The 57,671-nt window shown below is 50.6% G+C and carries 51 protein-coding genes and 1 pseudogene (2 of these 52 only partly in view); 22 read left to right on the top strand and 30 right to left on the bottom strand.

Features of this window, described 5'->3' with window-relative positions:
* The 3 genes in view from J2Y43_RS29490 to J2Y43_RS29480 are tightly spaced (at most 22 nt apart) and all read left to right on the top strand, a layout consistent with a single transcriptional unit that may run on beyond the window.
* Positions 1-1,551 carry the 3' portion of a 1-acyl-sn-glycerol-3-phosphate acyltransferase gene (locus J2Y43_RS29490; RefSeq protein WP_309991130.1) on the top strand. The gene continues 2,319 nt to the left of window position 1, outside the view, so only the last 1,551 of its 3,870 coding nucleotides appear in the window; the start codon falls outside the window, past its left edge; it ends in the stop codon at positions 1,549-1,551.
* A 22-nt stretch (positions 1,552-1,573) separates the two neighbouring features.
* Positions 1,574-3,106, top strand: coding sequence for an NAD(P)/FAD-dependent oxidoreductase (locus tag J2Y43_RS29485; RefSeq protein WP_309991127.1), 1,533 nt, complete (start codon positions 1,574-1,576; stop codon positions 3,104-3,106).
* A gap of 2 nt (positions 3,107-3,108) precedes the next feature.
* The gene (locus J2Y43_RS29480) at positions 3,109-4,356 is read left to right on the top strand and encodes an NAD(P)/FAD-dependent oxidoreductase (protein ID WP_309991124.1); all 1,248 of its coding nucleotides are present in this window, start codon (positions 3,109-3,111) and stop codon (positions 4,354-4,356) included.
* A gap of 1 nt (position 4,357) precedes the next feature.
* On the opposite strand, the gene J2Y43_RS29475 is transcribed toward J2Y43_RS29480, so the two are convergent.
* Entirely contained in the window at positions 4,358-5,401 is a 1,044-nt protein-coding gene (locus J2Y43_RS29475) for a beta-ketoacyl synthase chain length factor (protein ID WP_309991122.1), read from the bottom strand.
* Between the two features lie 69 nt (positions 5,402-5,470).
* Positions 5,471-7,102 carry an FAD-dependent oxidoreductase gene (locus J2Y43_RS29470; RefSeq protein ID WP_309991119.1) on the bottom strand — a complete coding sequence of 544 codons (1,632 nt, stop codon included), beginning with the start codon at positions 7,100-7,102 and terminating at the stop codon, positions 5,471-5,473.
* A 198-nt stretch (positions 7,103-7,300) separates the two neighbouring features.
* On the opposite strand from J2Y43_RS29470, the gene lysM reads away from it, so the two are divergent.
* The gene (lysM, locus tag J2Y43_RS29465) at positions 7,301-7,765 is read left to right on the top strand and encodes a peptidoglycan-binding protein LysM (RefSeq protein ID WP_106596308.1); all 465 of its coding nucleotides are present in this window, start codon (positions 7,301-7,303) and stop codon (positions 7,763-7,765) included.
* A gap of 157 nt (positions 7,766-7,922) precedes the next feature.
* Here lysM and rplI read toward each other — a convergent pair whose 3' ends face one another.
* The 4 genes from rplI to J2Y43_RS29445 all read right to left on the bottom strand — a co-directional run bounded on the left by rplI (position 7,923) and on the right by J2Y43_RS29445 (position 10,097).
* Positions 7,923-8,369 carry a 50S ribosomal protein L9 gene (rplI, locus tag J2Y43_RS29460; protein ID WP_106596309.1) on the bottom strand — a complete coding sequence of 149 codons (447 nt, stop codon included), beginning with the start codon at positions 8,367-8,369 and terminating at the stop codon, positions 7,923-7,925.
* Between the two features lie 20 nt (positions 8,370-8,389).
* Entirely contained in the window at positions 8,390-8,641 is a 252-nt protein-coding gene (rpsR, locus tag J2Y43_RS29455) for a 30S ribosomal protein S18 (RefSeq protein ID WP_015811483.1), read from the bottom strand.
* A gap of 3 nt (positions 8,642-8,644) precedes the next feature.
* Positions 8,645-9,025, bottom strand: a complete 381-nt coding sequence (gene rpsF / locus J2Y43_RS29450; RefSeq protein WP_090156305.1) for a 30S ribosomal protein S6 — start codon at positions 9,023-9,025, stop codon at positions 8,645-8,647.
* 130 nt (positions 9,026-9,155) lie between these two features.
* Positions 9,156-10,097, bottom strand: a complete 942-nt coding sequence (locus tag J2Y43_RS29445) for a hypothetical protein (RefSeq protein ID WP_309991102.1) — start codon at positions 10,095-10,097, stop codon at positions 9,156-9,158.
* 140 nt (positions 10,098-10,237) lie between these two features.
* On the opposite strand from J2Y43_RS29445, the gene J2Y43_RS29440 reads away from it, so the two are divergent.
* Positions 10,238-10,900 carry a YggS family pyridoxal phosphate-dependent enzyme gene (locus J2Y43_RS29440; RefSeq protein WP_309991100.1) on the top strand — a complete coding sequence of 221 codons (663 nt, stop codon included), beginning with the start codon at positions 10,238-10,240 and terminating at the stop codon, positions 10,898-10,900.
* Here J2Y43_RS29440 and J2Y43_RS29435 read toward each other — a convergent pair.
* Positions 10,892-11,965 (bottom strand): glycosyltransferase family 9 protein, encoded by a 1,074-nt coding sequence (locus J2Y43_RS29435; protein ID WP_309991099.1) that lies wholly within the window; start codon positions 11,963-11,965, stop codon positions 10,892-10,894. The genes J2Y43_RS29440 and J2Y43_RS29435 overlap by 9 nt on opposite strands.
* 192 nt (positions 11,966-12,157) lie before the next feature.
* Between J2Y43_RS29435 and J2Y43_RS29430 the strand changes: the two genes are divergently transcribed.
* Positions 12,158-12,535, top strand: coding sequence for a DUF423 domain-containing protein (locus tag J2Y43_RS29430; RefSeq protein WP_309991097.1), 378 nt, complete (start codon positions 12,158-12,160; stop codon positions 12,533-12,535).
* A gap of 349 nt (positions 12,536-12,884) precedes the next feature.
* Here the strand turns inward: J2Y43_RS29430 and rodA are convergent, their stop codons facing one another.
* From rodA to J2Y43_RS29415, 3 genes are all read right to left on the bottom strand, one after another.
* Positions 12,885-14,168 carry a rod shape-determining protein RodA gene (rodA, locus tag J2Y43_RS29425; RefSeq protein ID WP_309991093.1) on the bottom strand — a complete coding sequence of 428 codons (1,284 nt, stop codon included), beginning with the start codon at positions 14,166-14,168 and terminating at the stop codon, positions 12,885-12,887.
* A 22-nt stretch (positions 14,169-14,190) separates the two neighbouring features.
* Positions 14,191-16,182 (bottom strand): penicillin-binding transpeptidase domain-containing protein, encoded by a 1,992-nt coding sequence (locus J2Y43_RS29420; RefSeq protein WP_309991090.1) that lies wholly within the window; start codon positions 16,180-16,182, stop codon positions 14,191-14,193.
* A gap of 120 nt (positions 16,183-16,302) precedes the next feature.
* Positions 16,303-17,871 carry an NFACT RNA binding domain-containing protein gene (locus J2Y43_RS29415; RefSeq protein ID WP_309991087.1) on the bottom strand — a complete coding sequence of 523 codons (1,569 nt, stop codon included), beginning with the start codon at positions 17,869-17,871 and terminating at the stop codon, positions 16,303-16,305.
* Positions 17,872-18,029: 158 nt separating this feature from the next.
* Between J2Y43_RS29415 and J2Y43_RS29410 the strand changes: the two genes are divergently transcribed.
* Together J2Y43_RS29410 and J2Y43_RS29405 are read left to right on the top strand one after the other, a co-directional pair.
* Positions 18,030-18,338, top strand: coding sequence for a hypothetical protein (locus J2Y43_RS29410; protein ID WP_309991084.1), 309 nt, complete (start codon positions 18,030-18,032; stop codon positions 18,336-18,338).
* A gap of 87 nt (positions 18,339-18,425) precedes the next feature.
* Positions 18,426-18,749, top strand: coding sequence for a putative toxin-antitoxin system toxin component, PIN family (locus J2Y43_RS29405; protein WP_309991082.1), 324 nt, complete (start codon positions 18,426-18,428; stop codon positions 18,747-18,749).
* A 131-nt stretch (positions 18,750-18,880) separates the two neighbouring features.
* Here the strand turns inward: J2Y43_RS29405 and J2Y43_RS29400 are convergent, their stop codons facing one another.
* The 4 genes from J2Y43_RS29400 to J2Y43_RS29385 all read right to left on the bottom strand — a co-directional run bounded on the left by J2Y43_RS29400 (position 18,881) and on the right by J2Y43_RS29385 (position 23,701).
* Positions 18,881-20,455: a DHA2 family efflux MFS transporter permease subunit gene (locus J2Y43_RS29400; RefSeq protein WP_309991078.1), complete on the bottom strand. Its 1,575-nt coding sequence runs from the start codon at positions 20,453-20,455 to the stop codon at positions 18,881-18,883.
* A 41-nt stretch (positions 20,456-20,496) separates the two neighbouring features.
* Entirely contained in the window at positions 20,497-21,597 is a 1,101-nt protein-coding gene (locus J2Y43_RS29395; RefSeq protein WP_223405168.1) for an HlyD family secretion protein, read from the bottom strand.
* A 141-nt stretch (positions 21,598-21,738) separates the two neighbouring features.
* A complete protein-coding gene (locus tag J2Y43_RS29390; protein WP_309991074.1) occupies positions 21,739-23,079 on the bottom strand; it encodes a TolC family protein in 1,341 nt (446 codons plus the stop codon).
* The gene (locus J2Y43_RS29385) at positions 23,057-23,701 is read right to left on the bottom strand and encodes a TetR/AcrR family transcriptional regulator (RefSeq protein WP_223405163.1); all 645 of its coding nucleotides are present in this window, start codon (positions 23,699-23,701) and stop codon (positions 23,057-23,059) included. Before J2Y43_RS29385 ends, J2Y43_RS29390 begins: the two co-directional genes overlap by 23 nt.
* A 271-nt stretch (positions 23,702-23,972) precedes the next feature.
* Between J2Y43_RS29385 and J2Y43_RS29380 the strand changes: the two genes are divergently transcribed.
* The gene (locus tag J2Y43_RS29380) at positions 23,973-27,155 is read left to right on the top strand and encodes a zinc-dependent metalloprotease (protein ID WP_309991070.1); all 3,183 of its coding nucleotides are present in this window, start codon (positions 23,973-23,975) and stop codon (positions 27,153-27,155) included.
* Between the two features lie 2 nt (positions 27,156-27,157).
* Here J2Y43_RS29380 and ruvC read toward each other — a convergent pair whose 3' ends face one another.
* Complete coding sequence (gene ruvC / locus J2Y43_RS29375) at positions 27,158-27,742, bottom strand: crossover junction endodeoxyribonuclease RuvC (protein WP_309991069.1); 585 nt, start codon at positions 27,740-27,742, stop codon at positions 27,158-27,160.
* Between ruvC and J2Y43_RS29370 the strand changes: the two genes are divergently transcribed.
* Together J2Y43_RS29370 and J2Y43_RS29365 are read left to right on the top strand one after the other, a co-directional pair.
* The gene (locus J2Y43_RS29370; protein ID WP_309991067.1) at positions 27,741-28,742 is read left to right on the top strand and encodes a lysylphosphatidylglycerol synthase transmembrane domain-containing protein; all 1,002 of its coding nucleotides are present in this window, start codon (positions 27,741-27,743) and stop codon (positions 28,740-28,742) included. The genes ruvC and J2Y43_RS29370 overlap by 2 nt on opposite strands.
* Entirely contained in the window at positions 28,724-29,893 is a 1,170-nt protein-coding gene (locus J2Y43_RS29365) for a glycosyltransferase (protein ID WP_309991065.1), read from the top strand. The genes J2Y43_RS29370 and J2Y43_RS29365 overlap by 19 nt, the downstream gene beginning before the upstream one ends.
* Positions 29,894-30,003: 110 nt before the next feature.
* Here J2Y43_RS29365 and J2Y43_RS29360 read toward each other — a convergent pair whose 3' ends face one another.
* Positions 30,004-32,085: a choice-of-anchor A family protein gene (locus J2Y43_RS29360; RefSeq protein ID WP_309991063.1), complete on the bottom strand. Its 2,082-nt coding sequence runs from the start codon at positions 32,083-32,085 to the stop codon at positions 30,004-30,006.
* A 410-nt stretch (positions 32,086-32,495) separates the two neighbouring features.
* Positions 32,496-33,317 (bottom strand): helix-turn-helix domain-containing protein, encoded by an 822-nt coding sequence (locus tag J2Y43_RS29355; protein ID WP_223405151.1) that lies wholly within the window; start codon positions 33,315-33,317, stop codon positions 32,496-32,498.
* A gap of 131 nt (positions 33,318-33,448) precedes the next feature.
* Here J2Y43_RS29355 and J2Y43_RS29350 point away from each other — a divergent pair, with 131 nt between their 5' ends.
* Genes J2Y43_RS29350 through J2Y43_RS29325 form a run of 6 tightly spaced genes read left to right on the top strand, consistent with a single transcriptional unit; the run spans position 33,449 to position 38,475 of the window.
* On the top strand, positions 33,449-34,348 hold the full coding sequence (locus J2Y43_RS29350; protein WP_309991059.1) for a MerR family transcriptional regulator: 900 nt from the start codon (positions 33,449-33,451) through the stop codon (positions 34,346-34,348).
* Positions 34,326-35,828 (top strand): phytoene desaturase family protein, encoded by a 1,503-nt coding sequence (locus tag J2Y43_RS29345; RefSeq protein ID WP_309991056.1) that lies wholly within the window; start codon positions 34,326-34,328, stop codon positions 35,826-35,828. Before J2Y43_RS29350 ends, J2Y43_RS29345 begins: the two co-directional genes overlap by 23 nt.
* A gap of 3 nt (positions 35,829-35,831) precedes the next feature.
* A complete protein-coding gene (locus J2Y43_RS29340) occupies positions 35,832-36,668 on the top strand; it encodes a squalene/phytoene synthase family protein (RefSeq protein ID WP_309991053.1) in 837 nt (278 codons plus the stop codon).
* A 60-nt stretch (positions 36,669-36,728) separates the two neighbouring features.
* A complete protein-coding gene (idi, locus tag J2Y43_RS29335) occupies positions 36,729-37,244 on the top strand; it encodes an isopentenyl-diphosphate Delta-isomerase (RefSeq protein ID WP_309991051.1) in 516 nt (171 codons plus the stop codon).
* Positions 37,245-37,273: 29 nt separating this feature from the next.
* On the top strand, positions 37,274-37,747 hold the full coding sequence (locus J2Y43_RS29330; RefSeq protein WP_309991048.1) for a sterol desaturase family protein: 474 nt from the start codon (positions 37,274-37,276) through the stop codon (positions 37,745-37,747).
* On the top strand, positions 37,744-38,475 hold the full coding sequence (locus tag J2Y43_RS29325) for a lycopene cyclase domain-containing protein (RefSeq protein WP_309991045.1): 732 nt from the start codon (positions 37,744-37,746) through the stop codon (positions 38,473-38,475). The genes J2Y43_RS29330 and J2Y43_RS29325 overlap by 4 nt, the downstream gene beginning before the upstream one ends.
* On the opposite strand, the gene J2Y43_RS29320 is transcribed toward J2Y43_RS29325, so the two are convergent.
* The 6 genes from J2Y43_RS29320 to J2Y43_RS29295 form a co-directional block, all read right to left on the bottom strand.
* Complete coding sequence (locus tag J2Y43_RS29320; RefSeq protein WP_309991042.1) at positions 38,437-39,576, bottom strand: NAD(P)/FAD-dependent oxidoreductase; 1,140 nt, start codon at positions 39,574-39,576, stop codon at positions 38,437-38,439. The genes J2Y43_RS29325 and J2Y43_RS29320 overlap by 39 nt on opposite strands.
* Positions 39,560-40,255 (bottom strand): methyltransferase domain-containing protein, encoded by a 696-nt coding sequence (locus J2Y43_RS29315; protein WP_309991039.1) that lies wholly within the window; start codon positions 40,253-40,255, stop codon positions 39,560-39,562. The genes J2Y43_RS29320 and J2Y43_RS29315 overlap by 17 nt, the downstream gene beginning before the upstream one ends.
* Positions 40,242-42,206, bottom strand: coding sequence for a UbiA family prenyltransferase (locus J2Y43_RS29310; protein WP_309991034.1), 1,965 nt, complete (start codon positions 42,204-42,206; stop codon positions 40,242-40,244). The genes J2Y43_RS29315 and J2Y43_RS29310 overlap by 14 nt, the downstream gene beginning before the upstream one ends.
* 110 nt (positions 42,207-42,316) lie before the next feature.
* Positions 42,317-43,120: a serine O-acetyltransferase gene (locus J2Y43_RS29305; protein WP_309991032.1), complete on the bottom strand. Its 804-nt coding sequence runs from the start codon at positions 43,118-43,120 to the stop codon at positions 42,317-42,319.
* A 165-nt stretch (positions 43,121-43,285) separates the two neighbouring features.
* Positions 43,286-45,202, bottom strand: a complete 1,917-nt coding sequence (locus tag J2Y43_RS29300) for a family 2A encapsulin nanocompartment cargo protein cysteine desulfurase (RefSeq protein ID WP_309991029.1) — start codon at positions 45,200-45,202, stop codon at positions 43,286-43,288.
* Positions 45,186-46,106, bottom strand: a complete 921-nt coding sequence (locus J2Y43_RS29295; protein WP_223405127.1) for a family 2A encapsulin nanocompartment shell protein — start codon at positions 46,104-46,106, stop codon at positions 45,186-45,188. Before J2Y43_RS29295 ends, J2Y43_RS29300 begins: the two co-directional genes overlap by 17 nt.
* Positions 46,107-46,506: 400 nt before the next feature.
* Between J2Y43_RS29295 and J2Y43_RS33670 the strand changes: the two are divergent.
* A pseudogene (locus tag J2Y43_RS33670) lies at positions 46,507-46,720 on the top strand (transposase); the annotation flags it as partial.
* Positions 46,721-46,961: 241 nt separating this feature from the next.
* Here the strand turns inward: J2Y43_RS33670 and J2Y43_RS29285 are convergent.
* The 4 genes from J2Y43_RS29285 to J2Y43_RS29270 form a co-directional block, all read right to left on the bottom strand.
* Positions 46,962-47,375, bottom strand: coding sequence for a hypothetical protein (locus J2Y43_RS29285; RefSeq protein WP_309991023.1), 414 nt, complete (start codon positions 47,373-47,375; stop codon positions 46,962-46,964).
* A gap of 101 nt (positions 47,376-47,476) precedes the next feature.
* Entirely contained in the window at positions 47,477-47,944 is a 468-nt protein-coding gene (locus tag J2Y43_RS29280; RefSeq protein ID WP_309991021.1) for a hypothetical protein, read from the bottom strand.
* A gap of 176 nt (positions 47,945-48,120) precedes the next feature.
* Complete coding sequence (locus tag J2Y43_RS29275; protein WP_309991017.1) at positions 48,121-48,579, bottom strand: hypothetical protein; 459 nt, start codon at positions 48,577-48,579, stop codon at positions 48,121-48,123.
* A 46-nt stretch (positions 48,580-48,625) separates the two neighbouring features.
* On the bottom strand, positions 48,626-49,735 hold the full coding sequence (locus J2Y43_RS29270) for a glycoside hydrolase family 26 protein (protein WP_409014512.1): 1,110 nt from the start codon (positions 49,733-49,735) through the stop codon (positions 48,626-48,628).
* 214 nt (positions 49,736-49,949) lie between these two features.
* Between J2Y43_RS29270 and J2Y43_RS29265 the strand changes: the two genes are divergently transcribed.
* From J2Y43_RS29265 to J2Y43_RS29250, 4 genes are all read left to right on the top strand, one after another.
* Entirely contained in the window at positions 49,950-50,426 is a 477-nt protein-coding gene (locus J2Y43_RS29265; RefSeq protein ID WP_309991014.1) for an Lrp/AsnC family transcriptional regulator, read from the top strand.
* A gap of 7 nt (positions 50,427-50,433) precedes the next feature.
* Positions 50,434-51,381: an EamA family transporter gene (locus J2Y43_RS29260; RefSeq protein ID WP_309991011.1), complete on the top strand. Its 948-nt coding sequence runs from the start codon at positions 50,434-50,436 to the stop codon at positions 51,379-51,381.
* Positions 51,382-51,564: 183 nt separating this feature from the next.
* Complete coding sequence (locus J2Y43_RS29255) at positions 51,565-52,428, top strand: chromate resistance protein ChrB domain-containing protein (protein WP_309991008.1); 864 nt, start codon at positions 51,565-51,567, stop codon at positions 52,426-52,428.
* Positions 52,429-52,506: 78 nt separating this feature from the next.
* Entirely contained in the window at positions 52,507-53,076 is a 570-nt protein-coding gene (locus J2Y43_RS29250; protein ID WP_309991005.1) for a hypothetical protein, read from the top strand.
* Positions 53,077-53,082: 6 nt separating this feature from the next.
* Here the strand turns inward: J2Y43_RS29250 and J2Y43_RS29245 are convergent, their stop codons facing one another.
* The 3 genes from J2Y43_RS29245 to J2Y43_RS29235 form a co-directional block, all read right to left on the bottom strand.
* Positions 53,083-53,337: a hypothetical protein gene (locus J2Y43_RS29245; protein ID WP_223405107.1), complete on the bottom strand. Its 255-nt coding sequence runs from the start codon at positions 53,335-53,337 to the stop codon at positions 53,083-53,085.
* Positions 53,338-53,567: 230 nt separating this feature from the next.
* Entirely contained in the window at positions 53,568-55,010 is a 1,443-nt protein-coding gene (locus J2Y43_RS29240; protein ID WP_309990997.1) for a SusD/RagB family nutrient-binding outer membrane lipoprotein, read from the bottom strand.
* A 14-nt stretch (positions 55,011-55,024) separates the two neighbouring features.
* Positions 55,025-57,671, bottom strand: the 3' portion of a protein-coding gene (locus tag J2Y43_RS29235) for a SusC/RagA family TonB-linked outer membrane protein (protein WP_309990993.1). Its footprint extends 548 nt past the window's final position; 2,647 of the gene's 3,195 nt are visible here — the last part of the coding sequence; the start codon falls outside the window, past its right edge — the gene reads right to left on this strand; the stop codon is at positions 55,025-55,027.

Genomic DNA, 57,671 nt, shown 5'->3' with positions numbered 1-57,671 from the left:
GCCATTCACTCGATTTCGCTGATCAGCGTGCTGGGGATTGTCTGCATTCTGTTCATATCCTTTGTGTTCCAGCCGGTTTTCTTCGATCTTTTTGTACAAAAACGCATTGCCAAAAAGAAGGCGCCTGTCACGATGCTGCCCTTCCTGATCAGCATTTCAAGCTTCACCTATTTCCTTTCGGGCTGCCTGTTTTTGCATTCCAAACTGGTAACCATTCTATTGCTGCCGATGTCGAAGAAGAAAAAGAAGGCGGCGATCAACAATTCGCTTTCTTTTTACGCCAAAACGGTGATTTACTCGGGCCCGCATGTGCGGAAGAATATCTCCGGCCGCGAAAACCTCGATATGAACAAGCCGGTGATCTTCATCGCCAACCATACCTCGTTCCTCGACATTCTGCTGGCCATTATGCTGCACCCGAAAATCGTGCTGATGGTGAAAGGCTGGGTGTACAAATCGCCGTTTTTTGGGCCTATTATCCGTTATGCGGGTTATGTGTACAGCGAGGACGGCCCGGAAGAAAATATTGAAAAAGTGCGTGCATTGGTAGCCGACGGCTATTCCATCCTCATTTTCCCGGAAGGCACGCGCTCCGAAGACGGTAACATTGCCCGCTTCCACAAAGGCGCGTTCTACCTGGCCGAGCAACTGAACCTCGACATTCAACCCCTGTTACTTCATGGTGCACACGATGTGCTGCCGAAAAACGATTTCCTCATCCGCCCGGGTGCACTCAACGTGCGCGTGCTCCCCCGCATTACGTATGCAGACGCCCGCTGGGGCGCGACGCTGCGCGACAAAACGAAGGCTATCGCCGCCTTCTACAAGCAGGAATTCGCCGCATTCAAGTATGAAATGGAGGATACCGGCTATTTGAAACACAAAATCTTCACCAACTATGTTTTTAAAGGGCCGGTGCTCGAATGGTATTTCAAAGTAAAATGGCGACTGGAAAGTGCGAATTTCACCTACTATAATGAGCTGATCGGTGATCGGAAGCGCATTCTGGATGTGGGTTGCGGGTATGGTTACCTATCGTTTTTCCTGCATTACAAAAATGAAGAGCGGCTGATCACGGGCATTGATTACGACGAGGATAAAATCGAAATCGCGGAAAACAGCTACAACAAAACCGGCAACCTGCGGTTTGTGTACCAGGACATTATGACCGCCGACCTCGGCTCGCAGGATGTCATATTCCTCAATGACGTACTGCATTACTTATCGGAAGAAAAACAGCGTATTTTACTCGACCGGTGCGCCACCGCCCTCGCGCCGGATGGATTGCTTTTTATCCGCGACGGCATTACCGACCTGACCGCGAAACACGAGAATACGCAAAAAACAGAAGCGTTGTCGACAGGCTTGTTTGCCTTCAACCGGAAAACCGATGATTTCCATTTCTTTTCGTCCCGGGACATCCGTGACTTCGCGGCGCGGTATGGTTTTGGATATGAAATGCAGGAGCATTCATCGAACACCTCCAATGTGCTTTTCGTGTTGCGTAAACTTACAGCCCAGCAGCCTGTAACCGGGCCGATTACTAACTAGCATTTCCCGAATAGATATTTAAATGCAAACTTCCGCCGTGCAAAAGGAATACGATTTTGTGATTGTTGGAAGCGGACTGGGCGGTCTGGCTTGCGCTACCATACTGGCCATGGAAGGTTACAGTGTGGTTGTACTGGAAAAAAACCACCAGATCGGCGGGCATTTGCAGGTTTACAGCCGCGATAAGAGCATTTTCGATACCGGCGTACATTATGTAGGCGGGCTCGACGAAGGCGAAAACCTCTACCAGTTCTTCAAATACTTCGGTATTCTTGACAAGCTGAAACTAAAACGGCTGAACGACGACCAGTTCGACCTCATTCGTTTCGATGACGGCTGCGAGTACGCCTATGCCCAGGGAATGGAGCATTTCGAGCAGCAGCTCATCGCCTACTTCCCCGAAGAAGCAGAGGCGATTCACACCTATTGCAACAAACTCAACGAAATTTGTGAGAAATTCCCGCTCTACAACCTGGAAACAGCCGGCGACAGCTACCTCACGGAGGAAGGCGTGCTCTCCCTCAACGCCTACGACTTCATTGCCTCCCTCACCGACAACGTGAGGCTGCGGAATGTACTGGCGGGCAGCAACCTTTTGTATGCCGGTGTGAAACACAAAACGCCGTTTTACGTGCATGCGCTCATCATGAAAAGTTACCTTACGGGTGCTTACAAATTCGTGGATGGCGGTTCACAGATCGCCATTCAACTCAGCCGGGCGGTGCGCCAGCATGGCGGGGAGATTTACAAGCATAAGAAAGTAGTGTCGGCCCATTACAACGAAAAAGGCCACATTACCGAGGTGGTTTGTGAAAACGGGGAGACTTTCCGGGGAAAAGAATTTATTTCCAACGTGCACCCGGCTGTCACCATCGATATTTTCGGCCAGGAGCGGTTTCTGAGTGTTTATAAAAATCGGGTCCAGACACTCGAAAACAGCATTTCTACGTTCCTGGTGCACATTTCGTTTCAGGAAAACAGCTTCAAATACCTCAATTACAATATTTACCAGCACCATATCGACGACGTATGGAACGGGGTTGAATACGACCAGGCTACCTGGCCGCAGACCTATTTCATTTGCACGCCCTATATTTCCAAAAAGGGGGAGTATGCTGATTCTATGTCCGTTATGTGCTACATGGACGCTTCCGAAACCGCGCAGTGGGCCGGAACTTTCAGTACAGTGGCCGAGCCTGGCAAGCGGCATGCGGAATATGCGCAATTCAAAAAGGAGAAAGAAGCACAGGTAATCGCGCGGCTGGAAACCGTTTTTCCGGGTATTTCGGGCGATATCAAAGCCATACATAGCGCGTCACCGCTTACGTTCCGGGATTATATCGGCAATGGCAACGGCACGATGTACGGCATTCTCAAAGATTCGACTTCGCCGATGAAGACGCGGATTAATACCCGCACCAAAATTCCGAACTTGCACCTGACGGGGCAGAACGTTTCCTTGCATGGGATTTTAGGGGTGACCGTCAGCGCATTTGTAACATGCTTCTCATTTGTAGATAAAGAAAAACTCATTCAAAAAGTAAAAAACGCCTGAATATGCAAACTGTCGATGTGCTGGTTATTGGGGCCGGCCCTGCCGGAACTGTCGCGGCTTCTTACCTGAAAAAGCAAGGCTACGACGTCACGATCCTGGAAAAAGAGAAATTTCCCCGTTTCCAGATCGGGGAAAGCCTGCTCCCATGCTGCATGGAGCACTTAACGGAAGCCGGGTTGCGGGAGGCGATAGAGCCATTGAACTTTCAGAAAAAAACGGGCGCAGCGTTCATGCGCGGTGAAAAGCGGTGTGAGTTCCTCTTCGAAGACCAGTTTACCAAAGGCTGGACGTGGACCTGGCAGGTAAAACGGGCCGATTTCGATAGCAAGCTGGCAGAAGCTACCCGCGAAAAAGGGGTGGATGTCAACTTCGAATGCGAGGTTACTGCCGTACAATGCGGCCCCGAAAAGCAGATCGTCGATTATAAGGACGCCGAAGGCAATGCGCACCGTATTGAAGCTAAATTCATCATCGATTCGAGCGGTTATGGTCGTGTTTTGCCAAGACTATTCGATTTGAGCAAGCCGTCGGCATTCACGCCCCGGGGCGCGGTTTTCTCGCATTTAGAAGACAAAAACCGCACTGAAACCGCCAGCAACAACATTTTTGTGCATTCGTTCGACAACAATAAGTCGTGGATCTGGGCGATCCCGTTCTCCGACGGATCGACATCCGTGGGTATTGTCGGCGACCGTGAAAGGATCGAAGCACTGGCCGAAAACAATGGCGAAGGGTACAAAGCATTTATCCGGAACTTCGAAGACCTGCATGGCCGCTTTGCTGACTCGCAGCTCAAATTCGAGCCGCGGGCGATCCTGGGTTACTCGATCGGTGTTACGAAAATGTCGGGCGAAGGTTTTGTTCTTTCCGGCAACAGTACCGAGTTCCTCGACCCTATTTTCTCCTCAGGGGTAACATTTGCGACCGCCTCGGGCCTTCTTTCAGCCAAAATGACGCACAAGCATTTGCAGGGCGAGGCTGTCGATTGGAAAAAGGAATATGAGGAAGTGATCCAGAAAGGCATCGACGTGTTCCGTAGCTACGTGAGCGGCTGGTACACCGGTGATTTCCAAACCATTGTATTTGCGAAACATATCGACGAGGACATCAAGCGCCAAATCTGCTCGGTACTCGCCGGCTACGTTTGGGACCAGAGCAACCCGTTCGTAAAAAAGCACGATACCATCCTGCCGACGCTCGCGAAGGTGATTAGAATGAAGGAAAAAGCAGAAGAAGCGGGCCAGATCTGATCTAGGCCCCTAGCAATATAAACCCGTGCTGCGAAGCTTTATAATGATTGTAAATCAGGATATGCTTCGGAGTGCGGGGATTTTTTTGTGCCCACACGCACGCCTCAGGCACGCGCTTACCCGCGAGCACCTGCGCACCCATCCACGTCGCGAAAGCGGAACCCGTGGGATAATCGCCCACCATATTTTTGTAGGTATAGATGTTGGCTCCTTCAAACAATGCTTTTTGGAGATTGAAATACCAGTGATCGGTCCGGTTATCGCCACTGATACCCATGATTACCGCATCGATGTCGGCGGGTTGCAGGCCATTTCTCTGCAGAAAGGCATTCACCACCGGCGCCAGCTCCTTTTCAGCCAGGTTATTGCTTTGAAATACATCCCGGATCTGCGCGATGGTATTGTCTGCACGTTCCGCATCCACAATGAACATCGCTGCCCCCTCCCCGTTTGCGGAGCCTGGGGAATCAAGTGTAAACAGGTTTTCCGACGTAAAATGGCCGGTTTTGAAAGAGCCTGCGAGCAGGTCGATGTTATGGTTGTAATCTGAGATTTCCTCAATGCTTCCGACCAGGAACGTTTTGCCGCGCTTTTCTTCCAGCAGCAGCATGGTGTCCAGCAATGCCGCTTCGAATGCCAGGCCCTTATGCACGTGGGTGGTATTATAGCCGGTCGTTTTGCTCATCAATGCAAGGTTGCCCGCTACCGCGTTGGGCGTGCTTTGCACGAAATTGGTTGGCGTAAGCGTGCCTTCGTTATAGTCGACAATCTGGTTCAGGAATTTTAAACAATCTTCGAGGCCGCCATTGGCGGTACCCAGTACAATTCCTTCGATCTGCGCATGCTGAATGAGCGGAAGGCCCGCTCCTACTCCCATCCGTACCGCTTTACCCATTCTCCGGAGTAGTCCGGCGGGGATAAGCTGACCATAGGCAGGTTCAATCGCAATGTACCTGTCACCTTCATGCACTTTGATATCGCCTTCAAAAAAAGCATTGTCAAAAGTGCGCTGGGGCGATATACAGGCTGAATCGGTAATATACATTCTTGAAAATTAACTCTGGTGGTTGCGGCTAACGAGTGCGGCAAACGATTTGCAGCAAACGATTTGAGGCTAACGTGCGTCGGCGATAAACTTCGCGATTTCGCTGGCGTATGCATCGGCGTAACTTGTCTTTTCCGCTTCGGTCCAGCCCAGTTCGCGCGCCATCAGATCACCAACAACCGGCAGGGAGTTTAAGGTTTCATCCCAATCGGTAATTTCGAGGCGGATGCGGCGCGCCAGGAAGTCGCGGGGTGTTACCACCATCTCATTCCGAACGGCGTGTACCACTTCGGCGCGGATATACGGATAGGATTGACTAAGCCTTTCTCTCAACTGCGTATCCTCGCGTGCGAGCGACGCTACCGTATGTGCGCGGGAGCCGTATTTACGTACCAAATGTCGCGCAATGTCCTCCGGCAAGGCATATTGCGCCTGGATGTCCTGCCAGCTTTTGGCCTGGTAGTTTTCACCTCCGGCCAATATGTAGTCTGCTGTTTTACAAGCACCGCCGTGGCCGAGGATTTTGGCGGCCTCGTCGATAGTATCCTTTGCCATGAGGCGATAGGTGGTCCATTTACCTCCGAGCAGGCTCACCAGTCCGGAAGTCTCGTCAAGTTCCACTTCGTGATCCCGCACGAGGCTTTTCGTCGATTTCGACGGATCGGCTGCCAGCAAGGGCCGCAGCCCGCCAAAACCTGCCCGAAGCTCGCTGGGATCGATCGGTTTGGCCAGGTAAGGATTCAATGTTGCTGCCAGGTATTCCCTTTCCGCGCGATTGAGCGTAGGTTCCGCATCAATCTCGTCGCATTCGGTATCGGTGGTGCCTATCATCGTCGAGCCTTCAAACGGAATGGCGAATACCACGCGGCCGTCGGAAGTTTTCGGGATCAGCATGGCATACTCGCTGTTCAGCGTGTTGTGGGGCAATGCCAGGTGCACGCCTTTGCTCGGGCGGATGCGTTCGCTCAGCGCCGCATTCGCCATGAGCCTGATATGATCTGAAAACGGGCCGGTACAGTTGATGACCAGCTTCGCACGGATCGTCAACGCATTACCGGTTAATGTATCAGTGGCCTGCACGGCGTTCAGTTTACCGTTCGTATCTTTTTCAAAACCATTCACCTCTACATAATTGGCTACCGCCGCACCATTCTCCGAGGCCGATTGCGCCAATGCGAGGCAGTACCGCGCGTCGTCGAGCTGGCCGTCGTAGTAAAGCACGCCGCTATGCAGTTTCTTCCGGTCGAGCGTCGGGATCTTGTCGAGCACCTCCTGCTTGTTGAGCCATTTGCTTTTCGGCAACGTATCATTGGTAGCGAACGTGTCGTAAAGCGACAAGCCTATCTTGAAATACAAGCCTTCAAACCACGAGTTGACCGGCGTCATCAATGCTAACGGACGCGCGAGATGCGGCGCATTTTTCAACACAATGTGTCGTTCTTCCAATCCGTGCCTTACCTGTTTAAGCTGCGCGAAATCGAGCTTTTTGAAAGCCTGTTCCAAATAGCGGACACCGCCGTGGATCAGCTTGGTGGAGCGTGAGGATGTTTCGGAAGCGAAGTCCTTTTTATCGATCAGGGCGACCTTATATCCCCTTAAAACCGCATCCAGGGCACATCCCGCCCCGCTGGCACCTGCGCCGATGATACAGATATCGAACAATTCATTTTGTAACCTGGCAAGCGATGTGGTGCGGTTCATTGAGACTTAATGCAGATTCAGCGTAGTTGAGACCAGCTGCAAAAGTACAAAGTTGCGCCGGGAAAAACCCATATTATCAAATCAATATGCGTTGGCAATTTTGGTATAATAATTGCATCTTACCAGCAAGAAAGTTAACATTACCGCTACCTTTCATTCACAAACTCAAATCTATTATCTAACCAAAACCAACAAAACATGGGCTTAATCTCTTTTATTAAAGGCGTTGGAGAAAAAGTATTCGGTGGTAAAGATGCTCCCGCGGCAGCTCCCACCCCGGAAGCAGAGCCGCTGCGTGCCAGCGCATTACTCGCGCACGTGAAGTCGCTCGGACTTGCCTATAACAGTCTGACCGTAAAAACGTCGGGTGATACCGTTACCCTCGAAGGCGAAGTTGCCAAACAGCAGGATGCCGAAAAAATTGCGCTGGCGGTAGGAAATGTGGAAGGTGTAGGCGTGGTCGACAACCGTCTACAGGTAGCCACTCCTGAGCCGGAAGCGACTTATCACACCGTGGTAAAAGGAGATACCCTCTCCAAAATCGCCCAGACTGTATACGGCGACATGATGAAATACCCGATCATCTTCGAAGCCAACAAGCCTATGTTGAAGGACCCGGATCTGATTTATCCAGGACAGGTATTGCGAATTCCGGCGTTGTAGTGACTTCGGCTGTCGGCTGTCAGCCGTCGGCAGCCGGCGACCGGCTATCGACCTTTTTTTTAAGTTTGACAGCCGATGGCCGACAGCCGAAGTCTTCGAAACTTCATAAAAAAAGGCAACCCGAAAGGTTGCCTTTTTTTATGAAGTTTCGAAACAACTAGTCTTCCGCTGCAACAACGTTCAGGGTAACTTTGTGTTTCACTTCTTTGTGAAGGTCGATCAATGCGGAGTAAGAACCGATTGATTTCACGTCATCAACAGTGATTTTCTTACGGTCGATATCGAAGCCTTTTGCTTTCAGGCTGTCGGCAACTTGTGTGTTGGTAACACGTCCGAAGATACGGCCGCTTTCACCTACCACAGTTTTGATATCGATTACCAGGTCGCCGATCGCCGTTGCGATATCTTCTGCGTCCTTTTTCAGCTTCTCAGCTTTGTGCGCAGCCTGACGCACGTTTTCAGCAACGATTTTGCGGTTCGACTCGTTAGCGAGCAACGCAAAACCCTGCGGGATGAGGTAGTTACGACCGTAACCTGCTTTCACAGTTACGATATCGTTCTTGTAACCTACCCCAGCAATATCCGTTAAAAGTATGATTTCCATTATGATAGCTCTTTACTGTATTATTTCAATTGGTCAGCAACAAACGGCAACAGCGCCAGGTGACGTGCTCTTTTGATTGCCTGTGATACTTTGCGCTGATATTTCAGGCTGGTACCGGTAAGGCGGCGCGGAAGGATTTTACCTTGCTCGTTTACAAGTTTCAGAAGGAAATCCGGGTTCTTGTAATCGATGTATTTGATGCCTGCTTTTTTGAAACGGCAGTATTTTTTGCGGTTAATGTTTTTTTCAACCGGCTCGTTTACGAGTGACATAGCTTATGCGTTTTCGGTTTTTGACTCAGTTGCTTCTTCTTTCTTCTTGCCTACCAGACCCTTACGTTTCTTCTCATTGTAAGCAATGGAATGCTTATCCAGGGCGATAGTCATAAAACGCAAAACGCGCTCGTCACGACGGAACTCGGTTTCCAAAACATCCACCACGTTTCCTTCGTTCGCAGTATATTCTACTACGTGATAGAAACCTGAGTTTTTCTTTTGGATGGGGTAGGCCAGCTTACGCAATCCCCAGTTTTCTTCATGTACAATCTTAGCACCGTTTGAAGTGATGATTGTCGTGAATTTTTCAACGGCGTCCTTTGCCTGGGCCTCAGACAAAATGGGAGTTAGAATGAACACCGTTTCATATTGCTTAGACATACGGTAATTGGTTATTGTATGATAAATTAAAAACCTCATCCTGACACAATGATCAAAATGAGGGTGCAAAAATAGGGCTTGAAATTTAAAATTCCAAGCCCTGCAATGACTTAACCAAAACTACGGGCTATTATCTGACCGTAAAGTCGCCCTGGCCTATCTTGAAACCTTCGCTATACAGCTCGATCACATATTTTCCGTCCTTCATCGGAATGCCGCCGCGGCCATAGAAAATATCCACCGACTGGCCTGTATTGGTAAAGCTCACAGTCTGTTTAGAGCTATAAATCAACTCCTTACCATTAAACATGAACGAACCAGAACCGGTAGCCATGTCTGAAAGCACTGCTCCGTCCGGATCGAGTACGCGCAGGTAAATGTCTTTCTCGTTTTGCTTCGCAACCGCATTTTCGGCCAGTTTGAAGTTTACTCTCAGCTTATCGATGCGTTTTGCCTTGTATTTTCCTCCTTCGCGCTCTTTTCCTTTGGAAGAAACCGCATTCACGCTCACGTTTTCGGCATGTAGTGCCGAAGCCAGCGTTACTTTTTCAGCAAGCTCTTTGTTTTGAGCCGAATACGTCGACACCGAATCCGCAAGCAGCTGTTTCTCCGATTCCAGACCGGTCACCTTCTGATTCAGCTCCTCGTTTTTCGTGGTGGCAATACCCAGTTCCTGTTTCAAACGGGCAATCTCGCCGTCCTTCTCCGACAATACCGATTCGTAGTTCTTGATCTTCTGGTTGTAGCTGGCTGCCGAATACGTACTGGCATTTTTAAGCTCTTTCTTATCTTTTTCAAGCTGGGCTTTCAATGCGACCAGTGAATCTACACTTCCACCCAGTTTCTGGATTTCGGCAATTTTAAGGTCAAGCTCCGTGGAAATGGAATCCAGTTTGGTTTTAATGGAAAGTACCTCTTCGGTTTTGGCGGTAATGATCTCGTCCTTCGCGAGGTTTTCCTGTTTCTCGTGGTATATAAAGTACACAAGCACCAAATTAAGCAACAGCAAAACGGCCAATGCGGCCCATAGGAGAGTTTTTCTGTCTTGCTTTTGTTCCTGGTTGTAGTCCATACAGAAGGTTAAATTTTGAATTTAGTTGGTAAAAGAAGTATGTTTTTTTCAATTTTGAAACACGCAAACCCCGATTTATAGCGTCCGGTCAATAAATTCCTGATTTAACCGGTTAATTATCAATTTTTTAGTATCTCCACATGCCTTCCATAGCCGACAATCTGGCCCAGATACAACAAGGATTACGCCCCGAGACACGCCTGGTAGCGGTTACAAAAACCAAACCAACCAGCCTGCTGACCGAGGCTTACGAAGCCGGAGCGAGGCTTTTTGGCGAAAATAAGGTGCAGGAAATGGTGGCCAAATACGAGGAGCTCCCCAAGGACATCGAATGGCACATGATCGGGCATTTACAAACCAACAAGGTGAAATACATAGCACCTTTTGTAAGCCTGGTGCATTCGGTCGATAGTTTCAAGCTGCTGAAAGAAATCAATAAGGAAGCTAAAAAAAACGACCGGGTAATCGACTGCCTTTTGCAAATCTACATTGCAAAGGAAGAAACCAAATTCGGCCTTTCGGAAGAAGAAGCATTGGAGCTCATCACCTCCGCTGAGCTCGCTGCATTAACTAACGTGAGAATTGCCGGTCTAATGGGCATGGCTTCCAATACCGACGATCTTGACGTGGTCAGAACCGAATTTCGCGGGCTGAAAAACACCTTCGAATCTTTCAAAACCCACGAAAATGGCCAGGTTACGATGCGCGAACTCTCCATGGGCATGAGCGGCGACTACCTCATCGCCCAGGAAGAAGGCAGCACGCTCGTACGCGTAGGAAGCGCAATTTTTGGCTCACGATAGGACGCGGGGCGCATTGTCCGCGCTCTTTTCAAGCACCGATCGCACCTGCTCCTGCACAAATTCGAACGGAAGCTGTGCACAGGGCAAGCCCGCCTGCCTCACCAGCAACGCATTCTCCTCCCGGCCGTACCGACCCGAATACGGGTTGTAATTCAGGAAGTTATTAAGCGCCCCCATCAGGATAATGCCGAAGGCCCCCGTGGCATTGCCCAAATGCGAAGGCCCGCTGTCGAGTCCGATGAAGAACGATGCGCGACGGATCACTTCCGCGGTTTCCAGAATGCTCAGCTGGCCGCAGAGGTTCCGGTATGCAGGTGTTTTTACATTTAAATTACTCTCCAAACCGATTTCAACCAACTGGTAGTCATACCGTTCCGCCAGCCAATGCACCAACTGATTCCAGCGTTCGGCCGGCCAGTCTTTGGGTTCATAGTTGGAGCGGCAATGCATGACGATGTATTTTTCGCGTAACCCGAGGCTGTCCACTTTCGCTTTGTGGGACGGTTGCAGGTACAAACGCGGCTGGTCGTCGGCCGGGAACGCCGCTTTGGGAGGAATGAGGTCGCCCGTCTGCGCGAAAACTTCCAGCAGGTTGCCGTAATCGAAGTAATTAAGCACATTAATGTCCCGCTGTAATGCCACAGGGTTTTCAGTAAACACCTGGCATTTAGGACAATGATTGTTATTTCTGAATTGTAGTTCAAAAACTTTGTCAAACACATTCCCTTCCAGCAATACCCGTCGCTCGGTGACGCAAAACTCTTTGAAAACCTCGTCGACGTTCGGGTTATGGCTCACCAACTCTGCAAAGCCAGGCTTTACAAACCATACAATGTGCGCGTCCGGATATTGCTCGCGCACGTAACGAGAGATCGGCTCAGCCGCTACAATGTCCCCGAAATGCTCCGTACGAATGATCCCGATCAGTTCCTGGCCTTTTTTCAGCCTCCGTTTTACGCCCCGGAAATGGGCGCGGGCGTTCCGGCCTTTTAAATGCGCCTTGGCAATGTGTGTATATTTATGATAGCGGTGTGTCCACAGCTGTATGAAGCGTTCTATGGTCATTGGTCAAATCGTTTCCCCTGTGATCGGCATCCGGCAATGCCTTTCCGAAGCGCGCAAGTTAATAAAATTGGCATAAAGAGTTGGTCGCGCTTCCGCCCGGGCCTAACTTTACCGGACCGATTTGCCTGCATTCTACTAAACGGCAAATGGCTTTTTTTACAATTTAACCAATACCTAATACCGGTTTACGATATGAAATTCATGATACAGGCGGGCGGCATCCTTGGCGCGCTGGCCGTTTCCCTCGGCGCGTTCGGCGCGCATGCATTAAAAGGAATGCTGGAAGCTTCGGGACGCACCGAAACGTTTGAAACAGCGGTAAAATACCAATTTTACCACGCGCTCGCGATGGTGCTCGTGGGCATACTCATGCAACGTGCAGGCGAAGATGCGGTGAAGTTGCTGGGGTGGTCGGGTAATGCATTCGCGGTGGGCGTGATCATCTTCTCCGGCTCACTATATGCGATTTGCTTTACAGGCATTACCAAATTCGGGGCAACCGCACCGATCGGCGGACTCGCCCTGATCGCAGGCTGGGTGCTGCTGATTATGGCGGCGGGGAAAATTTGAATGAGTGAATTTTCAATTTTGAATGATTGAATGAATAGCCGGGGATCGAGGGTCGAGCTGAGCTTCTGCGTGAATAGGTAGTTGGGCCGTAGATGGATTTTTGATCCTTAGAAAATCGCGTAGCGATGTAATATTGGTAGAAACTAGGAAGGTAAGACGTTTTCAAAATCCCGTCAGGGATGCAACAGCAAAGCATCAGCGCGGTTGTTACATGCCCAAGGGCATTTTAACGCTTTTTGGCAGATATTTTCCTACCAATATTACATGCCTAACGGCATTCGAGTTCGCGCGACTCTTTTTAAACTTCACTCACTTTCCGCTCCGCGGCGGCTCATTCACTTATTCAAAACTACCCCCTCGACAGCGTAAACGGCCGTTGCGCGTCGATTTTCAGGAATATGAAAAGAAGTACGGAAAACGACCAAAGCGACGAGCCTCCATAACTGAAAAACGGCAACGGGATACCGATAACGGGCATCAGCCCGATGGTCATGCCGACGTTGACCAGGAAGTGGAAGAAGATAATCCCGGCCACACAATAGCCGTATACCCTGGCGAAACGGCTCCGCTGTCGCTCGGCGAGTACTACCAGCCTGGAAATCAATGCAACAAAAAGAAACACCACGATTGTGGTTCCCACGAAGCCGTGCTCCTCTCCCACCGTGCAGAAAATGAAGTCGGTACTCTGCTCAGGTACAAAGTCGAATTTGGTTTGAGTGCCTTGTAAAAAGCCTTTACCCCAAAGCCCGCCGGAACCGATCGCGATTTTGGACTGGATCACGTTCCAGCCGATACCGCGCGGATCGGAATCAGGGTCGAGCAGTACCATAATGCGGCCTCTCTGGTGCTTTTGAAGCACATTATTCATAAAAAAATCCACTCCGAACACAATCCCGATCATCACCAAAGCCACAATGATCGTAGCCCAGAGCCCGCCTCGGCGACGCGTCATGACCGGCATCAGCCAGATCACCAGCCCGGCGATCACGATAATGGCCCCGGCGATATACCATTTCACAAAAAGCAATGTAATGATCAGCAAAGCCGCACCGATCATCCCGATCGCCGGAATAAAACCGGGCATCCCTTCGCGGTACAGCACGATCGCAAAAGAGGCGAAAACGAGCATGGAACCCGTTTCATTCGATAAAAGGATCAGAAATGCGGGTAATGCAATAATCCCCATGATCGGGTAATAGTCCTTCAACTTCCGGTTGAGGCTAATCGCCGGATCGCTCAGGTATTTGGAGATAGCCAGGCTTACCGCCAACTTCGAAAACTCGGCCGGTTGCAAGGAAAATCCCCCCAGTTTGATCCAGGAGCGCGATCCGTTGATGTTAGACCCCGCAAACAATACCACTACGAGCAGGAATATTACCACCGCATAAATTACGAAAGAGAATGTCTCGTAAAACTTGTAATCGATCACAAGAATACAAATGATCAGCAACGCCGCCGTTCCGATCCACATCAGCTGTTTACCGGCATTGTTCGACAAATCGAACATATTCGTGTGCGCTTCGGGATTGTAAACTGCGGCATAGATATTCAACCAGCCAATCATCAGGCAAGCGATGTAAATCAGCACCACCATCCAGTCCACGTTCTTGGTAATCGGCTTGCTTTCAGCCATTTCAGTATCGGTTTGTAAGTTCTTAAAGTGCTTTTTGATGGCTTTGCTTCGGCAAGGTTATCGGTCCCCTCATCGCAGCCGGGTTAGCCGGATGTGGTGCGCCCGGCAGGCGGTTAGCCGGATCGTTCGGGTCGCCGGTCGGCTTTTTCACCTCCTCGGTTTTCTTCTTCGTTTCCGTTTCGCCCGGCTTTTTCGTCGTAGGCAGCACAACCTTGCTCATCAGGTCGAGCTTCATCATGCGTTCTTCCAGCGCCTTGTTGGTCACTTTGCGTGACAGGTATTTTTCGATGATCAAGTTGGCGATAGGTGCCGCTGCCGAGCCACCCGCACCCGCATTCTCCACAAACACCGCAATTGCAATCTTGGGATCATCCACCGGTGCAAACGCGATAAAGATCGAGTGGTCGTCCCCCCGCTTGTTCTGCGAAGTACCCGTCTTACCTGCGATCGTAATGCCTTCCACCCGCGAACGGCGTGCGGTACCGGCTTCCACTGCCCCGATCATCCCCTCGATCACCGGCTCGAAATTGTGCGCATCTACCCCGGTTTCGTGCCTTTCCAGGAACTCGGGTTTCACCGTTTTCTTGTCGCCAACGCCGTGGATGACGTGCGGCGTGTAGAAATAGCCGCGGTTGGCGATAATGGCTGCCACATTCGCCATTTTCAAAGGCGTGATCAGCAACTCTCCCTCGCCGATACTCAGCGAGTAGATATTCGAGAACTTCCAACGGTACTCGCCGTAGAAGCGATCATAGTATTTCTTATCAGGCAAATTCCCCTTGTACTCACTCGGCAAATCGATCCCGAGCCGCTGCCCGATCCCGAACTTGGCGATGTCGTCGTGCCACGCATCGAGTCCCACAGCCGACGCCTTGAAGGTGTTTTTGATATTGTTTTTATAAATCAGCCTTCTGAAAACATTGTAGAAATAAGGGTTGCAGGAATGCGTCACCCCGAGCGCCACTGTGCTCGTCGCGGGGTGATTGTGGCACCCTACCGGGCAATTCGCGTGCGTGAAACCGCTGCCAGGAGTAATCACACCTTCCTGTAAACCAATCAATGCCTGGATCAGCTTGAACGTGGACCCCGGCCGGTAGCTGGCCATGACCGGCCTGTTGAACAACGGCTTGTAAGGGTTACGCACCAAAGCGGCAAAGTTTTTGGAAAAATATCGGCTTGCAAGAATGTTCGGATCGTAAGTCGGGGCCGAAACCATGGAAATGATCTGCCCGGTTTTCGGCTCTATCGCCACCACACTTCCCACCTTGTTCAGCATCAGGCTGTCGGCGTACTGCTGCACTTCGAGGTCCAGCCCGGTATAAAGGTTCTCTCCCGCCACAGCCATCGTATCGAGTTCCCCGTTTTTCCAGGACCCCTTATATACCCCTGCTACGTTTTGCATTACAAACTTTGTGCCCCTCTTTCCCCTCAACTCGTTTTCATAAATACGCTCGACGCCGCTCTGGCCGATGTAATCTCCCTGGCGGTAATAAGGCTCTTCCTGTTTTTCAAGCTGACCTTTGGTGATCTCGCTCACATACCCGAGGGTGTTCGCGAGCGTAGGCGCGGTGTAGGTACGCAGGGAGCTTTTGGCAAACTCAAAACCCGAGTAATCGACCATAATGTCCTGGATCGACGCAAAATCCTCTTTCGAAAGCTGCCGTAAGAACAGCGACGGCTTCACGCGGCTGTAAGCGCTCGCGGCGGCCATCAGGCTATCGAAATCGTGCCTTTCTATCCCTAAAACCTGGCAAAAACGCAACGTATCGTCCATTTTCACCTTGTAGGGCGTCACGAGGAGGTCATAAACGGGGGTATTATATACGATCAGCTTCCCGTAACGGTCATAGATCTGACCACGGAAGGGGATTTCGGTAACACGTTTGATGGAGTTGCTGGATGATTCGATGGAATAGCTCTCATCCAACACCTGGAGGTAGAAAAGTCGTAATAAGTATATAACACCTACTAAAGCAAAAAATCCAATGATAACAAATCGACGACTTTCGAGCATTCTGCACTAAAAATTCCGGTTCTCAATTTTCACACGAAGTTCGCAATAGCAAAAGATTATTCAAAGTAGGATTTCGGTTAATAAATAATAAAAACTTCATTTTTAGGACATTTGCCCCTTCTATTCCCCCTTGGCGACTACCATCACGATATCTTCCTTGTCTATCAGCACGAGACCGTCAGGAAGGCCTTTGGGTTTGCGGACAAATTTCTTCGGCGTGACGATCACCGGGCACAATGAATCGTTCTTACGTTTCGAATAAAATGCCGCCAGTTCCGCCGCCCGCTCGATCACCAGCGCGGGAAATTTGCGCCCGGGCTGGTTCTTCACCACCACGTGCGAGCCCGTAACATCCTTTGCGTGGAACCAGAGGTCTTCCTTATGCGCCTGCTTCGTCAGCAAATCGCTGTTCTTCGCATTGCGGCCGATCAGAATGGTGTACCCCATAAAATCCAGCCGTTTGAAAAGATCGTCGATCGCAGGGGCTGCGCTTCCCTGTTCCAGCTTGTTGGCCTTGATGTATGCCCGCAAATCACGCAGCATTTCTATGGCTTCAATATGCGCTAAATGCTCCTGCAACCGCTTCCTGTCTGCCTCACGCGCGGCGAGGCTGTCGTTCAGCCGGTCTATTTCGATCTTTTCATTCTTCGCCTTCCGGTAATAGCCCTCCGCATTCTTCTGCGCGGAAAGGTCCTTCTTCAATTTAATTGTAATGGGTTGATCCCGGTAAAAGTCGTAGAGTTCCACTTTCTCGGCCCGCTCGGGAATCACGTGCAAATTAGCCATGATGATGTTGGCCAACTCGTCGTTTTTTGTCGCATTTTCCAGATCGACGAGTTTTTGGAAGGTATTTTCAAGATAATTATCCGTCTGCTGGATGCGCTTTTTCAGCAACCTGACAATGTCGGCCTTTTCCTTATCCAGCCCGCTTAGGCGGATGTAAGCCAGATAGAACGCATTCAGCGCCTCGATCGGATCGTGCAGCACCTGCACTATCTCGCCCGTTTCGAACAACGTGAGTGCGGGAATATTTTCAATTTTAGTAATATAAAAGACCGATGATTCGAGCTCCTTCAAAACCTCCTGCACGATCGTCCAGCGCTCTGCAAGATCCTCCTTTCCTGCCAACTTACCGGACAGGTATTTGTTAGCGACCTTCCCAAACGTCGGAAAAAGCGGCTCGAAACGGCCGTCATTCGCCACAAATGCCTCCCACGACTGATCGATCTCCCGATTCAGCGACGCCACCGTCAGCCCGCGGTCCGTTGAAAGTTTGTTGTTAAAAAGCTGTGTAACCTCGCCTTCCACATTCACCGCGATGAAATTAGAACGATTCCCGAAGAGTTTGAATATCAAATCCCTACCGCTTTCAAAATGCACCTGAATGGCCCGCTCGTTTTTGCAGACTTTTACAAAATCCACCTTATCTCCCTCGAAATCATTGAAGAGATTAACACTATTCCGCCGCGCCCGGTCGAAGCGTTCGGGGAAACTGAGGCAGGAAAAGCTGTTTGTTAAAGTGGCTTTGATGAAGAATGGGTTTACAAGCTCCTCCACATTCTCCTGATCTGCGAAGACGATAATGAGTTCATCCTTCTGCTGACTGAATGCCTCCACAAATTGCTTTCCGGCCAATTCGGAATGCAGTCGCGGCGCGAGTTGTTTGATGAAATGGTAATTCTGGTGCACTTTTTATTTGGGATTGTATTTCAGCAAAAGTAGGGAGGAATGGAGGAAGGAGAAAGGGAAGGAGGAATATTCGGGGAGATTGGCCGAACATCCAACAAACAAGAATCGCGTAGCGATGTAGTATTTCGAACCAGCGCTGTGATGCTATTCGTTCGATAATGACCGCCATTGGAGAGTTTTCGGGGGATTGTGAACAAAGTATTGCAAAAACGTTGTTAAGTTGTACCAATATTACTGAGCTTAGAATGGAACACGCGACCAAACTCAATTCCATGCAGTTGTTTATGATCAAACTATTTGAAAAACAACTAAATGCCAGACAGGAAGCAGAAATTAAGACCCTGCTTACGGACTATTTTGCTAAGCAAATAGACGATGAAGTTGGCCAGATTTGGAAGGAAAAAGGACTTTCTCAGGAAGATTTAGACAAAGTCCTTGAAGAACATCATAAACGTACACCCTATTAACAGTATGAATGATATTAGTCATCGACACCAACTGCCTTTTAGTCAGTATCCCAAATACTCCGAGACGCGATGGCTGTTTGATGCATTGTGTACGGGAAATATCAATTTGCCGTCACTACTGAAATTCTTGAAGAATATGAAGAGGTGATTGGCGAGTTTTACTCTCCCACAGTTGCTGCCAATGTCGTCGAATTACTAACCACAGCCAGCAATTGCATTTGGGTCACCCCACATTATCGCTGGAATCTCATTCCCGATCAAGACGACAACAAGTTCGTCGATTGCGCGATCGCTTGTCAGGCCGACTATATCATTACACACGACAAGCATTTCAACGTGCTTTCGGAAATCCCTTTTCCCAAAGTTAATCTCCTGAAGATACCCGAATTGAAATCTATTCTTGAAAGCTGACCGTTTCTTCACACCCGACCGGCCGGAGGCCTGCGAATAGGCGTTCGAAGCCCGAGCTTCGAACCATCAAAACAAGAGAAGCCTCCCGGTGTCGGTAGGCTTCTTCTGCAATACTACTACACTTAAAAACACTAGTGCACGGACGAAGCGTCGACTTTTGTTTTGCCGCTCCGCGTCCATAACACAAAGGGAACACAAATCAAAAACATCACGCCCAGGTACAGGAACACATCCATGTACGACATTACCTGCGCTTGCTTGGATACGGTGTAGTCCAGCATTTTGTAACCGCTGTTCAATGCCACGTCGGGCGCCATGCCCTTGGCCATAAAGCTGTGCTGCAAGCCTTCGACACGTTGCTGCACAATGGGATTGTTCACATCCAGCTTACTCACCAGATCATTGCGGTGCGCCATGTTCTGACGTGCAATGAACGTCGTGATCACCGCCACACCAAACGAGCCCCCAAGTTGCCGCATCATACCGGTGAATGCAGCTCCCTCCCCGATTTCACGACCTTTCAGCGTCGATAATGCCAGGGTGGTAATAGGAACAAACAGGAGTCCTAACCCAATACCGCGAACGATGAGCATACTAAAAAATGCGTCTTTACCGGTATCGGGCGTCAGTATGAGGTAGCCCCAGTAGCTATACACAAAGAAGAATATCATCCCGATGGCCACGAGGTACTGTTGTTTCACACCACGTTGCAGCAACTGGCCCACAACAGGCATCATCATCGCCGTTACAATGGCCGCGGGTACCATGAGCATACCCGATTGCGTGGCCGTCCAACCCAGCGTCGCCTGGGTGTAGAGCGGGATAATGAATGTCGACCCGTACAAGCCGAAACCGAGGATGAAAGATAGTACCGTTCCGACCCTCAGGTTACCGTTGGCAAGTACGCGGAGGTTCACGATCGGGTTTTTATAAGTCCATTCCCTCCAAATGAAGAAGAAGAATGAAAAAACGCTGGTGACAGAGAGTATCGTGATGATCTCATCATTAAACCAGTCTTCTTCCTGGCCTTTTTCGAGTACATACTGCAACGAGCCTACGGCGATGGCGAGAAAAATGATACCCCACCAGTCAATTTCATTAGCCGCTTTTTTGGCAGCAAATTTCGGGCTTCTTACAAACTCCATCGTCAGCATCGCTGCGATGATACCCAGCGGAATGTTGATATAGAAAATGTAAGGCCAGCTGTAATTATCGACAATATATCCCCCCAGCGGCGGACCCAAGGTAGGGCCTACAATCACACCCAGACCATAAATAGCCTGTGCGATCCCGCGTTTTTCGGGCGGGTAGCTTTCGGTGATCAGCGTTTGCGCGGTTACGAGCAATGCACCGCCACCGAAACCTTGTATCAATCTGAAAAATACCAGCTCCCATATATTATCGGCATTACCACACAGAAATGAGGCCACCGTAAATATGATGATCGAAGCGGCGAAGTAGTTGCGACGGCCAAACTGCTGCGAGAGCCAGCTGGTCATCGGCACGATGATGACGTTACCGATTGCGTAAGCGGTAATCACCCAGCTCACCTCCGACAATGTGCCGCCCAGATTTCCGCGCATGTCGTTGAGCGCCACGTTTACGATCGTGGTATCCACGATTTCCAGCAGCGCACACAATACAGCCGTGATGGTAATGATTACCCTGCGGTAGCCGTATTCGACGAGTGATTCCTGTAATTCCATTCGTTATTGGTTTTTAGAATCAAAAATTCGGTTCGAACGCCTTAGTTCAGTTCTACATCCACGAACACGTTCATGCCCGGGCGCAGCTGCGCGATCTTGTCGTCGTCGGCTTTGGTAAACTCGATGCGTACCGGCAGACGTTGTACTACTTTCACGAAGTTACCACTCGCGTTGTCAGGAGGCAGCAGCGCGAAACGGGCACCGGTTGCCGGAGAGAAAGATGCTACTTGCGCTTCGAACTCATGTTCCGGATAAGCATCTACGTGGATTTTCACGTGCTGCCCGATTTTCATTTTGGTCAATTGCGTCTCCTTGAAGTTCGCAGTCACCCATGGTTTGTGGGTTGAGATAATGCTGAACAGCGATTGTCCGGCTTGCAAATATTGCCCGAGCTGCGCATTCACTTTGGACACGCGGCCGTCGGTGGGCGCGGTGATAACGGTATACGACAGGTTCAATTCGGCATTCGCGATTTCAGCCTGGCGAGCCTTGATGTTCGCATTCGCTACGGCCGACTGAACCGAGGTAGCTTTGGTTTGACGACCGGCTGCTTTTGCCTGACGTTCGGCTGCACCTTTCTGTGCTTCCAATACTGCCAATGCGCGTTCCGCTTTTTGTTTGGTCGCTTGTGCCTGCTCAAACTCCTGTTGGGTGATCGAATGGTCTTTGATCAGGTTTTCATAACGTGCGTAGTCCTGATTAGCCCTCCACAAATTCACTTTGGCTTCTTCGATCTGCGCTGCCACTACGGCGATGTTCGCTTCGTAAGTAATGCCGCTGGCTGCCGATGCATTGGTTGTTTCGTGCGCCACGGTCAGGCTGCCTTCCGAACCCAGGAGACCGGCTTTCGCTTGTTCGAGTTTGATGATCTGGTCGCGGTTATCGAGCACGATCAATGTATCGCCTTTTTTCACGGTCTGGTTATCCTTCACCCGGATCTCGGTCACATACCCTGATATTCTGGGAATTACGGGGCTGATATCCGAATCGATCTGTGCATCGTCGGTTTCTTCGTGATGCTGTCCGTGGTTATATTTGGTAAAACCCCAGGTACCGCCGCCGATGATCAGCGCGGCAAGGATAATGAGGAAGCGGGTATTTTTCTTTTTAGGTGCTTCTTCGGTGGTGTTTTTGGTTTCCATATCAATTTTGAATGATTGAATGACTGAATGAGTGAATGTTTGAATGCGGGAGGAAGGAGGAGGGAGGAAAGGGAGGAGGGATTTTTTTGCTTTTTGTAATAGTAAATACTTCCTCCCCTTCCTCCTTCCTCCCTTTCCTCCTTAATTAATAACGCCCGCTGTTTGTTCGAGTTTCTTGTAAGCTACTACGGCATCGGCCTTCGCTGCTTCGTAATCGATACGCGATTGTACCTGCGCCACATCTGCGTCCAACAGTTCGGTCGTAGTTACCAGGCTGTTATCGTATTTATTTTTCGTGATGCGGTAATTTTCGTTGGCTTGTTCCACCGCTTTGGCATAGACGTCGATCTTCCTTTTGCTCAGCACATAATTGTAATAGGCTGTGTTCACTTCCAGGTGGATCTTGTCGAGGATGATCTGTTCATTGGTTTTCAGCTGATAAGCCTTCGTGCGGGCCTGCGCGATCTTCGCTCCCGATTTCCAGAGCGATGCAACATCATATTTAAAACCGATGCCTGCATTCACCGCGTTGGGAACCGTCACCACGCCCGGGATACTCAGTGCAACATAGCCGGCAGAGAGTGCCACGCTGGGGTATAAATCCGCCTTTGCTACCTTGATGTCGCTATCGGCCGCTTTCTGGCGGATACCGTTCGCTGCGAAGTCTTTGCGATGCGAGAGGGCTGTTTGTTCCCATTCTGCCGCATTACCTTCTTCTTTGAGGGCTGCGAAGCTGTTGGCATCGGCTTCCAGCACGGTTTCTTCCGGGAGGCCCAGCAGCAGGTTCATATTAATAGTGGTGATTTTCAAATCGTTCTGTGCATTCAGCAATGCCAGCTCTACATTGGATTCCTGCAATTTGGCTTTCATCAGGTCGTTGCGGGCCAGCATTCCGTTCTTTTCACGGTTGGTAAACTCTTGTACCCGCTCACGCTCGCTTGCGAGGTTTTCGGTTACGAGGTCTACCGCCTTTTGGGCTTTGTAAAGGTTACCATAGGCAGCAACGGTGTTCTGGATCACAGCTTCGCGGTCATTGTCGGCGTCCAGTTTCGCAGCCTGCTCCACATATCTGGCCGATTCCAGGCCGTATTTGAAACGAAAACCCGAAAACAACGGCATCGAAGCGCTCGCCATTCCGTACATCGCCTGATGTACATTCGGCATGCCGCCTGAGTTACCCGTACTGTCGTTACCCTCCTGTTTGATTTTCAGGTTCACGTTCGGCGAGTTCACCCGCAAATAGGAACCTGATACACTGAAGCTCGGCAACTGGTTTTCCTTTACCTGGCGGATACCCAGTCCGGCGAGGTCAATGTTGCTCTGGCTCAGTTTCAGCTGCTTGCTGTTTTGCAGGCTCATTGTAATGGCCTCTTCCAGCTTGATCGTGCGTGCGCTTTGGGCGTGCGAATGGCCGGCCACGGCAATCCAGACGATCCCGGTTGCCAGACTGACCATTCTTCTAATTCTGGATGTGGTGTTCATTGGTTATTGTTGATTTAAATAGGTTCTTGAGATGCTGGCTCAGTTCAGTCCGCAAATGCTTCTTAAACTCTTCATCCGACAGATGTTCGAGACCATTGAGAATTTTATAAAAATCCTGCGTAGCGATGGCGTAGTTGACCGTGCCATAAAGTGTCGTAGTTACGAGGCTCACATTGATATCCTTCCGGAAATCGCCGGCCTCCTGGCCTTCACGGATCATCCGTTTGATCAATTCCACGTTCCGCATTTTCAATCCGCGGATGTATTCGGAAATCACGGGTGTGCGCTCCGACGACAGCTGCTCACGCAGCATGATGTTGTGAAAGCATTGGTTGCCTATCAACCGATCGATCACGCTATCGATGAAAACATTGAACTTCTGGAGTGCCGAAAGCTCGCTGAGCATCATCAGGGTTTCCAACCGGGAGCTCGACTCCGTCATGCGTAGCTGGAAAAGCGCCTCGATCAGCTTTTCCTTCGAACCGAAATAGTAGGATATCATCGAGACGTTCACATCCGCTTCCTGCGCAATATCCCTGACCGAAGTCCCGGCAAAACCTTTCTGTGAAAACAGCCGCTCCGCCACTTCTATTATCTGCAATTGTTTCGCGTTGTATTCCATTTAAGTAGGTCATTAACAGGGATTCTTTTCTTCGTTTTGCTAATGACGATACAAAGGTAACCGGCCGTTAAATAAAAATCAAACGATCGTTTGATTTAATTAAACAAACGTTTGATTAGTAAAAGCAAATGTTGGATTAATACCATTAAAAATTTTTAATACTGAGATTAAAATGGTGCAACTGTCGGGTATCTTTTACTTGTCTTAGAGCGAAGAACCACCCGGTTACATCCCTTTTCCCACCCGGTTACATCCCTTTTCCCACCCGCTCATGAAAACACGTTATACGTTTAAAATATTCATATTCATCCTATTAGCAGAATTACCCTACATTTTGACGGCCCAACAAGCGGTACCTTCCTGCGGCACCAACGACGCTCTCACAACAGCCTATCTCGAAAAAATCAGCAAACAAATTGACCTCACGCGAGCGCGCACCGCCAACACGCCCATGCTCGAATACCGGCTCGGTGTGGACATCGATCACAAAACCTACCTGGACTACGGCGGAGACGCGATGCGCATCCGCCGACGGATTTACGAAATATTCAGAGAAGCATCGGCGATTTTTGAAGAGGAGATGAATATCAAACTGACCGTCTACCACATTCACATCTGGGATAAGCCGGAACCCTATACCTCCACCACACCCGAGGACTTTTTTTCCAATGTACTGAACTACTGGAATGCAGAACGCCGGGAGGTGCGGGATGCCGTGGTGGGAATGTCGAACCGGTATGGTACTTTCTACGGCGGGTATCGCATGTGTACTTCCAACTTCCCGCCTCCCGACCAGTACTTTTCCGTCTATCTGCTATGCCATGAGCTCGGGCACACGCTGGGTTCACCTCATACGCACAGTTGTTCGTGGCCAGGCGGCCCGATTGATCGCTGCGTGGAGGTGGAAAACCCCTCCGAAAGTTGTCTTGATGGTTTCAAGGAGGACGCGAACGGCACCATCATGTCGTATTGCCTCGGTGAAATGACTTTCCATCCTTTGTGCAGAAATTTGATACGCAGCTATGCGGAAGGGACGGTTAACCCCTCATTCAACTTGGCGGCACTGACAGAAAAGCCTGCCGCCGCGGGGCTGATTTCGCAGCTTTCCGGCGAATCCGGCGGCTCCGCCGCACTTCCTGCATTCGAGTGGTACCCCTCCGCGAAAGCCAGCCGTTACCGGGTACAGATCGCCCGCGACGCCGGTTTTCAGAGCATTGCAGACGACACACTGGTAACCCAGCCATTCTTCCGCTCTCCGGGCCTGAACGCGGGTAACTATTTTGTGAGATATCAGCCGCAGAATACTACATCTTCCGCCGAATGGTCACAATCCCAGCCATTCAGCATTGGTGATCCCGGAATCAATAGCGCACCGCCGGCACTCTTGTATGCGGCACTTAATAATGCCGGGGATATCGTCGGATCATTCAGGCTATTATCAGGCATTACCGGCTATCAAGTTGAGACATTCGATCAATGGAACGCTCCCCAGGAAACATTCGACCGGACGCCGAAAGGCACAGCGATAGAAACATTCAATCTTAAGCCCGGGCAGGATCTCACCCTCAGAACCAAACTCAGATACCGGGTATCTCGGAATAACCAATGGAGCGCCTGGTCGGAGGCTATGTATATGACCGCCATTCCCACCTCAACGCCCCTGCGGAGCAACCCCATCCTGTCGACCGACCCTATCCTGGCCATCCGGCAATGGACTCCCTCTCCTACCGCCGGCCCTGTATCCGGCTCCTTCGAGATCGCTACCGATCCTGAATTCAAAAACCGGGTCGTCAGCCAGCTGTTCACGGACCCCAATGCACCGAACGACGGATCTTTTGACAAAAAACTGCTATTCCCCAGCCTGGCCGAAAACACCACCTATTATTTGCGTTCGAACATCGGATTGAAAACGGGCTTCCAGTCGGTATGGACAACCGGCCAGTTCAAAACCGGCGTGAAAGACACCCGATTCACCTACCTGGGCATTCCGCACCCGGCCATGCTTAACTCACGCGGTTCGGGCAGCTACACCAGAACAATCAAACTTTTCAGATCAAAGGAAAAGCTATTTGTCGCGAGCGCGCTGGCCGGATACTACGAGACCACCGACCTCGAAACCTGGGCCACATTCCTGCCCTCGACAACCAATGGCCAGAGCCCGAAAAGAGTAACCGCCATTGCCGCCGCTCCGGACGGCACAACCTATACGATCGACGGCCTGGATGGGATGGTAAAAAAAGCCGGCAATGCGTATACCCGGCTACCCATCCCGCCATTAAGCGCCGTGAGCAGTATGGAGGACCTGTTCACCACCGAAACCGCCGGCCTGTTTTACATGAATAGTATCATCGGCATTACACAGTTCGTGAACGGGGATTGGATCTCCCACCATGCAGCATTGCAGTCAATGCCCCCTATTTGCCTCGCAAAGGACAACAAGGACCGGATATGGACGATCACCGAAGGCGGCGCAACCTGGTATTTTGAAAACAATCAATGGGTATCGCACCCCCGGATGCCATTCTGGAACGCCCTTCATGGTCTTGCATTTGACAATGACAACATTCCCTATGCCTATGGCAACTGGGGCGTGATGTTCTTTAATAAGGAAAAAGGCGATTGGGAAGTGATTCGCCCGCTTTTCGACAAAAGCATTCAAAAGATCATATTTGACGATCGGAACCGGATGTGGCTCGTGATGTACCGCTGGCCGAAGGTTTCCGGCGATGATTTTGCCCAATACGGACTGCTGCGCTATGCCAATGGGAAGGTCAGTGCTTACACCGAAGGCCTCAATTTCCTTCGCGAACCTTTCGAGATCGAGTTCTTTAAGGGCGAGCTGGTCATCCTGACCACCGGCGGGGAGCTCCACACGTTCGACGAGCGCCGGATTCTTTCCTTCGAACCGCAGGCGAGCTACCCTGCCGGCTCGTCAATAACAGTCAAGCTGAGCACCAATTCGGCATTTGAAGCCGAGAACCGCATTTCCATCCAACTGAACAACCCAACTACCGGTACTCACCTAATCCTCAGCCAGACTACGGCGAATGGGCATTTCGTCAGGTTTACATTGCCCGATACTCTGCGTGCAGGTGAATACACCATCAGCCTCCTTACCACCGCACCTGAAATCACGAGCCATGAAAGCCGGCCATTCCGCGTCGCGCCGAAAAACTCGCCGATCGGTACACAACCGAATGCAGTGACGCTGCTGCAAAACACACCAAACCCTGCGGCAGCCCAGACGGAGATTGCTTTTTACCTTCCGCAAGCCGCGGAGGCACGTGTGGACCTGTTCAACGTGCGCGGGCAATTCATCAAACAGCTTGGCAATGCCGCATTTCCGGGAGGATGGAATTTCATTCAAACGGACCTGACCGCCTTGCAGGCGGGAACGTATGTGTACCGGCTCACGACGGGCAATGTGGTTAAATCACTGAAATTAATCCACTGATACTACCGGACCCGGTTGGGGTTTTCGCTCACAAATGCGTCCCAACCGCCTTTCTTAGCTTTTTTGGAACCGCCGGAAGCCACCGAAGCCGGTGAATTGGCATGGTACTGATGGCAAACAGCGATAGCAATGCCGTCAGTAGCATCCATAAATTCACGACTGAGCTCCATTTTCAGGATCTTTTCGAGCATGTAGGCTACCTGCTCCTTGGAAGCGTTTCCGCTACCGGTCACGGATTGTTTTACTTTCTTGGGAGAATACTCGACGATCGGGATATTACGGGCGAGTGCCGCAGCCATCGCCACCCCCTGCGCGCGGCCGAGTTTGAGCATGGATTGTGCGTTTTTACCGTAAAAAGGGTCTTCAATGGCCATTTCATCAGGCAGGTAATCCTCGATCAGCTGGGTCAGGCGTTCAAAGATTTTCTTCAACTTCAACTCGTGCGTACTATATTTGCTCAAATGAATCACACCATATTGAACCAGCGAAATTTGCTGTCCTTTGACCGATATCACCCCGTAACCCATCACCTGCGTGCCGGGATCGACCCCAATAATGACCTTTTCCGAAACCTCCGTTTTTAACATGGTGCAAGATAAGGAACTCTCCCCTCCAAAGCCAAAAAGCAACCAGGCAAACCTGCTCTGGGCGATCAAGCTCGTGGTGACGGCATTGGTACTGAGTTACATTTACCGCACGTTCCGGAATGAGCAAAAGGGGATTGGCGATATTGGAAGCGTGTTCGGGGAGATATGGACAATGCCGAACGCGCCGGTGCTGGTGCTGATGGTGCTGCTCGTGCCCATCAACTGGGCGCTGGAAAGCCTCAAATGGCAGAAACTCATCTCCCGTATCATACCGCTTTCATTCCGCGACGCCATGCGGGGCACCCTCACGGGCCTGGCTGTGGGCGTGGCCGTGCCTGCGCAACTGGGCGATACGCTCGGACGCGTGGCAGCGCTGAAATCCGACCGCCGGCTGGAAACGATCGGCGCGGCCGTGGTTTCAAACGGAATCCAGTTTTATGTATCGGTACTCGCCGGCGCGTGCGGCTGGGTATATCTGAACAACCAGCTCGATATCCCGCAAACGGCAAGATTGGCCGTGAACACCGTTTTGTTCCTGATCATCTGCCTGGGCCCGGCGTTGGTGCCTTTCAGAAAGCAGATCGATACCTGGGAGCCTTCGGGAAAGGTTTTTGTCAAAATAAAGGAGTACTTAAATGTCATAGGCCGATATACTCCTTCCGAGCTGGCAACCGGTACCGGTTATGGCCTGCTCCGCTACCTTGTATTCCTCAGCCAGTTTGTGCTCGCGTTGTCGCTCTTTCATTTTCAGGTAAGTGCCGGGCAATTGGCGGCGTGTGTCACATTGATTTTTTTAGCCAAAACACTGATTCCGGCAATCAACGTACTGGGCGACCTGGGTTTACGCGAATTTACTGCCCTGGTGGTATTCGCGCCATTCAAGCTACCCGCCGAGCAGGTCATCGCCGCCACGTTTCTGATCTGGATATTAAACGTGCTCGGCCCGATTCTCGTAGGGATATTTCTGATCTGGAAATATAAATGGAAAAAATCCCGATGAGCAGCATGGCATTCATTTCCTGGACCATTACGGCCATCTGGATATTGCTGGGCAGCTACGCGGTATTCACTTTCGCATTGACTTTCCTATGGTCCAGGATCCACAAGCCTGCGACACCCACGGGCATTCCCGCCGACCTTTTTATCACGGTGATCATCCCGGTACGGAATGAGGCCGACAATATCCTCTTCCTGCTCGAAGACCTGGAACGACAAACTTTGCCCGTTAACCATTTCGAGGTTTTGGTCATGGATGACAGTTCCACTGACAATACCGCCGCCATTGTGCGAGCATTTGCCGAAAATTCAAAAGCGCAGGTAAGGCTGATACCCCTACCCGATGTACGCACTTCGGCCCCCAAAAAACGGGCGATCGAAACGGCCGTCGGGCATGCGCAGGGCAAACTGATCGTAACCACCGACGGCGACTGCCGCGCGCAGGCAGGCTGGCTGCACGCGATCGCGTCGTGCTACCTGCACACGGGCGCGAAGCTTATCAGCTCGCCTGTGACATTTACGAACGAAACCAGCCTCACCGACCATTTGCAAACCGTAGAATTCGCAAGCCTGATCGGCAGTGGGGCCGCTTCGATGTCGGCCGGCTATCCGTCGATGTGCAATGGAGCGAACCTTTCCTACGAGAAAGAGACTTTCCTGGAAGTAAGCGGTTACGACGGCGTCCGACACATAGCCTCGGGCGACGACGAGTTTCTGATGCACAAAATCGCCGCCCGGCATCCCGGGTCGGTACATTTTCTCCGCCACCGCGACGCCATCATCCGCACCGCGCCGCACCGTAACTGGGCGAGCTTTTACAGGCAGCGAAAACGGTGGGCCAGCAAATGGAAGCATTATCAAAGTAAAACGCCGCTGATATTGGCCATTTACATATTCGCGAGCAACTTCTCGATACTGCTCGCAGGCGGGCTTGCGTGCGCCGGAGCCATTTCCGCCGCCGCATTTGGAGGTATGCTGGCATTAAAATGCATCCCCGAATGGTTTTTCCTCGGCTCCGTACTCAGTTTTCTGCAAAAAAGAAGGTCGCTCGCATTCATTCCGGCAACCCAGTTGTTCTACCCCCTATACGTTTGCTTTTTCGGGTTGGCAGCTCAGAAAGGCCAGTACGAGTGGAAAGGGAGGAAACTTTCTTAAACCGGACAGGCGCGGCCGGCTAGGCGCGGTTGGCCTGGCATATAAAAAAGCTGCCAGCAAAATGCCGGCAGCTTTAAGTTTCACATAACGCTATATAAGATCAATTCATTCTACTTTTTGAGCACTTTGGAAGAATACTTCCCTTCTTCATTCACCACATTCACAATATACATTCCCTGCGCAAAAGCCTGAACATTAACTTTGATTTCTGTTTGAACGGTCACCGGCATAGCCTGGTAAACCTGTTTTCCTCCTAGTGTGTAGATTTCGATTTTTTTCACCGGCGAGAAACTTCTGACATTCATTTCGTCCTGGGTAGGGTTCGGGAAGAAATCCACGGCCAACCGGGCGTCGCAAGTTCCGGCTTGTATGCTGCGGATTGCGCTGTATTCGAATGTCTCGTCGTTATCTACCTGCTTCAGACGATAATAGTAGCTCTTTACAGGTACAGACTCTGATGAAAATGGTGTGTCGTTGAAACTATATGTGGCCTTGGTGGCGTCGTAATCGATCCGGGCAACAGCACTGTAAGTCTTTGCATCTGACGAGCGTTCGACTTCAAAATGTGAGAAATTTTTGGCCTCGGTTACCTTCCATTTCAGTTCCGCACTGCAATTTACATTTTGTACATTAAAAAATGCTAATGTTACCGGTAAAGCTGTTGAAGGAGGTGGTGAAGTGAAGCAGGTTGTGGTCGATGCCGGGAAGGTAATGTTCAGCACAGTCGATGGGTCGACGGTCACACGGATGGTCGCGCCATCCACGCGCAGCGAGCCGTAACGGTCGCTCGGATCCTCCACCCACTTGCTGTTTTCTTGCTTGTATCCGGGCCACGCAATGCCATTTCCATTAATATCCACCGAAGCACCGGGGAAAAGAAGGCTACCTGTCAGCGGCAAATCGCTATCCTCCTGGATCACTTTTCCTTCCGAATTAATCCATTCAATTTTCGCAGTCTTGCCCGTAGCATCATAATTCGGTGTTACGCTATAATCCAGCCAGGGCGCATTTTTCAAACATTTCGAAGAAGCCGTCGCATCGATTTTCTTTTCAACCGGCTCAGGGATTGAGGGCAGAAATGGCCAGAAATGCACCTCGTCGCTCTTGTGTACAAAACTTTTGGCGATGATCTGCCCGTTGATATTTCCATTATTCTCTTTCACGAGATCAGCCTGCGGAGCGAAAATGGTACCACTGATCTGCGCATTGCCGCCCAACGTAATGCCTTTGGTTGCATCGGGGAAGTTGTAGATCACATAGCTGCCCTGGGAATCGGACAAGCCGCCGAATCCGGGGAAATTAATTTTATTGCTGCCCATCACCCCACAGAACGTAGGGAAATCGACGATGTTGATGATAAGGCCGAAATTGTTGCCGGAAGCGGTTTGTCCCAATTGCGGGCCCTGAGGAATACCTTCAATATTGGAATTTCCGATCTTGTTCCAAACGGCCGCCGATACTGTCAGGACGTTGATTTTGTTGGGGTCAACGATAATCTTAGGGTTGTTACCGATCACATTGGGGTCAAGGTACGGGCCCATCGGCGCAGAGGCCATAATATTGCCGTTCTGATCGCGGATAGGCAGGTTATCCGCCATATCTCTCAGCTGGTTCGACCGTTTAATAAATGTGATGAAAGCGCCATCGATATCGATCTGATTTGCACCGGTCCCGAAGACATTTTCACAAACCGGGTTCACGGATTCGCTTACGCTTGGCGACCAGGTATTGATATTCGCATTGATCGTGATATTCGGGGTCTCCCAGTATTGTTTGTTATTTTCGGTGATGCGGATCGTGGAAGCTGCATTGTTGTTATCCTTGTACCAAACTTTGAGGCTCGTGCCTGAGCCGTCCGAAGGATTACAGTTTCCGATCTTCACATAGTTGTCGCCATTCACCGTCAGGCTTCCGCTATTGAGTTTCACCGCCCCGCGAACCGCCAGGCCGATCGATGCATTATTGACGAAAAGTACTCCGTGTTGCTTGTTGAAACTGATCTGGTATTGGTTGGTTGTCACATTTCCGCCGACTGCAATAGGACCTTCGGTTTCGTTGGATTGCAATGTGGCATCACCTTTGACAAATATATTGAATCGCTGAGCCGCAGAAGTAGGGCTTTGAGCGGATACCTGGCTTACATTTAAGGAGAGGAGCGCTAATAGACTTATGAGGAAAGGTCTGACGAACATATTGTTGAGTTTTTATTTTCTTGCTCAACGAAATTAGACCGCCTGCTTCGATCCATTATTCTTTTTGTGACCAGTCCGGGTGACTTTGGGGTGATTTCTATGTTTTCGGGGGTGACAACTTCTCAAAAAATTGCACTAATCGAAGATAGCGCACACTCTATAACAAAGTAGTATTAATTACATGCAGCTACTTTTAACCCATTCAGAGTCGTACTATTTTTACACAAATACCTCAAAATCGCTCATTACTTCTAGAATTTTCTGCTCTAAGAACTGTAAAATGTTCGATTCCTGCCCTTTAATCCCATTCTAACAACTATAACATTTCCTAGACACTCTTCAACTCCGAAAATGAAAAAGGCCGGATTGATACCCGGCCTGTCTAATTATTTGTAAGCTATTCGAATTCCCTATTTGTAGCTCGACCGCTTCTTCAATTCCCTTAATTCGTTTTGCATTTCCTGCAACATCCGCATGAGTTGCTGCATGTCGGTCTGCGGCTCGGGCAAAGCCTTACTGTGGAAGCTGTAATACTCCCAAAGTTCAATCACCTCACCAATCGGCACGGTATAGGCAAAATACTGTGTGTTGAACGATTGCAGCAGCATGGTACCCGCCTCCTGATTGATCGTCACCTGTTTGAACACAAAGTCCTGATCGCCCTTCAAAATCACAATGCAGGGTGTCTCGGGCTTAACAGTCGTCCAATCCTGGACATATCTCGTGATAATATCCGCGCCTTCGGGCACTGGGAGCATCGAATCACCGACCGTCGGGAACATCCTGAACGTCCCGTTTTTGGGCACGGTAGGCAGGTTGAAACGGGGCAATGAAGCGAGGAACTCCGGATCGGCATACCCCGAGCGGTAACCCGCCCGCGCCTGCACCGGCACATATTCGATATTTTCCTTGTCTTCCTTGTCAACTGTGATGGCCAACACGCGGATCTGGCTGCCTTTCATAAACAACTCGCTCCCCTCTTCCAGGTCTTTCAGTTTCTGATCGGAAAGCTTGCCCAAGTCTATTTTCAGGAGGCTATCGATGCTCATCCGGAAATACTCCGAGAAATTGATCAGGTCGTCGACAGTCGGGTTCGCCGTCCGGCCGCTTTCGATCGCGTTAAGCTTCACCCTGCTGATCCCGAGCTTTTCCGCCAGCGCTTCCTGGCTCAATTTCTGACGCAAACGAAGGAACTTGATATTAACCGACCAGAATGTATCCTGCGCACCCATGAGTTGATATTTTTAAAATCAGACATAAGATATTATCAATATCAAAAGTAGCAGCAATTTTTATTTTTCCTACAAAAAAGTAAACAATTTATTTTGTTTAACTATTTTTGAAAAACATTAAACAAAAAGTCATGTCTACCTATTCGATTCGGGATCTGGAACGCATTACCAGCACCAGGGCGCACACAATCCGCATCTGGGAGCAGCGTTACGGCCTGCTCGAACCGGAACGGACAGACACCAATATCCGGTTTTACAACGACGATCACGTCAAAAAACTCCTCAACGTCTGCACGTTACTGAACCGGGGCATGAAAATCTCGCGTATCAGCCAGCTGAGTAACACCGAAATACGTGAGGAGATTGACCGCATTATTGCAGAGTCGTTGCAGACCGACCAGCATATAGAAGCGTGGGTCAACCGGGCGGTAAGCGCCATTGCGACCTACGATGCACCTGCATTTCATCAATTGTTCGCCGATGCCCTGCAACGGCTGGGGATGGTTGCCACCTATGAAAAGGTCCTTTACCCGCTACTCGTGCGGACGGGGCTGATGTGGACCAAAGATGCGTTGCTACCAGCCCAGGAGCATTTTTTATCGAACCTGATCCGGCAAAAACTGTTTACCGCCATCGACGCGCTGCCTATGCCGGAACCCGGCAACCAAAAATGGCTGCTTTTCCTGCATGAAGGTGAGGAACACGAAATCGGGCTGCTATTTGCGTATTACCTGCTCCTGCGTGCGGGCCAGCGCGCGGTGTACCTGGGCGCACGCGTGCCTTATACCGACCTCCAATCCGTGGCAAACGACATTGCGCCGACGCATATCTATACTTTTTTCGTGGGTAACCAGCCCGAAAACCTCGCGCCGGAACTGCTCGGCCAGCTTGCACAGGACTTTCCGCATTGCCGGATCTGCTTTTCAGGCGGTGTCGAAGGTCCCGAAAACGAACCACGCGTGAGCCATATTGAATCCATTGAAGAACTGCTTGAAACGATCGGAACAGATGCTGCACATACCAACCCGTAACGGGGCGCGCAAAAACATCGGCGTGATCGGCGCTGGCTTTGCAGGGATGGCCGCAGGCGCCATTCTCGCCAAGGAGGGCCATAACGTGACGGTTTTGGAGAAAAACGACACCATCGGCGGCCGGGCGCGGACATTCTCCGAAATGGGTTTCACTTTCGATATGGGGCCGAGCTGGTACTGGATGCCGGATGTGTACCAACGCTTTTTCGGACGATTCGGACGGAGCGTCGCAGATTTGTACCAGCTCCAACAGCTCGACCCGGGCTTTGCGGTTGTTTTTGCCGACAATGCCGCCGTCGATATTCCGGCCGATTTCGAAGAATTGTGCCACTTATTCGAGCAGATAGAAACCGGTGCAGGGGACAAACTCCGGCGTTTTATCGCCGATGGGGAGTTCAAATACCGTGTCGGAATGGACGATATGGTGTACAAGCCCGGCCATTCGATTACCGAGTTTATCAGCTTGCGGCTCTTCGGACAGGCATTGCGCTTGCAGCTTTTCAGCTCGTTCAGCAAACATGCACGCCGGTTTTTTAAAGACCCTAAACTGCTCGCGCTGATCGAGTTTCCGGTGCTCTTCCTGGGAGCGATGCCCAAAGACACGCCCGCATTGTACAGCCTGATGAATTACTCTGGCCTCAAACAGGGCACTTTTTACCCGATGGGCGGATTCGGAAAGGTGGCAGATACATTTCGCGACATCGCCCGGCAGGAGGGCGTGCAGTTCCGCACGTCCGAGGCAGTCGAAAAACTGGAAACTTCGAATGGGCGCGTCCGGCATATTCATACCGTCAGCCGGTCGATGCCAGCTGACGCGGTAATTGGCAGTGCCGACTACCGGCACATCGAACACGCTTTACTTTCCCCGCCGGACCGCCATTACCAGGACAGCTATTGGGCCGAACGCACCTTTGCACCTTCCTGCCTGCTGTTTTACATCGGCGTCAACAAGCGCATTACCCGGCTGCGGCATCATAACCTGTTCTTCGACCAGGATTTCGGATTGCATGCCGAGGAAATTTACCAACGCAAAATGTGGCCTACCGCCCCGCTGTTCTACGTCTGCTGCCCGTCGGTGACCGATCCGTCGGTAGCGCCCGAAGGTCATGAGAATCTGTTCATCCTCATGCCCATTGCCACCAACCTGCCCGATCCCGAACCGATCCGTGAACATTATTACCAGTTGCTGATGGACCGGCTCGAAAAATTCGCCGGCGAAACCATTCGCGACCATGTGGTTTTGAAGCGAAGCTATTGTGTTTCGGATTTTAAAAACGATTACAACGCTTGCCAGGGCAATGCCTACGGACTGGCCAACACCCTGCGGCAGACCGCGGTTTTGAAGCCCAAACTGAAAAGCCCGAAAGTCCATAACCTGTTTTTCGCCGGTCAGCTTACCGTCCCCGGCCCTGGCGTGCCCCCCGCGATCATATCCGGCACCATTGCCGCCCATGAAGTTCTCAAATACCTAAACAGCTAGTTTATGAAGAGCCTTTTTGACGAATTGTCGGCCTCGTGCAGCAAGAAAACCACGCAGCTATACAGCACCTCGTTTTCACTGGGTATTTATTTCCTGAAACCTGTGTTGCACAGGTCCATCTATGGAATTTACGGGTTTGTGAGGCTCGCCGACGAGATCGTGGACAGCTTTCAGGGGTACGACCAGGAGGTAATGATGGCGCGTATCCGTAAGGAAACGCAGGAGGCCATTCGCGAGCGGATCAGCATTAACCCCATCCTGAACAGTTTCCAGCACGTAGTACACACCTATCAGATCGAATGGGAGCTTATCGATACGTTTTTAAAAAGCATGGAAACGGATTTGCTCCAAAAAGAACACACGCAGGACTCCTACCAGGAATATATACTGGGCTCGGCGGAGGTGGTAGGGCTGATGTGCCTGCGTGTTTTTTCAGAAAACGATAGCGCATTATATGACTCCTTGAAACCCTATGCCATGAAACTCGGCGCGGCTTTTCAGAAAGTGAATTTTCTGCGCGACCTGAAAGCCGACTACCAGACGCTGGGCCGCACCTATTTTCCGGGTGTGAATTTCAATTTGTTCTCTTACGCCGACAAGGCACAAATTCAGCAGGAAATCGAGGCAGATTTCGAGGAGGCGCTCGTGGGTATCCGCCGCCTGCCTGCCAGCTCGCGCAGAGGCGTTTACCTGGCCTATTATTATTACAAAAAATTGTTTTTGAGGATCAAGGAAACGCCGCCGGAGAAAGTGATGAATGCGAGGATCCGGATCCCCGACATTGACAAGTTCGGATTGATGTTTCGGTCGTTACTAAGGCACCAGTTTGATCTTTTGTGACGTTTTTGTGTTGTAAGGGGAGAATATCCCCACAATACAAAACCTGAAACCCACCATCCTATGAACGACCAAGTTGTGCTTGTAACGGAAAACGACGAAGCCATTGGCCTGATGCCCAAGCTGGAAGCCCACGAAAAAGGCGTGCTGCACCGCGCATTTTCGGTGTTTATTTTTAATACAAAAGACGAAATGCTGCTGCAAAGGCGGGCATTCGGGAAGTACCATTCGGAAGGCCTGTGGTCAAACACCTGTTGCAGCCACCCGCTCCCGGGCGAGCCCGTGCACGACGGGGCCATGCGGCGCCTACGCGAGGAAATGGGCATCGAAACCGACCTGGAATTCCTTTATACATTTCAATACCGCGCCGATCTGGAAAATGGTCTGACTGAGAATGAGCTGGACCATGTATTTTATGGTGTTACGGATGCCGTCCCGGCCATCGATCCCGCAGAAGCCAGCGACTACAAATACCTGACAGTACCCGAAATACAAGCCGATATCGCGCAAAACCCGCATGCCTACACCGAATGGTTCAAGATATGCATGCCGGTAATAGCCCGCAGGATCGGCCATTGATCCACCCAAGAATCCTAAATACCAGCCTGATGCCACATTGGACGCTCAACTTGTTGATTACCCTGGCCGCATTCGTGGCAATGGAATGTGTGGCCTGGCTGGCCCATAAATACCTGATGCACGGACTGTTGTGGTCGCTACATCACGACCATCACCAGCGCGACGACGGTGATTTTTTCGAGAAAAACGACTACTTCTTCGCGATTTTCGCGACACCCGGCATTGCCTGTCTGTGGCTAGGTCTCGATGCAGGGTTCAACCACCTTTTCTGGATCGGGCTGGGCATTACCATTTACGGGTTCACCTATTTCCTGGTGCACGATGTATTTATCCACCAGCGCTTCCGAGTTTTCAGGAATACCGATTCCGTTTATTTGAAGGCCATCCGCCGCGCGCACAAGATGCACCACAAGCACCTTGGCAAGCATGGCGGCGAATGCTTCGGGATGCTCTGGGTGCCACTGAAATATTTCCGTGAAGCGCAAAAAGCTGGCGCCAGATGAAGCTGCTCTACCTGCTGGTCGACCTGGGCGCTATTTCGGTACCGCTCATCGCCTCATTTCATCCCAAAATCCGGCTGTACAGGCATTGGAAAGCGCTATGGCTGGCGATATTGCTCTCGGCAGTACCATTCATTATTTGGGACAGTTATTTTACGCAAATCGGCGTTTGGGGATTTACGCCTGCATATCTCACCGGCTTCGGGCTGTTCGGCTTGCCCATCGAGGAGGTCCTGTTCTTCATCTGCATTCCTTATGCCTGCATGTTCACCTATTTCTGTTTCAGGCAGTGGAAAGGGCAGTTGCATTTGAGGTCGGAGCAGATGGTTACCTGGGTTTTCATTGGTCTTTGTCTGCTGCTCGGCCTTGTGGGCGCGGGCCGTTATTACACATCCTCTGCCATGAGCTGGCTGGCGATTTTTCTTATCTATTTAAAGTGGCAGGCCAAACCTAAATGGCTTGGTTTGTTCTACTACTCGCACCAATTTCTGCTGATACCGTTCTTCATCGTGAACGGCATTCTCACCGGTACCGGGCCTGAAAAACCGGTTGTCTGGTATAATAATGCGGAAAACCTGGGGGTACGCATTTTCACTATTCCCATCGAGGATATTTTTTACGGCATGTTACTGCTGCTGCTCAATGCTTTTTTGTTCGAATACTTTCTCCAAAAAGCCGAAAAAAAGCAATCCTTAAAACACCTCTCCGTGCGTGAGTGCAACCAGCTTTGAAGTAAGCCACGGGGATTTGTCCAGCGCTTTCAAAGCCAAATCGGTCGTTCGGCTTTTGCCGAAAAGCTTTTGCAAATGATATCCCGCCCTGATTCGTGTTCCGAATGCAGCATTCCAGGCGCGATGATAATTTTGCAGAGCGGATTCATGCGTTTGTTTTCCATTAAAAAGCAGCAATACCTGCTCCGCCAGCAGCTTGGAAGCGCGCATTCCCATGCTCATACCATTGCCGCAAAGCGGTGTAATGGAACCTGCCGCATCACCGAGCAGGAAAATGCCATTTGAATTGGTTTGCTTTTTATTGAATTGAACGTTGCTGATCACCAACGGCTGCGCATTTACAAACCAGGCATTTTGAAAGTAGCTTTTCAGGAAGGGATTTTGGAATAACACCGCTTCTTCCATTTGCTTTACATCCTTTCCATTTTCCAAAAGATTTCGCGCGGTAGTGAGGTAACACAGGCAGCGCCAACCGTTATCGACAGTTGAAATACCACAATAGCCGTCTCGAAAATTGTGCAGTTCAATTCGATTGGCCGGGAAATCGGTTTGAATATGATACTTGACCCCGATATAATTCTGGTTATCGGCCTGGGACGCATTGGTTTCCTGTGAGTGAACAAATTGCGGTGTATATTTGCCGTAGCTTCCGCAGACAACTTTGGATGTAAAACCACCCGCGGTGGTATGGATCTGAAAACCGTCCGCAGGATTTCCCTGCACGTCCGTCACGCGGCATTCCTGCACCACGCGCACACCCTTGCGCGAGGCTATTTCGAAAAGAGAATTATCCAGGCTGTACCGGCTAATGCCGAAACCACCCATTCCGAGGTTGTGATTCAATAGGAATCCGCGGTCAGAACTAATGCCCAGGCTATCTATTTTGGGCAATGCGAGATCAGCAAGCGGCACACCCAGACTTTCCAGAAAAGGCCAGCTTTCCATCGAAATATATTCCCCGCAAACCTTGTGAAACGGATATCTTCCCTTCTCGAATACCGCCACCGAAACACCACGATCGGCCAATTGAATAGCCAGACAAAGTCCCGCCAGCCCGCCGCCGATGATCGCACATTCGAAATGTTCAGTCCGCGTTTCCATACACAATCACTTCATGTCGGAACGCCCATTTGTTACGTACAGAAAATCGAGTGGCGCCCGATCGTTGCAGTATTTCCAGCCATTCTTTCTTCTTAAAACCCCTTAAAACAGAAAGCGGCGCGTCGTTTTTCACAAGGTATGATTTTGAAAACAGGCGCGTCAGCCATTTGATCGAATAATGGGCCAACGGGTTTCTTTCCAGATCATTGATAACCAGAATGGCCCTGTTGCTTAATGCAAACTGCACCAGTTCTTGAAGATCCTCATTGGTAAGATGGTGACAAAAAAGGCAGGCGTGGATGATATCGACCTGGTGTAAATGCTTGTAAGTGTTGCGATAATCATCGCAAATGAGCGTCACGCCGCTGTTTTGGAGGTTTTCTTCGGCATAGGCAATGCAATCGGATTTGAGATCGACGCCGTAGAGGTCGAGCGTGAAGCCTGCCTTCCGGTTCCATTGAGCAATGCGTTTGAGGGTATCGCCGCCCCCGCAACCAATATCGACGAGCGTGTAAGACCTGCCTTTTTGCAGCACACGTTTCAATGCAGCGAATGAAATGTCGTACCCACCCAGCCAGTGGTTGATAAAATCCAGCTCGCGTAGATTTTGAAAAAGATCTGCCGTAGGGATATCGTCCCGGTCGAGCAGCTCTTTCTGCAAGCTCCTATGCCTGAACATACCGCAACTGCATGGTTTCGATGCTAAGCCCCGGACCAAATGCAGCGGCGAAAATGCGGTTACCCAAATGCTCGGGCTTCGCTGCTTCAAGCACTTCTTTCAGGACAAACAGCACCGTCGGCGACGACATATTTCCATAGTTTTTAAGCACATTGTAGGTAGGGCCGAGCAGACATTTGTCCAACTCCAACGCCGTCCCAAAATCGTCTACAATGCGTTTTCCGCCCGGATGCACCGCCCAATGCCGGTACTCTTCCGGTTTCAGGTCCACTGATTTAAGCATAGGACCGATATGCTCGCGGATCAGATCGGGCACATACGATGAAAGGTTCATGATAAAACCCGTCTCCGAGAGCTGCCAGGCCATATCCGAATAGCCATTATGCAGCACCATCGAATTGAAGCCATCGATCTTCACCGGATGCAGATAGCGATCGTCCGGCAGCGATGATACCAGCAATGCCGCCGCACCATCCCCGAAAATCATATTCGAAAGCAGGTAATCGTCATTATACCGCTTCTGAAAATGGATCGTACAAAGCTCCGTACACACCACCAGTACTTTCGCATTTACATGACTTTTACAAATGGCGTCCGCGTTTTTCAGTGCTAAAATCGCCGCGTTGCAACCCATAAAATTAACGCTGCTCCGTTGAATCGAAGGGTTTAGCTTCAATTCACGCATAAGCTCGACATCCAACCCAGGTGCAAATAGCCCTGTGCAGGTGACGGTGATCAAATGGGTAATACCCGTTTTAATATTTTCAAAATCGTGAATTTGCTCTATTGCCTTCTTTGAAAGTGCAGTCGCGTGTTTCTGGTAAAGCTGCATGCGGTCCGAAAGCGTCGGCTCCGGCATTAATGCGGCATTCCGGTTGAAAAAGTTGAAATCTTCGGGGTTCTTATCAAAATCGGGAATGACGGAGTATCGCTTTTCAATGCCGGTTTTAGCGGCTACGATCTTTATTTTCCGGCGGGTATTCAGGTCGTCGGTCGATCGCAGGTAGAAATCGGTGAGCGTTTCCTGTGCATAACCATATTCGGGAACGGCTGTTTCAATAGAGGATAGATAACTCAATGGAATTCTGTTGATAATAATTAAAACGATGAAACAACTATTCATGCAAATCGCCGCTATCCAGTTCATCCGCATGGTATTCCGAAAATTGGCCTGCCGATAGTCCTTCCAAACGAGCGAAAACCAAATTCCGAACCAGATCACGATAGGAATGAAAAACACCTGGACAATGTAAAAAATCATTCCAAGTTCCCTGGTCGTAAAATACAAATAATAAAACACATTGCAGAGCACAAACATGGCCGCCGTAAATGCAAAAGTGCCGATATAGCCCAACTTATAGCTCAGCGTAACCACGCCGTCGCGCAGGTCCTGCTTGTGCTGGTACACCTGCGTGAGCGGATACGCGCCCGCGATCTGGAAAGAACAGCCCAGTAACACGAAGATGTTCGCCGCATCGAGCCGCAACGCGCCACCCGAAATGCCGGCAATCGACATATAGTAGGTAAATGCCCCCTGAAAAATCACCACGGTGAGAAAACCGACTACCGGGTACTTTTTCAGCCTGATTTGCCGCGAACTATACGCCCTGGATGCCCCGATGTAAAGCACGAGACAAAACGCGAACAATGTGTTTACGAAAGTAAGCGCCAGAACGGTTGCGGCAACATCCAAAAAAATTGTGAGGTAAAAGAGGTCGCGCGTGGGCAGCGGCGGTTTTTCGAGCCCGCCGATACTATCCTCGTCGCGGTCGACGTAACTGTTGTAGCCATTACTGGCCGGGTAAACCAGGAAATGGATAATCAGAAAGCTCCATAAGGCTTGCCTGTGCACCACCGTCTCGGCCTGGCTGTAAGCAAACAAGAACAGCGGCGCAAGGAAAAACGAGAACGGGATTCTCAGGAGTTTGATGGTGCTACGGGTGATCGGCATGGGGCCAATTTAGCGAAAAATGAAATAGGACCATGGACCGCCGACCATAGACCGTAGCATAACGCAAAACATGGTCCATAGTCGATCGTCCATGGTCGTATGGCAGACCGTCACCCTTCCCCGCGGGTCGTAATGCGCAGCTGATGCGTGTTAAACACCTGCGAGTTGGGCGCTACGCTTTTGGTGAGGAAAACACTGCCGCCGATCACGCTGTTTTCGCCGATAACAGTGTCGCCTCCCAGGATGGTTGTCCGCGCGTAAATAATGACGTTATCGCCTACCGTAGGGTGGCGTTTGGTATTGTAAAGCTCTTTCGCAACCTGCAATGCACCCAACGTGACCCCTTGGTAAATGCTCACATTCTTCCCGATCACCGAGGTAGCACCGATCACAATGCCGGTGCCATGATCGATCATGAACGGCACGCCGATAGTAGCCTCCGGGTGAATATCAACACCTGTTTTACCATGCGCATATTCCGTGAGAATGCGCGGCAGCACGGGAATTTGCAGGACGCTCAGATAATTGGCAATGCGGTAGACCGCGATCGCATAAAAACCGGGGTACGAAACGATCACTTCGTTGACGCTCGTAGCCGCCGGGTCGTATTCGTAGATTTTGCTGGCGTCGAGGCGCAGGTTCTTGTAAATCCCTTCCAGCTCGTCGTAAAAAGAAGCCACTTTTTGCTCGATGGCCACCTTTTTAGGGTCGAGGTAACTGAGCAGGATATTTTCAAGATCGATCTGATTTTTCTTTAAAATACCTTCATAGGAGGTCTTTTTAGGCAAATTATTGCTCGGAAAAAGAAAATGGATCAGGTCGTCGAGCCAGGCTGTGGCATCATGCCAGGAAGGAGTCGCCTCCCACTCGGCATGATGCGTTTTTTTAAGAAGATCGATGAGTGATGATGGCATTGGGGTTGTTTGATGGGCGGATTTGCAAAATGACCGCCGACGACCGACCATTGACCGCCGATCGCCGGGCCGCGACGATGGTGGTCAGTGGTAGTCATTGATTGTCATGGGTAGTCAAGAGCGGTCATTGGTAGTCAGGAGTAGTCGGCGGTCGGTCGTCAATCCTCAGCGGCGCCCGCTCAGCCGGTGCAGCGTTGCCACGAGTACGTCTATCTCCTCACAGGTATTGTAAAACGCGAGAGAAGGGCGCACGGTGGTTTCCAGGCCGAACCGTCTCAGGATAGGCTGTGCGCAGTGGTGGCCCGAGCGTACGGCGATGCCTTCCTTGTTGAGCGCCGCACCTACCTCCTCGGTTTTATAACCATCCAGAACAAACGACAGCACTGAAGCTTTTTCCTTCGCAGTACCGATCAGCCGCAAGCCCGGCACATTTTTCATCAAACCGGTCGCATATTCGAGCAGGAAATGTTCGTACTGATGGATATTCTCGATACCGAGCTGGTTTACATAATCCAATGCCGCACCGAGGCCTACCGCATCGGCGATGTTGCCCGTACCCGCCTCGAAGCGCGAAGGCGCATTATGGTACTGAATGTGTTCGAATGTCACGTCCACAATCATATTACCCCCACCCTGCCACGGTTGCGTCGCATTCAGGATGTCCTCTTTTCCGTACAATGCGCCGATTCCCGTCGGGCCGAAAACTTTGTGACCGGAGAATACAAACCAGTCGCAATTGAGACCTGTCACGTCCGTCCGAAGGTGCGAAACGGATTGCGCGCCGTCGAGCAGCACTTTCGCTCCCACGGAATGCGCCATTTCGATGATCTGCTTCGCGGGAGTTACGGTCCCCAATGCATTCGAAACCTGTGTAAAGGACACGAGTTTGGTTTTCGGGCTCAACAATCCGGCGTAGGCGTCGAGCAAAATCTGGCCGTCGTCGTCCACGGGGATCACACGTAGTACCAAGCCTTTTTTATCCGCTAATTGCTTCCAGGGTACGATGTTCGCGTGGTGTTCGAGGTGACTTACGATGATTTCATCGCCCGCATTCAGGTTTTGGTCGCCCCAGGTTTTAGCTACGAGGTTAATCGCCTCGGTAGTACCCCGTACAAACACGATCTCATTGACCGACCTCGCATTCACAAATGCCCGTACCTTCTCACGTGCGCCCTCGTAGGCGTCCGTGGCGCGGGCGGCGAGCTCGTGCGCGGCGCGGTGAATGTTGGAATTTTCGTGTTCGTAGAAATAGCTGATCCGATCGATCACCTGCTTCGGCTTCTGGGTAGTAGCCGCATTATCGAACCAGATCAATGGCTTGCCATTCACGCGCTCCTTGAATATGGGGAAGTCGCTGCGAACGCGGTTTATATCAAAAGGTATCTTGCCGATCGGGCTCTGCACGGAGCGGCCGAGCTGATCACGATCGTTGCCGACGTGAATATTTCCGAATGAAAACGGCGAAAAGCTGTGCGACAAAAAATTGGCAGCGCCGGGAACATGCGGTTTTTCCGTGAAATTTTCATTCAGAAAATAATAGGACGGCAGCGATGGTGCAGCACCCGCGTATGGCAAATGCGCTGAACTGCCGAAATTCGGAAGCCGGTTGAACACGTCTGTCAAATCATGCTGGTGATCCTGATAAGGAAATGCCGGGTTCGTAGTGCCTGCGGGCGACTGACCGGCTGGTACCTGGCCGGCCGGCACCTGGCTGGCCGGCGAAATGCCTACACCCGCCGCCGACGGCGGGACGTGGCCATCCGTAAAATGCGGATCGGGCAGGCTCGTTTGCGGCTCGCTCACATCGAAATCCTGATGCGATTGCGCATATGCGTTCGATGGCGACTGCCTACCTCCGAACTCCTGCTGAATGATGCCCATCATTTTTTGCGCCCTCGGATGGTCTTCCAGGTTCGGCGAGAAAACGGGAGACGGCATTTCGCCCGGTAATGCCTTGAAAAGCTCGTTGGCGAGCCGCTCCAGAGCATGGGCGTCGGGCAAATTGCCCGAAGAACCGCCTGAGAAATCACTTGGGATGCCGTCTGGCAGACCAATCGGCTGGCCGTCAATATTTGTATTCATGGTAGTTACCGATTTCTACATCCTCCAAAACGGCAATCGCGTCGTCTACCAGCACGGCTAGCGAACAATATAGCGATACCAGGTACGAGGCGATGGCCTTGTCGTTGATGCCCATAAAACGGACAGAAAGCCCCGGCGACTGCTCACCCGGCAAACCCGGTTGATACAATCCTACTACGCCCTGACGGCTTTCACCCGTGCGGAGCAAAAGGATCTTCGTTTTGCCGTTTTCGATAGGCACTTTATCGGAGGGAATCAGTGGAATGCCCCGCCATGTAATGAACTGGGAGCCGAAAAGCGAGATCGTCGGAGGTGGAACGCCCTTGCGCGTACACTCGCGGCCGAACGCGGCAATGGCTTTCGGGTGCAACAGGAAGAACCCGGGCTCTTTCCAAACTTTGGTAAGCAACTCATCCAAATCGTCCGGCGTCGGTGGGCCCAGGCGCGTTGAGATCTTCTGCTTGTCGGCAATGCTCGAAAGCAGGCCATATTCACCATTATTGATCAGCTCGCTTTCCTGGCGCTCTTTAATGCTTTCGATCGTCAGGCGCAGCTGCTCGCTGATCTGGTTATAAGGCTTGCTGTACAAATCCGACACGCGGGTATGCACGTCGAGCACCGTATTCACGGCCGTCAGGTTGTATTCGCGCGGGTTCTCAACGTAGTCGATAAAAGTATGGGGCAACTCGCGTTCGTCGCGACGGGAGCAATCTACTTCCGCGGTGCTGCCTTCTTTTACCTTGTTCAGGCGGTAAACGCCGGACTCTACGGGAATCCAGTTCAGCAAATGCGTCAGCCAGCGCGGTGTGATGGCCTCGAACTGAGGCACCGTACGGGTTGCGATCGCTAACTGCCGTGCTGCCACGTCACCGAGCGCAGTTTGATTTTGGTTTAACTTGGCCATTCTGTATTTGATTATTAATGAGAAACGAGCTGCATTGCGCCACCGGGTATTGCCAGAGCGCGGCCGGATTAACGATCACAAACATACGTGAACTATAAATCAGGCATTTAAAGAACCCCATAACCTGCCACCAGCCGTTTGCCACCTCATTTCTCAAACCGGCCAGCCTCCATAGATTATACCAAGATACTGTTTTCATTCATCAAACACCAGAAATAATATGCTCAAAAACCACTTGACTACCGACTAAAATTTGGCTCATTCTCCTATCGTTTTTATAGAATTCGTGGATTGATCGATTCGAAAGCTTACCACTAAAAATATTCTATATAAATTCCATAGGCTTTATATTATATTAACTTTTTTGCTAGCTTTGGACTTCTCATTCTATCATTTTATTATGCAAGCGGGCAATCTGATCGATATTTACAAGAACGAAACCATCGCGACGGAGGCATTCAAGGATTTCAGGTTACGGCGTGGGATCACCTGCAAGAAATGCGGCGGCACCCATCATTATTGGCTCGCGCCGAAGCAGCAGTTTCAATGCAAGCAATGCCGGTTCCGCACGACGTTACAGAGCGGCACCGTGCTCGAAGGCAGCAAGCTCCCGATCTCCTACTTTTTTATCGCCGTATACATGATCCTCAAAAAAGGCAACACGTTCACCATCCAGGATTTCCAGGAAGAAACCGGCCATAAATACTATGAACCACTTTACGACTTCATCCGGAAAGTGCGGACGTATCTAAACGCCAATGACCCGAACACTGTCCTCATTGATCTGGTGGAATTATTCAACTACCATCTGCTCAGCCGGAAGTTTCAGGAGCGGGCAGTGCATGATTAGTTCAACTAAAAGTTCACTATAACTAGCTCACCGAATTTGATTTCTCCTCCTTTCAACTTTGCATATGCGCGGTAGCGAAGTTTGTGTGTCTCTATTGGGAATTCGATATTTACTACCTTTTCATTCGAATGCAGTTTTGCGGGTAAGTCAAAAACAACTTTCGGATCCATTGCGTATAAGAGACTATCCTTAACGTCATCGTCAAACGAGTAAGCAGTTCCGTATTCTTCAATTCCTACTCTGCCCAAAGAATCGAACATAACAACAAAAGTACTAATACCCACAAGCGGCTTCATAAATGACGCGGGGCCGGTCTTTATTATCATCCCTGACCTTGGATACGGGTCACAAGACAAAAGTCCCAGTGAAAGCACTAATGCTGCGGACAAATTAACAAGTCCCGATATTTGTATTTTCATTACTCTCATCCGTTTTTTTACCAAAAAATTAAACAAAGACCAACAGCTCGTTTTAATGCGCAAAGACAGCTCTCCGATCAATAAAAACGCGCGGTGCATGACTAATAAACTCTGCTGAAATAATTGTCGGCATAGCGCACCTCACCGCCTTTCAGTTTTACATAGGCACGATACGACAACGCATGCATATTGGTAGGGAAACCGATTTTAAAAGTCTCCGTATTGAGTCCTAGTTTCGCCGTCCCTTTGAACTTTGCAACGGGATATGGACCATCCACTACGAGCTCTACCGACGTTGTTTCGGGCAAAAACGCGTACACGACCCCATATTCCTCCACGGGAATGTTGCCGAACTTTTCAAAATTCACGGTGAAAGTCTCAATCACACCACCCAGCGCATGGAATGTAGCCGGGCCGGTGTGAATTTCCGGGAAAATTTTTTCTTCCGGCTTGGGATCATTCTTGTGCGTGTGGTTGGTGCACGAGAGTGTGCAGGCGGAAAACGACAGAATCGTCCAAAATAAAAAGTGGTGTGTATAGCGGATAAGTTTTTGATTGCGCGTCATCATTGCTTTTGTTTTTCGGCAATAATAACCAGCTGAAATCAACTGTTCCTGACCTAACCACCAAGCGGCAACCGCTCGATTATCAAACGGCTTTTTACACACACATTCAAATCGCTCCTGACAGGATTCTCCGATCGCCTCCTACCCTGCCCCTGGCTCGCAGGACTACTTGGCAAGAACTAGTACGTTTTGTTCAGTCGGTTGGTCGCATACCGCACTTCGCCCCCAGCGACTCTTGCATAAGCCCGATAGGATAATGCATGCATACCGGAAGGAAAACTAATGTTGAAAGTTTCCGTATTTGCACCCATTCTCGGGGCGTTCTTGAACTTGGCCGTGGGATAGGCCCCACCGATGACGAGGTTTACCGCGGTAGTGTCCGGTAAAAAAGCATATACAATGCCGTACTCCTCGATCGCAACATTTCCCAGGCTTGTGAAACTGAGGTTGAAATTTTCCACCGCATTGCCCGACGTGCTAAAAGTGGCCACATTAGTCTGCATTTCGGGAAGTCGCCTGTCCGGCGCGGGCTTGGGATCATATTTTGGCGCACAGGAAACTGCCACTAAGGTCATGAACAGGCCGGTCAATAAGAAGAGGTTTTTGCGTCGGATAAGTTTGTCAGTGAAGATCATCATATGGTTTTTAGTAATTTTATACAAATCTTAAACTCATAAGGCGCACTTATTTATATATCTCCTTCAAATCCTTTTCAAACAAAGTATAAGGATCATGATAGAACTTCACGAAATCCGCCTCACTGACCTGGCCATGGAAGGGGGCATAAAAATGGGTAGGACTTTTGGTATCGTTGCGCCACACGAGCACGTATGCGAGCTGCAATTTCTCCGCTTTCAGGGTTTTGAGTAAAGTTTCCGTCCACCAGGTGGGGTTCGGAATGCTTTCAAGACCGGTTTCGGTAAACGCGGCCAACTTACCGGCTTTTTGCGCATAGTCTGACACGATTCTGAGCTTCTTTAAACCGGCTTCGAGGTTGTACTTGCCGTCGCGACCGAAATCGCCGTAGTTGTCCATTCCTACCATATCTACCCATTCGTTGCCGGGGTAGCGTTCGAGAAATTCGTATTGGGAGGTGAATTTATTGTCGGGAGAGAATGCGTAAAGGAAATTGTGCACACCCAGCTGATCGCGCAGGTAGGAAACGGTGAAGCGCCAGACCGCGATGAAATCCTCTTTTGAAGTATGCGCCTTGCCCCACCAGAACCAGTCGCCGTCGAACTCGTGGAACGGCCTGAAAATCATCGGCGCGAGCGTGCCGTCCTTGCCTTTGACCGAATGTGCGAAGTCGGCGATTGTTTTGAGAATCAGCTTATATTGCTCGTGGTGCGAACCACCCGGTTTGATAAGCGCCATCGCCGGTTTGGAAACATCATCTTTCCAATAAAACCCACCCTCCGACGCCGGATTGGAAAAGTGCCAGGCAACCGTCGTAATCCCGCCGCGGTTGTAGGTCGCCACCACGTTCTTCCGCAAGGCCTCGGCCGTTTTGGCGATCTCGTCCGCAGGCCGGCCCGAGAGCCCCATAAAATCGACGCCGATCACCGCGGGATGCGAGCCCGTCACCGATTTCACGTCCGAGCGCTCCTCGTCGCCCGCCCAGCCGTGCCCGTACTCCGTCGCGTGCTGGTGCCCGAAAAGAATATGTTGTTCAGAGAGTTTTTTGAGGTTACGGTAGAGCGCGGCGGTCTCCGGAGTTGCTTTGGTATCGATTTGTGCATTTGCGGCTAAGGCGCAGAGCAATGCACTTAACAGGCTCATTACAAGTCTTTTCATGCGTGTATGGTTCGGGATTAGAGATCATGTAAAGATGGTAAATATTCCCATTCCGCACGATCGCCACTTATTTTTCGATTATTTAGAATAAAATTCGAAAATTTATTAACCCTGACGAACTTTTATAATTCCCTCATTGTAATAACTGAACTATATTCAGAATACAACGCATTTTTTTGAATATTATTCTATTCGACCCCCATCTGACAGACTCATGAACGGAACTGAAATTATTCTCGATAAAACCGACCTCAGCATTCTCCGCCTCATGCAGGAGAACGCGCGAATGACCAATGCCGATCTCGCGCGCGAGCTGGAAATGGCCCCCTCGGCGGTGCTGGAAAGGGTCAAAAAGCTGGAACAGAAGCAGGTGATCGTCAAATACACGACGCGCATCAGCCCGGTGGCTTTGGGACAGACGCTGCTGGCATTCATTGCGATGAAATCGTCGGAGGGTATGGGCAGCAACAATACCGCCAAGGAGCTCGCCAAAATACCGGAAGTACAGGAGGTTCATCACATTGCGGGCGAGGATTGTTATATGGTAAAAGTCCGCACGGCCGACTCGGCGTCGCTTATGGACCTGATGCGCAACAAGTTCAGCAAAATACAAAGTATCACATCCACACGCACTACGATCGTACTCGAAACGGTCAAGGAAGAGCAACAATTAGTTATACCAGAAAAATGAAATCGCCATGCAAACGTCAACAAAAACTCCGTCAACATTAATGGTGGTACTGGCATTCGCCACCGTGTACATAGTTTGGGGATCCACCTATTTTTTCATCCAGAGAGCCCTGGAAGGCTTTCCGCCGTTTTTTCTGGGCGCATTCCGCTTCATCATCGCCGGCCTACTGATGCTCGGTTGGAGCCTGATGCAAGGCGAAGAGGTATTTTCCTGGAAAGTAATGAAGCCCGCCATTGTGACGGGTTTATTGTTGCTGTTCGTCGGCAATGGTGTCGTCATTTGGGTGGAGCAATTCCTGCCGAGCGCAATGGTAGCTATTATGGTATCATCGTCGCCATTGTGGTTTGTGTTGCTCGACAAACCAAAATGGTCGGAGAATTTGAGCAACAAATCAACTATTTTGGGCCTGGTCGTAGGTTTTGCCGGCGTGATATTACTGTTTTATGAAAAGATCATGGCAACCGTATCGTCATTGAACAGCGGCCGCGATCTTTTTGCGATGGTACTCGTCGTGTTAGGCTCGATGGCCTGGGCGGGCGGATCTTTGTATTCCAAATACAACTCGGTATCGAACTCTGCAACAGTCAACTCCACCTGGCAGATGCTTGCCGCAGGTATCGCATTTGTTCCCGGTGCATTTTTTTCGGGTGAATTTGCCTCTCTTGACATTGCTGCCATCCCTACCAATGCGTGGCTGGCCACCGGTTACCTGATCATGTTCGGCTCTATCGCGGCATTCAGTGCTTATGTATGGCTTTTAAAAGTACAACCCGCTACGAAAGTGAGCACCTACGCATATGTCAATCCGGTCGTAGCCGTGTTGCTGGGGGTTTTCTTCGCACATGAATCGATTACACCATTACAAATTTCGGGTCTGATCGTGATTTTGGGAAGCGTCTTGTTGATTAACCTGCATAAATACAGAAAGCCTAAGCAGGTAGCCACTACGTTTTAGGTGATAATCTCTTCGTGTAATAAAGACCAGGGACGCGCATCGTTTCTGGTCTTTTGCTTTGTTAAGAAAGCTCCCATGGAACTAGGGAGAAATGTCGGTCCCGGCGGGGCCTCCTGTATTCATATCAGGCCTACATTCTCGCCTTGCATTACTATATTTGGTCCGTAACTTTTACCTAAACCAATGAAATGGATCACGCGCGAGCGCCCAAAAATTGACCGTTTGGCATGCCCCTGGCTGATACGACGCTTTATCGATGCAAATGCGGAGATCATTTACGTGCCGGAGGGCGACGTGCTCACTGAGGCGAAAAGGCTCGACGCAACACCTTTCGACATTCCCGGCGTCGAATTCACCCATTATGACGACCAGTGTACGTTCGATTATTTTATCAAAAAATACGAATTGAAAGACCCTGCGCTGAACGTCATCGCGCCCATCGTGCGCGGGGCCGATACCGACGATCATACATTATCATTACAGTCATCCGGGCTCTGGGCTATTTCCGCCGGATTGGCTTATAATACCAGGGATGACCAAGAGTTGCTCGAACAAGGCATGCTCATTTACGACGCATTGTACAGCTGGGCCATGCATTTGCGTAAAGAGAAACACACCCAAAGCCCTACGGAACATTTGTTGTTGCAGATTTATAAAACCTACATCAGCAACAAAGGCGAGAAGAAGGCGAAGGTACCCGCCTGGACCAAGGACCTCAAAAACCTCATTCAGGACCATATCGATACCAACCTGAACTTCAATCTCAAAATCGCATCGGAGGAGTTGGACGTAAATCCGGCTTACCTTTCAAGGGAGTTTTCCAGGTACTTCGATAACCTTTCTTTCGGAGAATACATCCGGAAGTTGCGCATCGAAAAGGCCATTCAGCTGCTCGAATCCTCGGAGGATACGCTGGCCGAGATCGCCTACCTTACCGGTTTTTCAGATCAAAGCCATTTCAACCGCGTTTTCAAGGCGCATACCGGACAAACGCCCTCGGAATACAGAAAATTTGTCCGAAAAAGTAAAGGAAATACAAAACGTTAAAACCGTTCTATCCTGCGCGCGCATTGGTTTTTAGACTTGCATGGCGGTTTACCCCGCTTTCATCTAAAATCCCATGTTATGCTCCGTCATTTTACCGGAAAACTCCTTATTACGTTCTCTGTTCTTATTTCACTAGCTAATGACGTCTCGTACGCACAACAGCCGGCGCAACCTGCGTCGGCACCCGCAACCGCGCCGGCGCCCGCCCCTGCACCTACGTACCCGCGTGTAGCTGGTTATGTAGGCATTCTGCACCCGATCGTGACGTTTAGCGACGAGGGTACCACCACCAATTTCGATAGCTATTATGTAGTTGGATTGCCTACCGGCATTAATATCTGGAAAAGTCCTAAAATCGGCTTCTCCGCCGAATTTGTGCCATTGGTAAGGGCTGAGAAGGGTACGAGCAGGATGGCCAATTTCCTCTTCCACCCAGGCATTCTCGTAACATTAGCACCCGGGCTTACCTTCGCCGGTCGTGCCGCATTTGAAACGGCCGGGAGGTACGGCTTCACGCCGGTTTTGAATAAAATCGTGAAGAAAAATAAGAACAGCGGCTATTTTGTAGCGGTACCGGTGCCATTCCGCTTCGGGAACGGGCACCCGGCATCCGTCACGATAGGATTTCAGTTTGGGATCACATTCTGATCACGGTCAACAACAAAGTGAGCTATCCATAATCCGTTCAACTTCTGAAATGTCGCGGTTACGGCGGATCAGCGTCATGATTTTTTCAAAGTCGATCAGTTGAGATGCTTCGAACGCGATCACGCCCACGAAACTTTTGCCTCTGCTGATAAAGTTCAAATGCTTGATTTTCGCCCCGTTTACGGATTCCACACTGGAAGTGATTTTGTGCAGATTCCCGGCATTCCGGTAAATGATCCGGAGAAAAAAGGTTTTGCTCATTGGTCTTGATGTTTATGTGGTTTGTTGAGAATATGTTTTTTGACGACCGACGCCCGACCGCCGATAGCTGTTTTGTTTGACCACCGACGGCTGACGGCCGACGGCCGACCGCCGTTCTTATTTTTGACCTAAGCAGTCGGCGGTCAGCGGTCAGCCGGCGGCGGTCACTACTATCATTACGCCTCGCAGTCCAGTTAAGTGCCAGCAACGCACATTAAATTTTGTTAAAATCAGAATGCGTCGAACCAAAGCTTCGTCGTCAGGCGGTCCTCGCCCTGGGCGGCAACGGCGGCTTTGTAATTGGCCGCATTGAGCGCCTGCTCACCGGTCGGGTATGTGAGGCGGACGGGCAATTTTCCGTTCAGAACACCTGCATAGGCCGGTTTTAGCTGCGGATAATCCAGCCTGCGCCATTCTGCAAATGCTTCGAGTCCCTGGCTGAACAACGCCAGCCATTTCTGCTCGCCAATCGATTTTTTATAGTTCGCGGCATCGTAGGTTACCGATGGTTGGGCCAGGTAAGCGGCAATATCCGCATTACCCACTTTGAATTGCTGCAAAGAAGCCGTAACCGCCGCCTTATACAGATCCGCTGCATTTTCGGTAATAAACCCGCGCTGGGCCGCTTCCGCGAGGTTGAACAAAACTTCCGAGTAGCTCACGAAAACCGCCGGGGAAGCCGCTGCCGTAAAATAATCACCGAGTTTAGAAGTTTTTGTAAAACCCAGCTTCGCCGCAGAATCGGCGGGAAGGCCGTTGGTTACCCCAATGTAGCCGGTAGGGGTCGCATCTACGGTCTTGTTTGCAAAAACAGCCAGGCGCGGGTCTTTCAGCTCCTGCAACTTATCGATGATCGATTTGCTGACGCGGTAATCGTCGCGCGTTTCGCGGTCGCGGGAGACAGGGTTCTGGTTCGGCGATGCGAGGTAAACCAGCTGCGCAATCTCATCGTTGGAAGCAATGAGGGCGCTTTTGTCTTTGGCGAGCTCTGCTACCACCGCTTTGGAGATTTCAGGTTCCTTGTCGGCAATGCGCAATGCGATGCGCAGGCGCAGGGAGTTCGCGAACTTCTTCCATTTGGTGAGGTTACCATTGTAAACAAGGTCCCCGCTGATGGGCGAGCCGTTGGTATTGATCAGCTCGGTCGCTTTTTTTAGATCATTCAAAAGACCGATGTAAACGTCCTTTTGCGCGTCATATTTCGGCGTGAGCGTCTCGTTCAGTTGCAGTGCCTGGCTGTACGGAATGTTGCCGTACAAATCGGTCAGTAACTGAAACGACCAGGATTTCAGGATCAGGCCCACCGCCTGGTAATTGGTATTGCCGCTCTCCTCTCCGAGTTTGATGATGGTCGCAAAGTCCGTCAATCCCTGTGAATAGAGGTTCGTCCAGACGTTCTGCACATTCGAAATGCTTACAGTGTACTTGTCGGGATCGGTATATTGAATTTTCGCCCAATGCTGGATAAACAGCGTTGTAGTCTCCATCGAGGCATCCGAGCCGAGGGTAAGATCCGCATTGGATTTGATCGCATTCGCCAACAAATATTCCGGCTGTGCTTTAATCGCCTCGTTCGGGTTGGTATTGGTTTCCTCGAGCTGATCCTGGCAAGCCGTCAAGAGCAGGCCGACGGCAGCGATGACAAATCCTTTGGTAATGTTATGGGTACGCATAAATATGGGTCAATTTAAAAGCCTATGGAAAGATTGAAACCGTAAGAAGCGGTCGTGGGCAGCTGCAACGATTCGAGGCCCTGGCCGGTGTTACCGGTGTTGAAGGCCGTTTCAGGATCGATATTGTCCGCTTTCTTTTGCAAGAACGCCAGGTTACGTCCGTATAGCGAGAGGGTCAGGCTTTGCAGTTTGAATTTGGAAATGAATGCCTGCGGAACGGTGTAGCCGAGTTTTACCTCGCGCAGCTTGATGAATGAAGCATCGAACACACTCGCCTCGTTGATACCCGCGCTGTTACTGTAAACGCCTTTGTAGTAGCGCTCCGCCGGGACGATCACCGTGTTCGGCTTGCCATCGGTCGTTACACCTTTTGCAATGATACCGTCGTCGTACACGACCGCGCCCGAGGGAGCTGCCGCTGCGTTAGCCACCTGCACTGCCACACCCGCCTTGTTGTTGCCAGGGTAATAGTAAATCAGCCCGCCGTGGTCCGCATCGCGGCCGGGCAAGGTTGATTTCAGCACGCCGGTATAGCGGCCGGTCGCATTGGTAGCGGAGTAAATGGAGCCGCCCTGCTTGGTGTCGATCAGCACGCTCAGGTTAAAACCTTTGAAAGAGAACGAGTTGTTGATCCCTCCCATCCATTTCGGAGTATAATGGCCCAATACTTGCAAACTAGGGTTTTTGGTAGGCAAGCCGTTGGCACCGATGATCTGCTCGCCGTTTTCGTCCCGGGCAAATGCCGAGCCGAAGATGGCGCCGTAGCCGAGGCCCTTGCTTGCATACACGGTCACACCATTGGTACCCAGTTTGTAGTCGTTCAGGAAGCCTTCGTCATCGAGCTCTACCACTTTGCTGCGGTTTCTCGAAAAGTTGATACCGATATCCCATTTAAAACCTGATTCGGTTTCAATCGGCTTCACATTCAGCATCGCCTCGATACCACGGTTATTAATATGGCCTGCATTGAGCAGTTTCTGCTTGTAACCCGTCGAGGGGCTTACATCCGCGCGCAAAATCTGATTATAGCTATCTGTATTATAATAACTTACATCCAACCGAACGCGGTTACGGAATAAGGCTATATCCGCACCAATCTCAGTCGACTGCGTGATTTCCGGCTTCAAATTTTCGCTCAAAAACACATCCGAAACGGTCAGCAAAGGTGCGCTGCCAAACGGCTGGTTAAAGGGGAAGGTATTCACGAGCTGGTAAGGATCGGTATCCTTGCCCACCTCGGCCCAGCCACCGCGAAGTTTGGCATAGGTAAGCACATTGCTTTTGATATCGAATGCATCGGTCAATACCAAGCTGGCATTCACCGACGGGTAGAAGTAAGAGTTGTTACCGGTTGGCAATGTCGACGACCAGTCGTTACGCGCCGTGAGGTTCAAGAACGCATAGTTGCGGAAACCTACTTGCGCGGAGCTGAATGCACTGTAAACCTTCTGTTTACGAAGCACATTATAGGATACCAGGGGGTCACGCGAGTTATTCAGCGTGTAGAGATCGGCCACCGCCAGGCGGGGCGCCTGCTGGTAGTTCTGCTCGTTGAAATTGCTGCGGATGTTACCGCCCACGAGCCAATCGAGTTCAAAATCAGTACTTACATTCTTGTGGAAGTTGAAATTGAAATCGGTATTGTTCTCATTCACCACGTAGCTATCCTCGGTGTACGAGCCATAAGGCGTGCCATTGGTGCCGTAAGCGACTTTGAACTTGCGCTTGTCGTTATAATAGTCGTTGCCTGTACGCACATTGGCAGTGAGCCAGTCGGTAATTTTGTAATTCAAATTCACATTGCCGAAAAAGCGGTCGCGGCGCTGCTGGGCGGTGTTTTCGTATTGCAGCAGGTAAGGGTTACTGTAATAGCTGTGGTTCCAGTTGTAGTCGAAACCGCCTTTATTGTAATCCTTCAACAACTCGGTATCCACCTGCCGGCCAAACCACAGGAATTGGAGCATGACGCTGCTCCCGCGGCCCGATGTACCAGGCAGGTTATCAGAGCTGTTCCGGGCAAAATTCGCGCTGGTAGAAAGTGTCAGCTTGTCGTTCAAGCGGTAGGTGGTATTTACCCCGAATGAGTTTTTGGAAATATCCGTATTCGGGATCACGCCGGTTTGCTTGCTGTTATTGAATGAAAAGCGGTAATCCACCTTGTCGTTCGAGCCTGCTACCGACACGCCTGTGGTGCGGGTGTGGCCTGTTACGAAAAAGTTTTTGACATTATCGGGGTGCGCTACAAACGGTACCGCCTCGCCATTCGAGAAGAACTGCGGAATCAGCCGGCCGTCCATTCTCGGGCCCCAGCTTTCATCCGTGGCGTCGTTGACACCGCCGCCTTTACCGTTCACATAAGAGAAGGCCCCACCGGTTCCTTGCCCGAAAACATTCTGATATTCAGGCAACACCAATAGCTTCTCCGAAGAATAACCAAAATTCACATTCACGCCCAGTCCGCGCTGCGTACCTTTCCCACTTTTAGTTTTAATCAAAATCACCCCATTGGAAGCGCGCGAACCGTACAATGCAGCCGCATTCGGCCCTTTCAGCACGCTGATCGACTCGATGTCGTTCGGGTTAATGTCGGCAATCGCATTCGCAAAATCACGCGAACCGTTGGCACCAGCCCCCAGCTGCGAGTTATCAACCGGTATTCCA

Origin of the sequence: Dyadobacter sp. BE31 (assembly GCF_031457695.1) — a bacterium.
In the GTDB taxonomy this organism is placed as follows: Bacteria; Bacteroidota; Bacteroidia; order Cytophagales; family Spirosomataceae; genus Dyadobacter.
This window is presented reverse-complemented; position numbering and strand designations above follow the sequence as displayed.

Coding starts and splice junctions, on each gene's coding strand:
- J2Y43_RS29485 (WP_309991127.1), top strand. CDS start 1,574: ATGCAAACTTCCGCCGTGCAAAAGGAATACGATTTTGTGATTGTTGGA.
- J2Y43_RS29480 (WP_309991124.1), top strand. CDS start 3,109: ATGCAAACTGTCGATGTGCTGGTTATTGGGGCCGGCCCTGCCGGAACT.
- J2Y43_RS29475 (WP_309991122.1), bottom strand. CDS start 5,401: ATGTATATTACCGATTCAGCCTGTATATCGCCCCAGCGCACTTTTGAC.
- J2Y43_RS29470 (WP_309991119.1), bottom strand. CDS start 7,102: ATGAACCGCACCACATCGCTTGCCAGGTTACAAAATGAATTGTTCGAT.
- lysM (WP_106596308.1), top strand. CDS start 7,301: ATGGGCTTAATCTCTTTTATTAAAGGCGTTGGAGAAAAAGTATTCGGT.
- rplI (WP_106596309.1), bottom strand. CDS start 8,369: ATGGAAATCATACTTTTAACGGATATTGCTGGGGTAGGTTACAAGAAC.
- rpsR (WP_015811483.1), bottom strand. CDS start 8,641: ATGTCACTCGTAAACGAGCCGGTTGAAAAAAACATTAACCGCAAAAAA.
- rpsF (WP_090156305.1), bottom strand. CDS start 9,025: ATGTCTAAGCAATATGAAACGGTGTTCATTCTAACTCCCATTTTGTCT.
- J2Y43_RS29445 (WP_309991102.1), bottom strand. CDS start 10,097: ATGGACTACAACCAGGAACAAAAGCAAGACAGAAAAACTCTCCTATGG.
- J2Y43_RS29440 (WP_309991100.1), top strand. CDS start 10,238: ATGCCTTCCATAGCCGACAATCTGGCCCAGATACAACAAGGATTACGC.
- J2Y43_RS29435 (WP_309991099.1), bottom strand. CDS start 11,965: ATGACCATAGAACGCTTCATACAGCTGTGGACACACCGCTATCATAAA.
- J2Y43_RS29430 (WP_309991097.1), top strand. CDS start 12,158: ATGAAATTCATGATACAGGCGGGCGGCATCCTTGGCGCGCTGGCCGTT.
- rodA (WP_309991093.1), bottom strand. CDS start 14,168: ATGGCTGAAAGCAAGCCGATTACCAAGAACGTGGACTGGATGGTGGTG.
- J2Y43_RS29420 (WP_309991090.1), bottom strand. CDS start 16,182: ATGCTCGAAAGTCGTCGATTTGTTATCATTGGATTTTTTGCTTTAGTA.
- J2Y43_RS29410 (WP_309991084.1), top strand. CDS start 18,030: ATGACCGCCATTGGAGAGTTTTCGGGGGATTGTGAACAAAGTATTGCA.
- J2Y43_RS29400 (WP_309991078.1), bottom strand. CDS start 20,455: ATGGAATTACAGGAATCACTCGTCGAATACGGCTACCGCAGGGTAATC.
- J2Y43_RS29395 (WP_223405168.1), bottom strand. CDS start 21,597: ATGGAAACCAAAAACACCACCGAAGAAGCACCTAAAAAGAAAAATACC.
- J2Y43_RS29390 (WP_309991074.1), bottom strand. CDS start 23,079: ATGAACACCACATCCAGAATTAGAAGAATGGTCAGTCTGGCAACCGGG.
- J2Y43_RS29385 (WP_223405163.1), bottom strand. CDS start 23,701: ATGGAATACAACGCGAAACAATTGCAGATAATAGAAGTGGCGGAGCGG.
- J2Y43_RS29380 (WP_309991070.1), top strand. CDS start 23,973: ATGAAAACACGTTATACGTTTAAAATATTCATATTCATCCTATTAGCA.
- J2Y43_RS29370 (WP_309991067.1), top strand. CDS start 27,741: ATGGTGCAAGATAAGGAACTCTCCCCTCCAAAGCCAAAAAGCAACCAG.
- ruvC (WP_309991069.1), bottom strand. CDS start 27,742: ATGTTAAAAACGGAGGTTTCGGAAAAGGTCATTATTGGGGTCGATCCC.
- J2Y43_RS29365 (WP_309991065.1), top strand. CDS start 28,724: ATGGAAAAAATCCCGATGAGCAGCATGGCATTCATTTCCTGGACCATT.
- J2Y43_RS29360 (WP_309991063.1), bottom strand. CDS start 32,085: ATGTTCGTCAGACCTTTCCTCATAAGTCTATTAGCGCTCCTCTCCTTA.
- J2Y43_RS29355 (WP_223405151.1), bottom strand. CDS start 33,317: ATGGGTGCGCAGGATACATTCTGGTCGGTTAATATCAAGTTCCTTCGT.
- J2Y43_RS29350 (WP_309991059.1), top strand. CDS start 33,449: ATGTCTACCTATTCGATTCGGGATCTGGAACGCATTACCAGCACCAGG.
- J2Y43_RS29345 (WP_309991056.1), top strand. CDS start 34,326: ATGCTGCACATACCAACCCGTAACGGGGCGCGCAAAAACATCGGCGTG.
- J2Y43_RS29340 (WP_309991053.1), top strand. CDS start 35,832: ATGAAGAGCCTTTTTGACGAATTGTCGGCCTCGTGCAGCAAGAAAACC.
- idi (WP_309991051.1), top strand. CDS start 36,729: ATGAACGACCAAGTTGTGCTTGTAACGGAAAACGACGAAGCCATTGGC.
- J2Y43_RS29330 (WP_309991048.1), top strand. CDS start 37,274: ATGCCACATTGGACGCTCAACTTGTTGATTACCCTGGCCGCATTCGTG.
- J2Y43_RS29325 (WP_309991045.1), top strand. CDS start 37,744: ATGAAGCTGCTCTACCTGCTGGTCGACCTGGGCGCTATTTCGGTACCG.
- J2Y43_RS29320 (WP_309991042.1), bottom strand. CDS start 39,576: ATGGAAACGCGGACTGAACATTTCGAATGTGCGATCATCGGCGGCGGG.
- J2Y43_RS29315 (WP_309991039.1), bottom strand. CDS start 40,255: ATGTTCAGGCATAGGAGCTTGCAGAAAGAGCTGCTCGACCGGGACGAT.
- J2Y43_RS29310 (WP_309991034.1), bottom strand. CDS start 42,206: ATGCCGATCACCCGTAGCACCATCAAACTCCTGAGAATCCCGTTCTCG.
- J2Y43_RS29305 (WP_309991032.1), bottom strand. CDS start 43,120: ATGCCATCATCACTCATCGATCTTCTTAAAAAAACGCATCATGCCGAG.
- J2Y43_RS29300 (WP_309991029.1), bottom strand. CDS start 45,202: ATGAATACAAATATTGACGGCCAGCCGATTGGTCTGCCAGACGGCATC.
- J2Y43_RS29295 (WP_223405127.1), bottom strand. CDS start 46,106: ATGGCCAAGTTAAACCAAAATCAAACTGCGCTCGGTGACGTGGCAGCA.
- J2Y43_RS29285 (WP_309991023.1), bottom strand. CDS start 47,375: ATGAAAATACAAATATCGGGACTTGTTAATTTGTCCGCAGCATTAGTG.
- J2Y43_RS29280 (WP_309991021.1), bottom strand. CDS start 47,944: ATGATGACGCGCAATCAAAAACTTATCCGCTATACACACCACTTTTTA.
- J2Y43_RS29275 (WP_309991017.1), bottom strand. CDS start 48,579: ATGATGATCTTCACTGACAAACTTATCCGACGCAAAAACCTCTTCTTA.
- J2Y43_RS29270 (WP_409014512.1), bottom strand. CDS start 49,735: ATGAAAAGACTTGTAATGAGCCTGTTAAGTGCATTGCTCTGCGCCTTA.
- J2Y43_RS29265 (WP_309991014.1), top strand. CDS start 49,950: ATGAACGGAACTGAAATTATTCTCGATAAAACCGACCTCAGCATTCTC.
- J2Y43_RS29260 (WP_309991011.1), top strand. CDS start 50,434: ATGCAAACGTCAACAAAAACTCCGTCAACATTAATGGTGGTACTGGCA.
- J2Y43_RS29255 (WP_309991008.1), top strand. CDS start 51,565: ATGAAATGGATCACGCGCGAGCGCCCAAAAATTGACCGTTTGGCATGC.
- J2Y43_RS29250 (WP_309991005.1), top strand. CDS start 52,507: ATGCTCCGTCATTTTACCGGAAAACTCCTTATTACGTTCTCTGTTCTT.
- J2Y43_RS29245 (WP_223405107.1), bottom strand. CDS start 53,337: ATGAGCAAAACCTTTTTTCTCCGGATCATTTACCGGAATGCCGGGAAT.
- J2Y43_RS29240 (WP_309990997.1), bottom strand. CDS start 55,010: ATGCGTACCCATAACATTACCAAAGGATTTGTCATCGCTGCCGTCGGC.